The sequence below is a fragment of the Collinsella sp. BG-O-102 genome, from assembly GCF_023656745.1.
Classification (GTDB): Bacteria; Actinomycetota; Coriobacteriia; order Coriobacteriales; family Coriobacteriaceae; genus Collinsella.
This window is the reverse complement of the sequence record NZ_JAMOKO010000012.1, coordinates 1-56,083: the sequence shown is the minus strand read 5'-3', so window position 1 is coordinate 56,083 and position 56,083 is coordinate 1. Positions and strand designations below refer to the sequence as shown.

General features: G+C 60.9%; 57 protein-coding genes and 1 tRNA gene. 45 read left to right on the top strand and 13 right to left on the bottom strand.

Annotated features, from left to right (window positions below; genetic code table 11):
• Nucleotides 1–124: 124 nt before the first annotated feature.
• On the bottom strand, nt 125–1,087 hold the full coding sequence (murB, locus tag NBH09_RS07315; protein WP_117770535.1) for a UDP-N-acetylmuramate dehydrogenase: 963 nt from the start codon (nt 1,085–1,087) through the stop codon (nt 125–127).
• A gap of 183 nt (nt 1,088–1,270) precedes the next feature.
• Between murB and NBH09_RS07310 the strand changes: the two genes are divergently transcribed.
• The 26 genes from NBH09_RS07310 to hisE all read left to right on the top strand — a co-directional run bounded on the left by NBH09_RS07310 (nt 1,271) and on the right by hisE (nt 23,829).
• Entirely contained in the window at nt 1,271–2,299 is a 1,029-nt protein-coding gene (locus NBH09_RS07310; protein ID WP_250787566.1) for a LacI family DNA-binding transcriptional regulator, read from the top strand.
• 248 nt (nt 2,300–2,547) lie between these two features.
• A complete protein-coding gene (locus tag NBH09_RS07305) occupies nt 2,548–3,036 on the top strand; it encodes a hypothetical protein (RefSeq protein ID WP_250787565.1) in 489 nt (162 codons plus the stop codon).
• Between the two features lie 38 nt (nt 3,037–3,074).
• Nucleotides 3,075–3,842 (top strand): GntR family transcriptional regulator, encoded by a 768-nt coding sequence (locus tag NBH09_RS07300; protein ID WP_196022646.1) that lies wholly within the window; start codon nt 3,075–3,077, stop codon nt 3,840–3,842.
• Nucleotides 3,827–4,540, top strand: coding sequence for a GntR family transcriptional regulator (locus NBH09_RS07295; protein WP_250787564.1), 714 nt, complete (start codon nt 3,827–3,829; stop codon nt 4,538–4,540). The genes NBH09_RS07300 and NBH09_RS07295 overlap by 16 nt, the downstream gene beginning before the upstream one ends.
• A 193-nt stretch (nt 4,541–4,733) precedes the next feature.
• Nucleotides 4,734–5,849: an SIS domain-containing protein gene (locus NBH09_RS07290; RefSeq protein WP_250787563.1), complete on the top strand. Its 1,116-nt coding sequence runs from the start codon at nt 4,734–4,736 to the stop codon at nt 5,847–5,849.
• 60 nt (nt 5,850–5,909) lie between these two features.
• Nucleotides 5,910–6,971: an SIS domain-containing protein gene (locus tag NBH09_RS07285; RefSeq protein WP_250787561.1), complete on the top strand. Its 1,062-nt coding sequence runs from the start codon at nt 5,910–5,912 to the stop codon at nt 6,969–6,971.
• 46 nt (nt 6,972–7,017) lie between these two features.
• Complete coding sequence (locus NBH09_RS07280) at nt 7,018–7,437, top strand: PTS sugar transporter subunit IIA (RefSeq protein ID WP_138374549.1); 420 nt, start codon at nt 7,018–7,020, stop codon at nt 7,435–7,437.
• Between the two features lie 57 nt (nt 7,438–7,494).
• The gene (locus tag NBH09_RS07275; protein WP_099432286.1) at nt 7,495–7,977 is read left to right on the top strand and encodes a PTS sugar transporter subunit IIB; all 483 of its coding nucleotides are present in this window, start codon (nt 7,495–7,497) and stop codon (nt 7,975–7,977) included.
• A 58-nt stretch (nt 7,978–8,035) separates the two neighbouring features.
• Nucleotides 8,036–8,809: a PTS mannose/fructose/sorbose/N-acetylgalactosamine transporter subunit IIC gene (locus NBH09_RS07270; RefSeq protein WP_138113431.1), complete on the top strand. Its 774-nt coding sequence runs from the start codon at nt 8,036–8,038 to the stop codon at nt 8,807–8,809.
• The gene (locus NBH09_RS07265) at nt 8,790–9,623 is read left to right on the top strand and encodes a PTS system mannose/fructose/sorbose family transporter subunit IID (RefSeq protein ID WP_250787559.1); all 834 of its coding nucleotides are present in this window, start codon (nt 8,790–8,792) and stop codon (nt 9,621–9,623) included. The genes NBH09_RS07270 and NBH09_RS07265 overlap by 20 nt, the downstream gene beginning before the upstream one ends.
• A gap of 91 nt (nt 9,624–9,714) precedes the next feature.
• The gene (locus NBH09_RS07260) at nt 9,715–10,923 is read left to right on the top strand and encodes an MFS transporter (protein WP_250787557.1); all 1,209 of its coding nucleotides are present in this window, start codon (nt 9,715–9,717) and stop codon (nt 10,921–10,923) included.
• A 176-nt stretch (nt 10,924–11,099) separates the two neighbouring features.
• A complete protein-coding gene (locus NBH09_RS07255; RefSeq protein ID WP_250787555.1) occupies nt 11,100–12,161 on the top strand; it encodes an SIS domain-containing protein in 1,062 nt (353 codons plus the stop codon).
• Nucleotides 12,162–12,255: 94 nt separating this feature from the next.
• Nucleotides 12,256–12,672 carry a PTS sugar transporter subunit IIA gene (locus tag NBH09_RS07250; RefSeq protein ID WP_117743676.1) on the top strand — a complete coding sequence of 139 codons (417 nt, stop codon included), beginning with the start codon at nt 12,256–12,258 and terminating at the stop codon, nt 12,670–12,672.
• Nucleotides 12,673–12,689: 17 nt separating this feature from the next.
• Nucleotides 12,690–13,160 carry a PTS sugar transporter subunit IIB gene (locus tag NBH09_RS07245; RefSeq protein WP_250787553.1) on the top strand — a complete coding sequence of 157 codons (471 nt, stop codon included), beginning with the start codon at nt 12,690–12,692 and terminating at the stop codon, nt 13,158–13,160.
• 8 nt (nt 13,161–13,168) lie between these two features.
• A complete protein-coding gene (locus tag NBH09_RS07240) occupies nt 13,169–13,960 on the top strand; it encodes a PTS mannose/fructose/sorbose/N-acetylgalactosamine transporter subunit IIC (RefSeq protein ID WP_117564886.1) in 792 nt (263 codons plus the stop codon).
• Complete coding sequence (locus NBH09_RS07235) at nt 13,950–14,786, top strand: PTS system mannose/fructose/sorbose family transporter subunit IID (RefSeq protein ID WP_117564887.1); 837 nt, start codon at nt 13,950–13,952, stop codon at nt 14,784–14,786. Before NBH09_RS07240 ends, NBH09_RS07235 begins: the two co-directional genes overlap by 11 nt.
• Nucleotides 14,787–14,869: 83 nt before the next feature.
• Nucleotides 14,870–15,706, top strand: coding sequence for a sugar phosphate isomerase/epimerase family protein (locus NBH09_RS07230; protein ID WP_250787551.1), 837 nt, complete (start codon nt 14,870–14,872; stop codon nt 15,704–15,706).
• 169 nt (nt 15,707–15,875) lie between these two features.
• On the top strand, nt 15,876–17,591 hold the full coding sequence (gene hisG / locus NBH09_RS07225) for an ATP phosphoribosyltransferase (RefSeq protein ID WP_117635661.1): 1,716 nt from the start codon (nt 15,876–15,878) through the stop codon (nt 17,589–17,591).
• Nucleotides 17,592–17,696: 105 nt separating this feature from the next.
• Complete coding sequence (gene hisD, locus NBH09_RS07220) at nt 17,697–19,133, top strand: histidinol dehydrogenase (protein WP_117635660.1); 1,437 nt, start codon at nt 17,697–17,699, stop codon at nt 19,131–19,133.
• A gap of 1 nt (nt 19,134) precedes the next feature.
• Entirely contained in the window at nt 19,135–20,250 is a 1,116-nt protein-coding gene (hisC, locus tag NBH09_RS07215; protein ID WP_199408665.1) for a histidinol-phosphate transaminase, read from the top strand.
• Nucleotides 20,251–20,838 carry an imidazoleglycerol-phosphate dehydratase HisB gene (hisB, locus tag NBH09_RS07210; protein WP_117635658.1) on the top strand — a complete coding sequence of 196 codons (588 nt, stop codon included), beginning with the start codon at nt 20,251–20,253 and terminating at the stop codon, nt 20,836–20,838.
• 79 nt (nt 20,839–20,917) lie between these two features.
• The gene (locus NBH09_RS07205) at nt 20,918–21,610 is read left to right on the top strand and encodes an imidazole glycerol phosphate synthase subunit HisH (protein ID WP_250787550.1); all 693 of its coding nucleotides are present in this window, start codon (nt 20,918–20,920) and stop codon (nt 21,608–21,610) included.
• Nucleotides 21,607–22,350 carry a 1-(5-phosphoribosyl)-5-[(5-phosphoribosylamino)methylideneamino]imidazole-4-carboxamide isomerase gene (locus NBH09_RS07200; protein WP_117769950.1) on the top strand — a complete coding sequence of 248 codons (744 nt, stop codon included), beginning with the start codon at nt 21,607–21,609 and terminating at the stop codon, nt 22,348–22,350. Before NBH09_RS07205 ends, NBH09_RS07200 begins: the two co-directional genes overlap by 4 nt.
• Before the next feature lie 3 nt (nt 22,351–22,353).
• The gene (gene hisF / locus NBH09_RS07195; protein ID WP_117769949.1) at nt 22,354–23,136 is read left to right on the top strand and encodes an imidazole glycerol phosphate synthase subunit HisF; all 783 of its coding nucleotides are present in this window, start codon (nt 22,354–22,356) and stop codon (nt 23,134–23,136) included.
• Between the two features lie 9 nt (nt 23,137–23,145).
• A complete protein-coding gene (gene hisI, locus NBH09_RS07190) occupies nt 23,146–23,466 on the top strand; it encodes a phosphoribosyl-AMP cyclohydrolase (RefSeq protein WP_369832480.1) in 321 nt (106 codons plus the stop codon).
• A 45-nt stretch (nt 23,467–23,511) separates the two neighbouring features.
• Nucleotides 23,512–23,829, top strand: coding sequence for a phosphoribosyl-ATP diphosphatase (gene hisE / locus NBH09_RS07185; protein WP_006235893.1), 318 nt, complete (start codon nt 23,512–23,514; stop codon nt 23,827–23,829).
• A gap of 147 nt (nt 23,830–23,976) precedes the next feature.
• Here hisE and NBH09_RS07180 read toward each other — a convergent pair whose 3' ends face one another.
• Nucleotides 23,977–24,888 carry a PHP domain-containing protein gene (locus NBH09_RS07180; RefSeq protein WP_117769947.1) on the bottom strand — a complete coding sequence of 304 codons (912 nt, stop codon included), beginning with the start codon at nt 24,886–24,888 and terminating at the stop codon, nt 23,977–23,979.
• A gap of 319 nt (nt 24,889–25,207) precedes the next feature.
• Here NBH09_RS07180 and larC2 point away from each other — a divergent pair, with 319 nt between their 5' ends.
• From larC2 to NBH09_RS07150, 6 genes are all read left to right on the top strand, one after another.
• Nucleotides 25,208–25,693: a nickel pincer cofactor biosynthesis protein LarC2 gene (larC2, locus tag NBH09_RS07175; RefSeq protein ID WP_117769946.1), complete on the top strand. Its 486-nt coding sequence runs from the start codon at nt 25,208–25,210 to the stop codon at nt 25,691–25,693.
• Nucleotides 25,694–25,766: 73 nt separating this feature from the next.
• Complete coding sequence (gene yfcE / locus NBH09_RS07170) at nt 25,767–26,315, top strand: phosphodiesterase (RefSeq protein WP_217108252.1); 549 nt, start codon at nt 25,767–25,769, stop codon at nt 26,313–26,315.
• Between the two features lie 2 nt (nt 26,316–26,317).
• Nucleotides 26,318–27,178: a nucleoside triphosphate pyrophosphohydrolase gene (mazG, locus tag NBH09_RS07165; protein WP_117769944.1), complete on the top strand. Its 861-nt coding sequence runs from the start codon at nt 26,318–26,320 to the stop codon at nt 27,176–27,178.
• 189 nt (nt 27,179–27,367) lie between these two features.
• A complete protein-coding gene (gene eno, locus NBH09_RS07160; protein WP_117564903.1) occupies nt 27,368–28,657 on the top strand; it encodes a phosphopyruvate hydratase in 1,290 nt (429 codons plus the stop codon).
• A 196-nt stretch (nt 28,658–28,853) separates the two neighbouring features.
• On the top strand, nt 28,854–29,615 hold the full coding sequence (locus tag NBH09_RS07155) for a hypothetical protein (RefSeq protein ID WP_233506155.1): 762 nt from the start codon (nt 28,854–28,856) through the stop codon (nt 29,613–29,615).
• A 20-nt stretch (nt 29,616–29,635) separates the two neighbouring features.
• Nucleotides 29,636–30,637 carry a Ppx/GppA phosphatase family protein gene (locus NBH09_RS07150; protein WP_117847847.1) on the top strand — a complete coding sequence of 334 codons (1,002 nt, stop codon included), beginning with the start codon at nt 29,636–29,638 and terminating at the stop codon, nt 30,635–30,637.
• A 145-nt stretch (nt 30,638–30,782) separates the two neighbouring features.
• Here the strand turns inward: NBH09_RS07150 and NBH09_RS07145 are convergent, their stop codons facing one another.
• From NBH09_RS07145 to NBH09_RS07135, 3 genes are all read right to left on the bottom strand, one after another.
• Entirely contained in the window at nt 30,783–32,084 is a 1,302-nt protein-coding gene (locus tag NBH09_RS07145; protein WP_117847849.1) for an ATP-binding protein, read from the bottom strand.
• A gap of 277 nt (nt 32,085–32,361) precedes the next feature.
• Nucleotides 32,362–32,446 (bottom strand) — tRNA-Leu (locus tag NBH09_RS07140).
• A 31-nt stretch (nt 32,447–32,477) separates the two neighbouring features.
• Nucleotides 32,478–33,101, bottom strand: a complete 624-nt coding sequence (locus NBH09_RS07135) for a hypothetical protein (protein WP_006235902.1) — start codon at nt 33,099–33,101, stop codon at nt 32,478–32,480.
• Between the two features lie 163 nt (nt 33,102–33,264).
• Here NBH09_RS07135 and NBH09_RS07130 point away from each other — a divergent pair, with 163 nt between their 5' ends.
• Complete coding sequence (locus tag NBH09_RS07130; RefSeq protein ID WP_006235903.1) at nt 33,265–33,552, top strand: PTS sugar transporter subunit IIB; 288 nt, start codon at nt 33,265–33,267, stop codon at nt 33,550–33,552.
• An 11-nt stretch (nt 33,553–33,563) separates the two neighbouring features.
• Nucleotides 33,564–33,938, top strand: a complete 375-nt coding sequence (locus NBH09_RS07125; RefSeq protein WP_250787547.1) for a VOC family protein — start codon at nt 33,564–33,566, stop codon at nt 33,936–33,938.
• A gap of 75 nt (nt 33,939–34,013) precedes the next feature.
• Here NBH09_RS07125 and NBH09_RS07120 read toward each other — a convergent pair whose 3' ends face one another.
• From NBH09_RS07120 to NBH09_RS07110, 3 genes are read right to left on the bottom strand one after another with little or no spacing between them, the layout of a single operon-like run.
• On the bottom strand, nt 34,014–35,309 hold the full coding sequence (locus tag NBH09_RS07120; protein WP_117847865.1) for a sensor histidine kinase: 1,296 nt from the start codon (nt 35,307–35,309) through the stop codon (nt 34,014–34,016).
• Nucleotides 35,293–36,072, bottom strand: coding sequence for a response regulator transcription factor (locus tag NBH09_RS07115; protein ID WP_117847866.1), 780 nt, complete (start codon nt 36,070–36,072; stop codon nt 35,293–35,295). Before NBH09_RS07115 ends, NBH09_RS07120 begins: the two co-directional genes overlap by 17 nt.
• A gap of 18 nt (nt 36,073–36,090) precedes the next feature.
• Nucleotides 36,091–36,633: a UBA domain-containing protein gene (locus NBH09_RS07110; RefSeq protein WP_117847868.1), complete on the bottom strand. Its 543-nt coding sequence runs from the start codon at nt 36,631–36,633 to the stop codon at nt 36,091–36,093.
• Nucleotides 36,634–36,991: 358 nt separating this feature from the next.
• Between NBH09_RS07110 and NBH09_RS07105 the strand changes: the two genes are divergently transcribed.
• Together NBH09_RS07105 and NBH09_RS07100 are read left to right on the top strand one after the other, a co-directional pair.
• Complete coding sequence (locus NBH09_RS07105; protein ID WP_117847870.1) at nt 36,992–37,231, top strand: hypothetical protein; 240 nt, start codon at nt 36,992–36,994, stop codon at nt 37,229–37,231.
• 85 nt (nt 37,232–37,316) lie between these two features.
• Complete coding sequence (locus NBH09_RS07100; RefSeq protein ID WP_250787545.1) at nt 37,317–38,042, top strand: metallophosphoesterase; 726 nt, start codon at nt 37,317–37,319, stop codon at nt 38,040–38,042.
• Nucleotides 38,043–38,057: 15 nt separating this feature from the next.
• Here NBH09_RS07100 and gluQRS read toward each other — a convergent pair whose 3' ends face one another.
• Entirely contained in the window at nt 38,058–39,059 is a 1,002-nt protein-coding gene (gene gluQRS / locus NBH09_RS07095; protein ID WP_117847874.1) for a tRNA glutamyl-Q(34) synthetase GluQRS, read from the bottom strand.
• A gap of 515 nt (nt 39,060–39,574) precedes the next feature.
• Here gluQRS and NBH09_RS07090 point away from each other — a divergent pair.
• Complete coding sequence (locus NBH09_RS07090; protein WP_250787543.1) at nt 39,575–41,518, top strand: DUF2207 domain-containing protein; 1,944 nt, start codon at nt 39,575–39,577, stop codon at nt 41,516–41,518.
• Between the two features lie 452 nt (nt 41,519–41,970).
• Here the strand turns inward: NBH09_RS07090 and NBH09_RS07085 are convergent, their stop codons facing one another.
• A complete protein-coding gene (locus NBH09_RS07085) occupies nt 41,971–42,612 on the bottom strand; it encodes a GNAT family N-acetyltransferase (protein WP_022093848.1) in 642 nt (213 codons plus the stop codon).
• A gap of 277 nt (nt 42,613–42,889) precedes the next feature.
• On the opposite strand from NBH09_RS07085, the gene purH reads away from it, so the two are divergent.
• The 6 genes from purH (at nt 42,890) to NBH09_RS07055 (ending at nt 49,026) form a co-directional block, all read left to right on the top strand.
• The gene (gene purH, locus NBH09_RS07080; RefSeq protein WP_250787541.1) at nt 42,890–44,497 is read left to right on the top strand and encodes a bifunctional phosphoribosylaminoimidazolecarboxamide formyltransferase/IMP cyclohydrolase; all 1,608 of its coding nucleotides are present in this window, start codon (nt 42,890–42,892) and stop codon (nt 44,495–44,497) included.
• A gap of 277 nt (nt 44,498–44,774) precedes the next feature.
• Nucleotides 44,775–45,482, top strand: a complete 708-nt coding sequence (locus tag NBH09_RS07075) for a hypothetical protein (RefSeq protein ID WP_250787539.1) — start codon at nt 44,775–44,777, stop codon at nt 45,480–45,482.
• Between the two features lie 177 nt (nt 45,483–45,659).
• A complete protein-coding gene (locus tag NBH09_RS07070) occupies nt 45,660–46,331 on the top strand; it encodes a response regulator transcription factor (RefSeq protein WP_138113373.1) in 672 nt (223 codons plus the stop codon).
• A gap of 9 nt (nt 46,332–46,340) precedes the next feature.
• The gene (locus tag NBH09_RS07065; protein WP_138374528.1) at nt 46,341–47,384 is read left to right on the top strand and encodes a sensor histidine kinase; all 1,044 of its coding nucleotides are present in this window, start codon (nt 46,341–46,343) and stop codon (nt 47,382–47,384) included.
• Between the two features lie 116 nt (nt 47,385–47,500).
• Nucleotides 47,501–47,746, top strand: a complete 246-nt coding sequence (locus NBH09_RS07060; RefSeq protein WP_138374527.1) for a helix-turn-helix domain-containing protein — start codon at nt 47,501–47,503, stop codon at nt 47,744–47,746.
• Nucleotides 47,737–49,026 (top strand): HipA domain-containing protein, encoded by a 1,290-nt coding sequence (locus NBH09_RS07055; RefSeq protein ID WP_138374526.1) that lies wholly within the window; start codon nt 47,737–47,739, stop codon nt 49,024–49,026. The genes NBH09_RS07060 and NBH09_RS07055 overlap by 10 nt, the downstream gene beginning before the upstream one ends.
• A gap of 90 nt (nt 49,027–49,116) precedes the next feature.
• Here NBH09_RS07055 and NBH09_RS07050 read toward each other — a convergent pair whose 3' ends face one another.
• Nucleotides 49,117–49,554, bottom strand: coding sequence for a universal stress protein (locus NBH09_RS07050; RefSeq protein WP_006235921.1), 438 nt, complete (start codon nt 49,552–49,554; stop codon nt 49,117–49,119).
• A gap of 247 nt (nt 49,555–49,801) precedes the next feature.
• On the opposite strand from NBH09_RS07050, the gene NBH09_RS07045 reads away from it, so the two are divergent.
• Both NBH09_RS07045 and NBH09_RS07040 read left to right on the top strand, forming a co-directional pair.
• The gene (locus NBH09_RS07045; RefSeq protein ID WP_055310402.1) at nt 49,802–50,782 is read left to right on the top strand and encodes an undecaprenyl-diphosphate phosphatase; all 981 of its coding nucleotides are present in this window, start codon (nt 49,802–49,804) and stop codon (nt 50,780–50,782) included.
• A 356-nt stretch (nt 50,783–51,138) separates the two neighbouring features.
• Nucleotides 51,139–54,039: an ATP-dependent helicase gene (locus NBH09_RS07040; protein WP_250787537.1), complete on the top strand. Its 2,901-nt coding sequence runs from the start codon at nt 51,139–51,141 to the stop codon at nt 54,037–54,039.
• A 281-nt stretch (nt 54,040–54,320) separates the two neighbouring features.
• Here the strand turns inward: NBH09_RS07040 and NBH09_RS07035 are convergent, their stop codons facing one another.
• Both NBH09_RS07035 and NBH09_RS07030 read right to left on the bottom strand, forming a co-directional pair.
• Entirely contained in the window at nt 54,321–55,253 is a 933-nt protein-coding gene (locus NBH09_RS07035) for a type I phosphomannose isomerase catalytic subunit (RefSeq protein WP_502799836.1), read from the bottom strand.
• Nucleotides 55,254–55,325: 72 nt separating this feature from the next.
• Complete coding sequence (locus NBH09_RS07030) at nt 55,326–56,003, bottom strand: GntR family transcriptional regulator (protein WP_250787534.1); 678 nt, start codon at nt 56,001–56,003, stop codon at nt 55,326–55,328.
• Nucleotides 56,004–56,083 lie beyond the last annotated feature (80 nt).

The following is a 56,083-nucleotide window of genomic DNA, read 5'->3' as shown; positions in this document are numbered from 1 at the left end:
TGCGGAACTCGCGATCAACCTAATGCCTTTCGGGCAGCCACGGACCTCTCGGATCCAATACGCCACACGCCGGACTGGGTTATCAGAATAAATATGGTGAAGGCCCCTTTCGGGGCCTTCTTTGTTAAAGGAATTCGCCTACTCGGTGGACTTCGGGTTCTAGGTCTACGTCGAACTGCTCTTTGACTTTGGCTTGGATGTCGCGGATGAGTTCGTCAACGTCGGCGGCGGTGGCGTGGTTGGCGTTGACGATAAAACCGCAGTGCTTTTCGCTTACCTGCGCGCCGCCAACGGCGTGTCCTCGCAGGCCGGCATCCATGATGAGTTTGCCGGCAAAGTAACCCTCGGGGCGCTTGAAAGTGGAGCCGGCGCTCGGCATGTCGAGCGGCTGCTTGTCCTCGCGGCGCTGGCGGTAGTCGTCCATGTCGGCCTTGATCATCGCGGCGTTGCCCGGGGCGAGATTGAAGGTGGCCGAAAGCACGATAAAGCCGTCATCGGCGATGCGGCTCTTTCGATAACCCAGGTTGAGCTCGTCGACATCGAACTCGATGATATTGCCGCTGCCGCGGGTGCCGTCGTCGAGCTGGCGAGCGGGTTTGTAGACGCGCACGGACTCCAGCACATCGGCCATGCAGGCACCGTAGGCACCGGCGTTCATGTAGCAGGCGCCGCCGACCGATCCGGGGATGCCCGAGATGGGCTCCATGCCGGTGAGACCGGCCTCGGCTGCCGCGGCTGCGACATCGGAAAGCAGCGCGCCGGCTGCCGCCGTGACGTGCGTGCCGTCGATCGTAATGTCGGAGAGGCCTTCGCCCAGCGCCACGACGACGCCGCGGATGCCCTTGTCGCCGACGAGTAGGTCGGAGCCGTTGCCCACGATGGTGAGGGGCAGATCGCAGCGATAGCAGGTATCGAGCGTGGCGACGAGGCCCTGCTCGGTATCGGGCGTGACAAAGACGTCGGCCGGGCCGCCGATCTTAAACGTGGTGTGCTCGCGCATGGGCTCGCTCATCAGTACGTTGTCCTCGCCGGCAACGCCAGCAAGCGCGCACAGCAGGTCCTCGTTAAAAAAGTCGTTCTCGTGCATACGAATATCCGCCTTTTGGTGGTCGTTGTCATCAATCGATTGCAATATACCCCACCCGGACGGATTTGGTGCGCTGGCGGCGATAAAACAGCCGTCTACCGGATTGGTAAAGTGTTTATCATCGAGGTAGAGGGACGGTCGCTATACTTTCAAGAGATTGCGCGAATACTCGGAAGGAGCGAGATGGGCAACAAAGTTACTCTCAAGCAGATTGCCCAGGAGGTGGGGCTTTCCCCCTCGTCGGTCTCGCTTGTTCTCAATAATCGGCCCTGCCGCATCTCGGAAGAAAACCGCAAGCTCATCAAGGAGGTCGCGGCGCGCAACCACTATGTCCCTAACCAGATCGCGCGCAGCCTGGTCATGCGCGAGTCACGCACGCTGGGCCTTATCGTTCCCAATATCGAGAGCCGCTTTTTTGCCTCGCTCGCCGGCAGCTTGGAAAAGCGCTGCCGCGAGGATGGCTATGCGCTCTTTATTACCAGCTCGGGTGGAAGTGCCGACGACGATCTTGAGCTGCTGCGCCAGCTGGTGACGCGCGGCGTCGACGGCGTCTTTCTGGTAGTGGGTGACGAGTTCTCCGACGACCGCGCCCTGCGCGAAGAAGTCAGCCATCTGCCCATTCCGGCGGTAATGGTCGACCGTGCCATTGAGGGGCTCGAGTGCGACAAGGTGATGTTCGACCACGAGATGGGTGGCTACATGGCTACCCGCTATCTGATCGAGCAGGGTCACCGTCGCATTGCCTGCTTGGTTAATGCTCGCCGTTCCAATACGGGTCGTAAACGTCTTGCCGGCTACGAGCGTGCGCTGCGCGAGGTTGGCCTGCCGATCGACGCACGTTTGGAGTTTGAGAGCGAGTACTACATTCCGAGCGCATACGAGGCGTCGGAGGCGGTGCTCGCAACTGACGCCACCGCCGTGTTCGCAAGCTCGGATAACATTGCCCTCGGTCTGCTCAAGCGCTTGCACGAGATGGGTAAGAGCATCCCGGGCGATATCTCGGTCGTAAGCTATGACAACTCGGCGGCCGACGTTCTCTTTGAGCCGGCGCTGACCGCGATTGAGCAGGATCCTGGTGTCCTCGCGGAGCATGCTTTTGGCTGCATGTCCAAGCGTCTTGCCGGTAGGGGCGGTAGGCGTGCCGAAGAGGTCGTTTTGGAGCCGGCGCTTATCGTTAAGGGCAGCGTGCTCGAGCTTACCGAATGTAGCTAAGCGTACTTGTTTGTTTGCATAGATTGCATGCGGAGTGTCCGCTATTTGCCGGCGGGGCCGGGGTGCCTGCCTTGTTTTGAAAAGTGGGCTTCGCGAACTTCTCAAAACAAGGCAGGCACCCCGGCCCTCGTCCGTAAACTCTTCCGCTGGGCGAGCCATAGACGCCGCGTACCGATACGGTAAAGTGGCGGCTTGAAATTGGTGCTATATTCAGCTTGAGTTGTTTAATGCTAGTACGGGAGGGTGATATGGGGCTGTTCAAGAAGAAAAACCCGCAGGATGCCTTTGATCCCGATGTGTTTACCATCACGGATACGATTTTGGACCCACCGCGGTTTACGTTTTTGCCGGCTATCTACCAGGATGCCACGCGCCGCAAGTGGGCCGTGCATCAGCGCGGCGGCGAGCCGAAGATTTTTGACTATGCGGATGTGTTGCAGTGCGAAGTGGCCGAGGCGGGCGATCCGGAGGCCGAGGAAGTGGCCTCAAAACAGGAATTTGCCCAGCGTATCCTGGCAAATCCTGCCAAGGCGGCGAAAATAAACGCTGCCAAGCGTAATATGTGTCTTGGTATGGGCGTTGTTGTGGCGGTTCAGACGGGAAAAGACGAGGTTTCCAAATTTGAGATTCCCGTTATGACCGACGAAGTCAAACGCGATTCAAGTCTATATAAGTCGTATCGGAATGTCGCTGAGAAGATCAAGGCCGAATTTGATGCCATGGGAGGGCTGGTCTAATTTTGGCGGCATACGTTTCTGAATGAGGAGTCTGTGCAATGGCAGGCGAATCTTATGCAATTCCCCCCAAAGATCGTGCTGTTGAGGGAATTCTTTGGTATATCCAGCACCACCAGCTTGCCGGCGGCGATCGCCTGCCGGCTGAGCGCGTGCTGTGCGAAGAGATTGGCGTTTCGCGTACGGCGTTGCGCGCCGGTATCACGCGGCTCATCTCGTGTGGAACGCTCGAGAGCCGTCGCGGATCGGGTACGTATGTGTGTCCTCCCAAGCCGCTGAATATCTTCCAGGAAACGTATAACTTTTCCGATGCTGTGCGGACTGCCGGCCTGCACCCCTCTTCTCGTCTGGTTTCCACCGGGACCATCGAGGCGGATGAGGCGCTTGCCGACAAGCTTGGGGTGGCTGTGGGCGCTCCTTTACTCCGCATGCAGCGCATTCGACTTATAGAGGGCGAGCCGGCGTCAATCGAGACCGCTCACGTTAACCTGTCCCTGTGCCCCGCGCTTCCCGAGCACGATTTTGAGTGTGAGAGCCTTTACGATGTCTTGCTCAAAGAAGGTGGCGTGCGTGTTGAGCATGGACGTGAGCATATCTCCATCTCGCGTTTGAACGCCGAAGAGGCCGAGCTGCTCCAGCAAGAAGAGGGAACGCCGGTGTTCTATGAGAGCTCGATCGAATTTGATAAGGACATGCGTTTTGTGGAGCATTGCAAATCGGTGATTTTGCCCACAAAGTTCCGCTTTGCCGATAACGGCGAAGAGAACGGCATGAGGAGCGTGGCAGGTGAACAATGGCTGAAACAGTAGATGCCACCCCGGTTTATATGCGCATTCGACGCCGCATCGAGGAACGTATCGAGCGCGGTATATATCCCACGGGTTCCATGATTCCGTCCGAAAAAGACCTTGCCGAGGAATTTGGTACGACACGCTTGACCATCCGAAGCGCTGTCGATGAGCTGGTTCGGCGCGGGCAGATTCGCCGTGTTCGGGGAAAAGGTGCCTTTGTGGCGCAGAAAGTACCTGCTTTTTTTGAACGCACGGTCGGTTTCCGTGAATCGGTCCGTGCTTCGGGCGGCGAGCCGTCCGTCCGTATTCTCGCGCGTTCCAAGCGTTATGCGGGGCCATATTACGCCGACCTGTTTGGCATCGCCGAGGACGACCTGCTCTATTCCGTTCGACGGCTGAACTGCATAAACGGTAGCCCCGTATCGATTGAGACGGCGCTGATTCCCTGCCTGCTGTTCCCAACCATCGAAGATATTGACGTGTCGGTCTTCAGTTTGTACGAGACCTATGAGATGCTGGGCCGAAAGCCAGTCATGGCACAGGAAAAGCTCGATATCGAAGCGCTGGGCGCACGAGATGCCGGCCTCCTTGGACTGGAACAGGGCGATCTTGTTTTGCTTTTGGAATGCGTGAGCTATGACGCGAGCGGTCAGGCTATCGAGTATGTAAAGTCCTTCAATCGTGGCGATACGGGCGGCTACACCTATACGTACTAGCTGGTATTTTGTGAATAACGGCTGGGAAACTAACCAGTTTTGATCGTTGGGTCAGCTGTATATACAACCTTACAGGGCTCAAAATCGACCGTTCGCCGATGGGGATAAATTAATCGACAAAGAGGTATCAAAAAGCCGTAACCTGTAACTGTGATTGGTATCAAATACTAATGATTTGTTACGAGGTGAGACGATGAAGATGCTCGATTACGTTCAGCTTGCCCATGTGCGTATGGGGGAGAACCTCGAGCGTTCGTCTGAGCTGGTAGCGCAGCTCGTTGATATTTTCCAGTCCGGTTCTTTTGACGCGCTGCGCATCGTTGCTTCGGGTTCGTCGCGCCATGCCGCCGATTGCGCCCGCGATTACCTGCAAGATGCCCTGCAAATGCAGGTGTCCGTTGTGACGCCCGAGGCCTTCGTCAATTTTGAACACACCTATCCGCAGCATGTGCTCAACATTGCCGTTTCGCAGAGTGGCTATTCGACCAATACGATTGCGGCGCTCGATTACATGCGCGCACACGATATGGCTGCAGTTGCGCTCACGGCAAACGTCGAGGCACCCATCAAGGAACACGCTGACATCGTTCTTGACTACGGTGTGGGCGTCGAGTCGGTGGACTTTGTGACTCTGGGCGTCGAGGTGCTCGTTGAGTACCTGGTGCTCTTTGGTATTTACGGCGGTCAGGCGCGCGGAACGATTGACGCCAAGGGCGTTGCCCAGCGTCTTGACGACCTGCGTGAGGCTATCCAGGCCAATGCCGTGATGTGCAAGACCGCCGAGGCATATGTCCAAGACCACATGCTCGAGCTTTCTGAGCACACGCCCGCCATGGTCGTCGGCAACGGCCCCAACTATGGCGTTGCCGAAGAGGCGGCCCTCAAGCTGAGCGAGACCATCAAGATTCCTGCCATGCATCACGAAGGCGAGGAGTTCGTCCACGGTCCCGAGATGCAGATCGTTCCGGGCTATCTGGTGTTTATCGTCGACGATCCGCAGGGGTCGGAGCGTCTTGCGAATATCGCTGATGCGCTATCGAACGTTACGACAAAAACGGTGCTGCTCACGGCCCATCCCAAGGGTAGGGCTCACGAGGTTGCGGTGCCTCAGGTGGCTCCGCTGCTCAGCGCAATTCCCAATCTTGTGTTCTTCCAGACGATTGCGGCCATGATAGCCGAGCGTCTGAAGTCATGGGACGTGCACCCGTATCTTGATGCCGTCTCCAAGCAAATGGAGGTCAAGGCAGAGGGCTACGAAGAGTCAGTCAATGCGCTTAAGGCCAAAGCGGCCGAGTGTTACGGAATGTAAGCGGGTTTTGATGCCCGTTGGCATGGGGGATGTGGAAACAACCCCAGAAAGGAGAGACAAATGAAGGAAACCGAGAAGATCGAGATCATGCATTTCGACCAGGAGGGCTATCTCGAGGACGGCAAGGCGCTCTACGAGACCGGCAAGAAGATGACCGCGCTCGCCGACAAGGTCGCCGACGAGGGCTACGACGCCGTGTTCCTGATGGGCGTCGGCGGCACCTGGGACGAGCTCATGCAGCTCGAGTACCTCATGAACAAGTTCGGCGACCGCGACCTCGAGGTCTACCTGATCCACGCCGCCGAGTGGAACGCCATGGGCCACAAGCGCATGACCGAGAAGTCCGTCGTGCTCACCGCCTCCGAGTCCGGCACCACCCCCGAGGTCCTCGAGGCCGTCAAGAAGATGAAGGGCATGGGCGTGCGCGTCTACGCCATGACCAAGCCCGAGGGCCCCATCGGCCAGGCTGTGGGTGCCGAGAACTGCGTCGCCATGGCTTCTGACCATGGTTCGGGCGGCTGCGAGAAGGGCTACTACCTCGCCGACTGCTTCGGCCTGCGCCTGCTCAACCGCCGCGGCTGCTTCCCCAAGTTCGATCTGTTTATCGAGCAGACCAAGGATATCTGGAAGGACATGCTCGACATCCGCAAGCGCTTCGAGCCGCGCGCCGAGGAGCTCGCCAAGAAGTACGCCCTGGCCCCCTACACCATGTTCATCGGCTCGGGCGCCCTGTGGGGCGAGACGATCCTGTTCTCGATGTGCATCCTCGAGGAGATGCAGTGGAAGCGCACCCGCTACATCACCTCGGCCGACTTCTTCCACGGCACCCTCGAGCTCGTGGAGCCCGGCGTCCCCGTGTTCCTGTTCATGGGCGAGGACGAGAACCGCAAGCTCGACGAGCGCGTCCGCGCCTTCCTGACCCGCGGTGTGACCGGCGACACCGACATCAACATCATCGACACCGCCGAGTTCGCGATCCCCGGCCTTGACGACGAGTTCCGCGTCATCGTCTCCCCGTGGATTCTGACGGTGCTCGTGACCGACCGCCTGGCTCGCTACTACGAGACGGTCACCAAGCACAACCTCAAGTACCGTCGCTACTATCACCAGTTCGACTACTAAAGAAAACGGGTGCGGGAACGTGCCGGGCTATTGAGGGGAACACAGAATGAGACAGTACATCATCGCCAGCCATGCGCACTTCGCTACCGGCATCAAGGAGAGCGTCGAGCTGCTCTCGGGCGCTCGCGACAACGTCCACGATCTTTCGATGTTCGTCGATGGCCGCATGGACGTGGCCGAGGAGGCCCAAAAACTGCTGGCAGGCATGTCTGCTGACGATGATGTCGTTGTCTGCACCGACCTCTTTGGCGGCAGCGTCAACAACGAGTTCACCAAGATCGTCCAGACGCGTCCCCGCACGTACCTCGTTACCAACATGAACCTTCCTCTCCTCATCCAGCTGCTGTTCTCTGACGAGTCGGCGCCGGTTGAGGAGACGATTCGCGCCATCGTCGCTGCGGACGATACGCGCGTGAAGTTTGTCAACGATCTTTTGGTCGATGGCGACGAGGAAGAAGAGTTCTAATCCGCAGCACCTACTGACACGCCGTAAGACGGCACAAGACCTTTGGGGGGTCACATTATGATTCAGCTACTTCGCGTTGACCATCGCCTGCTTCATGGCCAGGTCGCAGTTTCCTGGGTTCAGGGCCTTGGCTCCAACTGCATCTTCTGCGTGGGCGATAAGGTCGCTAACGACCCGGTGTGGAAGACGACGCTCAAGATGGGCAAGCCTGCCGGCTGCAAGCTCGTCATCAAAGATATGGAGCATGCAATCGAAGCTATCAACTCGGGCGTGACCGACAAGTACAAGATGATCATCTGTGTCGCCACTATTGCTGAGGCAAAGCAGCTTGTTGAGGGCTGCCCGCAGATCAAGTCGGTCAACCTGGGCAACACCAAGCCAAAGGACGAGAAGCGTCCCGATGCTCGTCAGGTCTCTCGTCAGATCTTCCTGACCGCGGCCGAGGAAGCCGATGTGCGCGAGATGCTGGATCGTGGCGTCGAGGTCGAGATTCGACCCCTGGCCGACGACCCCAAGGTCGACTGCGCCAGCGTGCTCTAGGCGTTCAATTTCGAAGAGTCTGAGCTCTTCGTAGTGTCCTATTAGGAAAGGGGGATATATGCTTACCCAAGCAATCCTCATCGGACTTATCGCCGCATTTGGTAAGTTCGACTGCCAGCTCGGTACGCTCTATGCGTTCCGCCCCATCGTCCTGTGCCCGCTCGTGGGCCTGGTGCTGGGGGACCTGCAGTCCGGCCTCGCGATCGGTGCGAGTCTGGAGCTGCTGTTCATGGGCTCGATCTCCATCGGCGCCTACGTGCCGCCTGATGAGACGATCGGCGGCGTGCTCGCCTGCGCCTTCGCTATCCAGCTGGGCCAGAGCACTGAGGCAGCCATCGCGCTTGCCATGCCCATCGCCACGCTGTGCCTTGCCATCAAGAACATCCTTAACGCCGCCCTGCCGATCCTGGTTGACCGCGCTGATGTCTTCTCCGGCCAGGGCAACCTTAAGGGCGTCTATGCGATGCACTTCCTGATCGGTTTGACCGGTATCATCATGGCGTTCCTGCTGTGCTCGCTGTCGTTCTATCTGGGTGCTGACGCCATCCAGGGCCTGCTCGACTTCATCCCGCCCTTTGTCCTTGCTGGCTTTGGCGTTGCCGCCAACTTCCTGCCTGCCATGGGCTTCGCCATGCTCGGCCGCCTGGTGCTCACCAAGCAGCTCGTGCCCTTCTACTTCCTGGGCTTCCTGCTGTGCTCCTACGCCAACGTGCCCGTCCTGGGCGTCGCCCTGATCGCCATCATCATCGGCATCGACAAGTTCGACCTGCTCGGCCTGGGCGGAGCCCAGCCCCAGCTCTCCGCGGAAGGGGATGAGGACGATGACTTCTAGTCCCGAGAACAAGATCACGCGCTCCGACCTCATCAAGAGCGCCGTCAACGTCGGCGCCCTGGGCATGGAGTTCTCCTGGACCTACTACAAGCAGATGAACATCGCCTTCTGCCTGATGGTCGCCAACATGCTCAAGAAGATCTACGCCGGCCGCCCCGACGACTACGCCGCGGCCCTGCACCGCCACTGCGCGTTCTTCAACATCACCGTCCAGTTCGCTCCGTTCGTCGGCGGCATCGCGATGGCCATGGAGGAGAAGGTCGCCCGCGGCGAGATCGAGCCCGAGAGCGTCAACGACGTCAAGGCCGCCCTCATGGGCCCGCTGTCCGGCATCGGCGACTCCATCTTCCTGTCGACGCTGCGCGTGGTCGCCGCCGCGGTGGGCATCAGCCTGTGCCAGGCCGGCAACCCCTTCGGCCCCATCGCCTTCCTGCTCATCTACAACGTCCCCGGCTTCGCGCTGCGCATCTGGGGCGCCGTCAAGGGCTACGAGCTGGGCGTGGGCTTCCTGGACGAGGCCCAGAGGACCGGCCTCATGCAGAAGATCATGACCTGCGTGGGAATCGTGGGCGTCATGGTCGTGGGCGCCATGTGCAAGGACATGTTCTGGGCCAGCATCCCGGTGGCCATCGGCTCGGGCGAGGACGCCCAGACCCTCCAGGACATCCTGGACGGCATCATGCCCGGCATGCTCGGCATGATCGCCTTCTGGCTGTACTACTGGCTGCTGTCCAAGAAGATCAACCCCATGGTGCTGATCGTGGCCACCATGGTCGTGGGCATCATCGGCGCGTTCTTCGGCGTGCTGGCGTAAGGGCCCGGCTGCATAGATTTTCATTGCAACCTGGAAAGGGGATGGAGCAGGTCTATGCCCTCCATCCCCTTTTTGTATAGAAGGAGTTCGTATGTTCGCGAAGGATCGCGAAGCAATGCGCCTGACGCCGGCAGAGGTCAGGCTGATTCTTATTGAGTCCCTGCAGTGGTGCGCCAACAACGCGGTCTACTTTTTGGGGCTTATCGGTGCGGCCACGTATGATCTGGCCGGCACGGCCTTTTTGGTTGCCGCCATTACGCTCATGCGCAATCTTATGACGTCGGTGGGCAATATGGTGTCGGGATCGGTCATCGACCGCTTTGGGCCGCGTCGGACGTCGTTTGTGACGTGCGTGATTACGGCGGTGCTTTCGCTTGGCGTGGGGTTGGCGCCGTTGTCTGTCCCCGGGCTTGTGTTTGCCGCGTGCGTCTTGGGACTTGCGGGCGGCTTTATCAACACCTGCACGCATGCGTTTCCGGGATATCTAGAGTCGACCACCGAGGGCCGTACCCGCGTGAACGGTCTCATGGTGTTTTACAGCAATATCGCCTATACCGCTGGCCCGCTGCTCGGTGGTGCCATCGTGAGCTGTTTTGCCACGCAATCGGTCTATCTGCTCATGGCGGGCATGATGGGTGCGGCGGCCGTGCTCTCTTTGGGCTGTCACGAGCGTGTTGCTCCCCCAAAAGGGGAGAAGCCGAAGGGAGGTATTCTGGGCGGCATGGCCGAGGGTGCGCGATTTACGTTTCGCGACCACGACCTGCGTCTCATCTTTATCTCGGGATTTTTGGGTTTCTTTGCGTTTGGCGCGTTCGATTCGCTGGAGTCGTTGTTCTATCGCGATGTGCTCAACGTGGATATCGTCTGGCTGGGCTGGCTGTCCTCGGTCGTGGGCCTCACTTCCTCGGTGGGTGCGTTCATCCTGACCAAGCTTTCTGCTCGCCATGTCAACCTGCGATTGCTGCTCGGCGCGCTCATGGCCGTGGGCATTGGGTCCATGGTGTACGTGGGCACCGATATGCTGGGGGTCGCGATTATCGGTCAGGCGATTAACGGTCTGGCCTGGGGGTTCCTGGAACCACTGCAGATGATCTTGATTCAGGAGCGTGCCGACATCAAATACCTGGGGCGTATTACCGGCTTTGTGCGTTTTGGCCTGATGAGCGCCGGCGTGGTGCCGCTGCTGGCGGCTCCGTTTTTGGCGGAGGCTTTGGGCGTTCAGGCGGTGCTGTTTGGGGCATCGACCATTATTGCGCTGGTGGGAACGCTGTTCTTTGTCACGCAAGGGAGGCACCAGTAGCGTTAGCTATACATCAAATTGTAATTTAATACCACTCACCAGAGAATTTCGACCGTTCACCGAGGATTGGAACAGATTGAAAAGTGGTATTAAAAACACGTTAGGTGTATGTCTATAATTGGTATCGAAAAGAAACGCGATGTATAGATTCGCGTGCAGGACAGAAAGGAAAAGCCATGAAGGAAACCGAGAAGATCGAGATCATGCACTTTAGCCAGGAGGGCTACGTCGAGGACGGCAAGAACGTCTATGAGACCGGCAAGAAGATGACCGCGCTCGCCGACAAGGTCGCCGACGAGGGCTACGACGCCGTGTTCCTGATGGGCGTCGGCGGCACCTGGGACGAGCTCATGCAGCTCGAGTACCTCATGAACAAGTTCGGCGACCGCGACCTCGAGGTCTACCTGATCCACGCCGCCGAGTGGAACGTCATGGGCCACAAGCGCATGACCGAGAAGTCCGTCGTGATCACCGCCTCCGAGTCCGGCACCACCCCCGAGGTCCTCGAGGCCGTCAAGAAGATGAAGGACATGGGCGTGCGCGTCTACGCCATGACCAAGCCCGAGGGCCCCATCGGCCAGGCTGTCGGCGCCGAGAACTGCGTCAAGATGGCTTCCGATCACGGTAACGGCGGCTGCGAGATGGGCTACTACCTCGCCGACTGCTTCGGCCTGCGCCTGCTCAACCGCCGCGGCTGCTTCCCCAAGTTCGACAAGTTTATTGAGCAGACCAAGGATGTTTGGACCCACCTGGTCGACATCCGCAAGAGCTTCGAGCCGCGCGCCGAGGAGCTCGCCAAGAAGTATGCCCTGGCCCCCTACACCATGTTCATCGGCTCGGGCGCCCTGTGGGGCGAGACGATCCTGTTCTCGATGTGCATCCTCGAGGAGATGCAGTGGAAGCGCACCCGCTACATCACCTCGGCCGACTTCTTCCACGGCACCCTCGAGCTCGTGGAGCCCGGCGTCCCCGTGTTCCTGTTCATGGGCGAGGACGAGAACCGCAAGCTCGACGAGCGCGTCCGCGCCTTCCTGACCCGCGGTGTGACCGGCGACACCGACATCAACATCATCGACACCGCCGAGTTCGCGATCCCCGGCCTTGACGACGAGTTCCGCGTCATCGTCTCCCCGTGGATTCTCTCCTCGCTGATCACCGATCGCCTTGCCGCTTACTACGAGACGGTCACCAAGCACAACCTCAACTACCGTCGTTACTATCACCAGTTCGACTACTAATCGGTGACAAATAAGCTACTGATCAAGAAGCACCCTGCCCGGGCGCATGCGTCCGGGCATTTTTATGCCGAAATTCGCAAGAAAGGGGAATCGAATGAGGCAGTTTATCGTTGCATCCCATGCCCATTTTGCGTCTGGAATCGTCGAGAGCATTGGACTGCTTTCCGGCGAGCGCGAAAACGTCCATGCGCTCTCTATGTATGTCGACGGAAACGAGGACCTGACCAAAGAGGCCGCAGCGATTCTGGACGGCTTTGCCGCGGACGATGAGGTCGTTGTTTGCACCGACCTCTTTGGCGGCAGTGTCAACAACGAGTTCACCAAGATCGTCCAGACGCGTCCCAACACGCACCTCGTGACCAATATGAACCTGCCGCTCCTTATTCAGCTGCTGTTCGTGCCCGAATCCACCCCGATCGATGAGGCCATCCGCCAGATCGTCGAGGCGGACGACACCAAGGTCAAGTACGTCAACGACCTGCTGGGGCAGGCCGAACTCGATGAGTTTTAACCACTAGGGAGCACATCATGATTCAGATGATTCGTGTAGATTATCGACTGCTTCACGGCCAGGTTGCCGTTAGCTGGACCTCGGCTCTGGGTGCCGACTGCATCCTGCTGGTGAGCGACACGGTCCTCAATGACAAGCTTCGTCTGCAGGCCCTGTCCCTTGCAAAGCCGGAGGGCTGCAAGGTCGTTGTCAAAAACACCGAGGACGCCGTCAAGGCGCTCCAGAGCGGTGTGACCGACAAGTACAAGCTCTTCGTGGTTTGCGAGACGATCCAGCAGGCCGGTGCCGTCGCCAAGGCGATGGAGGTCAAGAAGATCAACCTCGGCAACGTTGCCTTTAGCGAGGATGCCCGCCAGGTCTCGACGAGCGTGTTCCTTACGCCCGAAAACGAGGCATATGTCAAAGAGCTGCTCAGCGAAGGCTACGAGCTGTTCATTCAGATGATTCCGGCAGATGCGAAGACTGACGCCGCGAAGGTCATCGGTTAGGGGCCGTCATGGTTATCAAGACAATCCTGATTTTCCTTATTGCCCTTTTGGGTTATTCCGAGTGGCTGACGGGCACGAGCTACCTCCAGCGCCCGATCGTGCTCGGACCTCTGGTTGGCCTTGTCATGGGCGACATGGTGACCGGCACGATCATGGGCGCCACGATGGAGCTTGCCATGGTCGGCGCCATCTCGGTCGGCGCCTATAACCCGCCCGATACGATTTCCGGCACTATCCTGGGCGTATCTCTTGCCATGCAGGCCGGCGCGGACGCTTCGGCGGCCCTGACCCTGGGTATTCCTATCGCCACGATCGTCCTGGCGCTCGACACGGCCCTGGGCCAACCGGTCATGCTGCTGCTGGTGCACCGTATCGACAAAAACGTCGAGGACGGAGACACCAAGGCCATCACGCGCAACATGCTCATCGCCGGTTACGCGCAGAGCTGGTGCGGCCTGCTGATTATTCCCCTGGCATTCTTCTTTGGTGCCGATGCTGTTGCCAGCCTGCTCAACATCATCCCCGATTTCGTTCAGACCGGCATGGATGTCGCCGCCGCCTTCTTGCCCGCACTCGGCTTTGCGATGCTGGCGCAGATGATTATGAACAAAACAGTGGCTCCGTTCTTCTTCGCTGGCTTCTTCCTCGTCGCCTACTTTGGCATTAGCACGACGGGCGTGGCGATCTTTGCCGCGATCATCGTCGTCGCGATGACGGTTTTGGGTGATAAGAAAAAAGCGGAGCAGCCCGCAGCGGCAACCGAGGATCCTGCGATTGGGAGTGGGTTCGATGAGTTTTAAGTTTGAGTCTTCTTACGACGGGCTGATTTCCCGCGCAGACCTTAAGAAGCTGTTCTGGCGCTCGATTCCCTATGAGCATTCCTGGAACTACGAGCGTATGGGCCATATCGGCTTTATGTGGGCCCTTATGCCGATCCTTCGCAAGCTGTATCCGCAGGATGCGGACTTTAAGGCCGCCCTTAAGCGCCATATGGAGCTCTATAACGTCACGCCGTACATCTCGACGCTTCCCATGTCCATCGCCGCTGCAATGGAGGAGGTCAACGCTACTGACGATAGCTTTGACACGAGCGCGATCTCTAATGTCAAGCTTGCTTTGATGGGGCCGCTGTCCGGCGTGGGCGATGCTTTCTACTGGGGCACGCTGCGAATTTTGGCAACGGGTGTCGGCACGTCGCTGGCGCTGCAGGGCTCTATTCTTGGCCCGATTTTGTTCCTGCTCGTGTTCAACGTTCCTCACTACATCATCCGTTACCTGCTGACGTTTGTGGGATATCGCTTTGGCTCGGACATGATCAGCAAGGTCCAGGAATCGGGCATTATGGACACGATCGTCAAGATGGCCTCTATCATGGGCGCCATGGTGATCGGTGCTATGACCATGGAGATGGTCACCGTGGACATTCCGCTCATGGTCGGTGCGGGCGATGGTGCTCAGACGCTCGCCGAGCTGCTCAACGGAATCTTCCCGGGCTTTGTCACGATGGGGCTGTTTGGAATTGTCTATCTCATGCTCAAGAAGAAGATGAATCCGCTGCTCATCATGCTTGTGATCCTGCTCGTGAGTATCGCTGGCGCGTTCTTTGGAGTGCTTGGTGTCCAGTAGGGTATCCGTCATAATGAAAACAATGTAAGAGGGGGCGTCGCGCACGCTGTGCTGCGGCGCCCTTTTGCCGAAAGGTGGACAAGATGGAGTATCCGCAGCTTGCCGTTATGAATATCAGCCATCGCTACTTTAGTCTTGAAGAGTTCTTTTCTTCGGCGGCGGCCTCGGGCTACACGTGCTGCGAACTTTGGACGGGGGCGATGCACCTGTATGTGGACTGCCATGGTTACGATTCGCTCGAGCAGGTGCGTGAGCTGTCACAGCGGTATGGGGTTCGGATTGTGGGGCTTTGTCCCGAACAGAACAACCCCAAGCCGTGGAATATCGCGGCGCGCGGGAATGAGGCGCGTGCCCGCACGCTCGCGTACTTTAAGAACGTTGTAGATATCGCGGCGGAACTTGGAGCCGAGCAGGTCATGGTCTCGAGCGGCTGGGCATTTTTGAACGAGCCGATCGAGGACGCGTGGGGTCGCAGCGCCTCGATGCTGCGTGCGATTGCCGAGCATGCGGGAGAGCGCGGCGTGCGACTGGTGCTCGAGGCCCTGCAGCCAGTTGAGTCGATGATCGTGAACTCGGCGGCCGACACGAAGCGCATGATCGAGGCAGTTGATCATCCGGCACTTAAGGCATGTCTGGATATGGGCGCCATGGCGGTGGCGGGGGATACCATCGACGATTATTTCGATCTGCTTGGCGATGATGTCGCCCACGTGCATTTTGTCGATGTTGCGGCAGATGGCACGACGCATCTTGCCTGGGGTGACGGCGACCGCGATATGCGCGCCGACCTGGATAGGCTGGTGGCGCGCGGCTATCGCGGAGTTGTTTCGGCCGAGACCTATGACGGGCGCTATTTTGCCGACCCCGCAGCTGCCGATGCGCAGGTAATGGCAGAGTATCGTCGTGCGATTGGCGCCTAGGTGGGGTCGGGCTGCGGCAACCTACCCTATGTTTCCAAATGAATACGGTGTGAGCGGCTGCGACGTATTTTCCCCGCAAGCACTCTAGTATGCTAAAGTACCCAGAAGACCGGCGGAGCTATGCCGGTCTTCTGTTCTATGCGAAGCACAGCATGAGGAGGCTCACCAGATGACGGCCACACCGTGGGGATTCCGGGACATATTGCCCGAGGAGGCTCAGGCACGCGAGGAGATCGCATGTACGGTGAAGGGCTGCTTTAGGGAGCATCATTACCTGCCGGTTGAGACGCCGCTGCTCGAGGACAAGGGTTCGCTCGAGGAAGGTGGCCGCATTGCGGACACGCCGTTTAAGCTCTTTGACGATGATGGGCGTTTGCTGGTGGTCCGTCCCGACAACACGTTGCCGATCGTGCGCTTGGTTTCGACCCGCATGCGCGCGGCCGACCTGCCCCTGCGCCTGCGCTACGAGGCGCCGGTGGTTCGCGAGTGCCAGCGCAATGCCGGCGGCTCGCGTCAGTTTACGCAGCTGGGCTTTGAGCTCATCGGTGCGGGCGACGCCGCGGGCGATGTCGAGATTGTCTCGCTGGTAGCCGAGGCCGTGCGCAAGCTGGCGTTGCCCGATGCGCGCATTATCGCAGGTAGCGTGCGTCCTTTTAAGGAGCTGCTCGCGGCGTGCGAGGATCGCGAGCTGGCTGCCGAGGCCCTGCGCTGCGTGCACGCCAATGACTTTGTGGGCCTCGATGCCCGCGTGGCGGCAAGCGCCGAGTCCGAGGCCGTCAAGGCCGCCATTAGCGAGCTGCCGCGCTTGCACGGCGGTGCCGAGATACTCGACCGTGTGGATGCGCTGCTGGAAGCTGCCGGTATCGTCGCGCCGCTGACGCGCGAGCTGCGTGCCCTGGTCGAGGGCCTGGCTCCCGAGGACGCCCAGGTGCTGTCCTTCGACTTCTCCATCATGAACTCTTTTTATTACTACACGGGCCTGGTCTTTAAGGCCTATGCCGGTGGCCTGCCCGATCCGGTGGGTTCGGGCGGTCGCTACGACTCCATCTTTACCGGCGCGTTTGGCGATGGCATCGAGGTACCGGCGGCGGGATTTGCCTTTTCGCTCGAGCGTCTGGAGGCCGCGCACACTTCGGCTGAGGACGCCGCTTCCGACGGCGACCACGCCGCGGGCCGTGGTGCCGAGGGTCCGCTGCGCATCGCCGTTCCCAAGGGCTCGCTTAAGGCCGACACGCTCGACGTGCTCGAGGCCGCGGGCCTGGACGTCTCCGAGCTGCGCGACCCCGGCCGTCACCTGATCGTGCGCGGTCGCGATACGCGTGCCGGCGAGGGCGCGGTCGGCGATATCGAGTTTGTCATCGTGCGCCCCAGCGATGCGCCCGCTTTTGTGGGCTGCGGTGGTGCCGATTGCGGCATCTGCGGCTGGGATTCGCTTATCGAGGCCGACCTCAACCTGCTGCAGCTGGTCGATTTGGGTTACGGCCTGTGCACCTTTATTGAGGCTGAGCCCGTTTGGCGCGCCGGTCAGGCCGAGCGCAACTATGCCCGCCGCGGTTCGCTTCGCGTGGCAACCAAGTACCCGCGCATCGCGAGTGCCTGGTATGCCGAGTGCGGCGTGAACGCCGACATTGTTTCGCTGCACGGCAACATCGAGCTGGGACCCATCGTCGGTATGACCGATCGCATCGTGGATATCACCGCCACGGGCGCCACGCTGCGCGACAACGACCTGGTCATCACCGGCCGCATTATGGACTGCACGGCCCGCTTCTTCGTCAACCCGGGTGCCGCGCGCCTGGATCCGCGCGTTCGCAACCTGGCCGATCGCCTGGCGGCTGCCGTGAAGGACAAGCATTTTGAGCCCGTCGCGGGCTCGGCACAATAGCGCGAGCGCGCACGGGCGCCCCCATATCCGGACTGCGGGCCGATTGGTGCCGCTGCCCGGCATCTCGTTTTCCAAACGCAACCTCGACCGATAGGGGATACCGATATGAAGACCATCAAGCTTGCTCCCGGTGAGCGCCTCGTTACCAACCAGCTCAACCGCAAGGGTGTGCTGCCGCAAAACATCGTCGACGCCGCCCGCGATATCGTGGCCAACGTGCGTGCCAACGGCGATGCTGCGGTGCGCGATTACTGCCAGCGTTTTGACGGTGTCGAGCTGCAAAGCTTTCGTCTGCCGCAAGAGCAGATCGATGCTGCGCTCGAAGGCCTCGACCCGGCCTTTGTCGCCGCGCTCGAGAAGGCTGCGCGCCAGATCCGTGAGTTTCACCAGCGCGAGGTCGAGCAGAGCTGGTTTACCACGCGCCCGGACGGCACGATGCTCGGCGTTAAGGTGACCCCGCTTGCCGCGGCCGGCATCTACGTGCCGGGCGGTCGCGCGCAGTATCCCTCCACCGTGCTCATGAACGCTATCCCTGCCAAGGTGGCCGGCGTTAAGCGCGTGGTCATGGTGACGCCGCCACAAAAGGACGGCCTGATCAGCCCCTATACGCTCGCCGCGGCCAAGCTCGGCGGCGTGGACGAGATCTATATGGTGGGCGGCGCCCAGGCCGTGGCCGCGCTGGCGTACGGTACCGAGACCATTCCGCGCGTCGACAAGATCACCGGCCCGGGCAACGCCTTTGTCGCCGCGGCCAAGCAGATTGTTTCGGGCGACGTGGGCATCGACATGGTCGCCGGCCCCTCCGAGGTCTGCGTGCTGGCCGATGCCACGGCCAAGCCCATGGTGGTCGCGGCCGACCTGATGGCCCAGGCCGAGCACGATCCGCTGGCCGCCTGCTATCTGGTGACCTGCGACGAGCAGTTTGCGCGCGAGGTCGAGGCGGGTATCGACATTCTAGTGGCGCAGTCGCCGCGTGCCGAGATCACGCGCTCCTCGCTCGACAACGAGGGCACCATCGTGGTGGCCGCCGATATGGCTGCCGCCGTCGAGGCCGTGAACACCGTGGCGCCCGAGCACCTGGAGCTGCACTGCAAGGATGCAATGGGCCTGCTCGGCGGCATCCGCAACGCCGGCGCCATCTTTGTGGGCGCCTGGAGCTCCGAGCCGCTCGGCGATTATGTTGCTGGCCCCAACCACACGCTGCCGACCGGCGGCACGGCCATGTTCTCCAACCCGCTTTCGGTCGAAGAGTTCGTTAAGCGCTCGAGTGTCATTTGCTATACACCCGAGGGCCTGCTCTCCGATGCTCCTGCCACGCAGCGTCTAGCCGAGGCCGAGGGTCTGTGGGCACACGCGCTTTCCGCCGCACTGCGCCGCCGCGTGTTGGAGCAGGGCGAGGATGCCGTGAGCGCCGAGTCGATCGCCGCGGCCGACCTGACCAAGGTTGCCTGGCCGGGCGACGCCGTGGCGACGGTTGCCGAGGGCGTGGACCTGGCGGCTGCGGGCGCGGATGGCGCCGGCGCGACTGGCAAGGAGGCCTGATATGGCCGAGCTCACGCCCCGTATGAAGGAGCTCGTCCAGCCCCACTTGGCCGGCATTGAGCCCTACGATCCCAACTTTACGCCCACGCGCATCAACCTTTCGGCCAACGAGAACACCTATCCCATGCCGGCTGGCGTGCGCGAGGCGGTCGACACCGCCCTGGCTGCCACGCCGCTCAACCGTTATCCCGATCCCATGTCCAACGATCTGCGCGACGAGCTGGCCGCTTGGCATGGTGTGGCGCGCGAGAATGTCTGCGTGGGCAACGGCGGCGACGAGCTGCTCTATAACTACCTGTTGGCGTTTGGCGGCGCGGGGCGGACCCTGCTTAACTGCCCGCCGTGCTTTAGCGAGTACGCGTTCTTTGCGTCGCTCTGTCAGACCGAGGTGCGCGACGTGTGGCGCGACCCGGCAACTTTTGAGCTCGACCAGGCGGCTGTGCTCGCGGCCGCACCCGAGTGCAACCTGGCGATTGTGACCTCGCCCAACAATCCTACGGGCGACGTGGCGCCGCTCGACTTTATCGCGGCCCTGTGCGATGCCTGCCCCGGCATGGTGATGGTCGACGAGGCCTACGTGGAGTTTGCCGACGATTCGTTTGGCGCGGCCACCACGGCGCAAGGGCTTATCGCCGAGCATCCTAACCTGGTGATTTTGCATACGCTGTCCAAGGCGTTTGGCGCCGCCGGCACGCGTCTGGGCTACGTGATCGCGACCCCCGAGGTCATCGACGTGTTCGCGGCGATTCGCCAGATCTATTCAGTCAACGTGCTGAGCCAGGCCGCGGCGCTTGCCTGCGTGCGTGCCCGCGATGCGTATGCGCCCGTGGTGGCGCAAGTTGCATCCGAGCGCGAACGCGAGCTGTGCGCCCTGCGCGCAATGGCTGCCGAGGGCCTGCCCGTGGAGGCGTGGCCGAGCGCAGCAAACTTTGTGCTCGTGCGCACGCCGCACGCCACGCGCGTGCGCGAGCGTCTGCGCGATGAGTATTCGATTTTGGTGCGTGACTTTAGCTACGCGCCGGGGCTTGCGGACTGTCTGCGCATTACCGTGGGTATCCCGCAGGAAAACGACGAGGTGCTGGCAGCGTTTGCCGCGCTGGTGAAGGAGGAGATGTAGATGGGCCGTTATGTCGAGGTGACCCGCAAGACGGGCGAGACCGACATTGTCGTTAGGCTCGATCTGGACGGATCCGGCGTGTGCGATATCTCGACCGGCGTGCCGTTTTTCGACCACATGCTCAACGCCTTTGGCCGCCATGGCCTGTTCGATTTGACGGTACATGCGATGGGCGATGTGGAGGTCGACGCGCACCACACCGTCGAGGACACGGGCATTGTGCTGGGCGAGGCGTTTTGCCAGGCACTGGGTGACAAGGCGGGCATTACGCGCTTTGCCGATGCGGCGATTGCCATGGACGAGACGCTCGTGATGGCCGCCGTTGATATCTCGGGTCGCGGGCAGGCCTATTGCGATCTGCCCGTGCCGACCGAGCGCGTGGGCAGCTTCGATACCGAGCTGGCCGTCGAGTTCTTCTATGCCTTTGCGCGCGATGCTAAGCTCACGCTGCATGTGCGCGAGCTGGCGGGCGGCAACTCGCATCACATTATCGAGGCCGCCTTTAAGGCCGTGGGCCGCACGATGCGCCACGCCTGCGAGCTTGATCCCCGCGTCCAAGGAATCCCCAGCACCAAGGGCTCACTGTAACCGCCATATAGGCAGAAACCACCACAAAGGTGCCTGTCCCCTTTGTGGTGGTTTTGGATGATGGAAAAAGGAGGGTCGCGTGGGCGAACCGAAGATCGTGGTGGTCGACTACCACAAGGGCAACTTGTCGAGCGTCGTGCGCGGGCTTGCGCGCGCCGGTGCCGCTGCCTGCACATCGGACGATCCGGAGCAGATCCGCAACGCCGACGGCCTGGTCATCCCGGGCGTGGGCGCGTTCTATGACGCGATCGCCTTTATGCGCCAGAGCGGCGAGGAGGCGGCCGTGCTTGACGCCGTTGCCGCCGGAACTCCTCTGCTCGGCATCTGCCTGGGCCTTCAGCTGTTTTTTGAGCGCGGCAACGAGGGCGTGCCTGCGGACGAGGGCGTGGTCGCCGACGGTAACGCCCCCGAGCAGGCTGACGGCCCCTGGGTCGATGGCCTGGGCATCATGCGCGGTTCGTGTACGCGCCTGGAGTCGAGTCGCCTGAAGGTGCCGCACGTGGGCTGGGACCAGGTGCACATGACGCCCGCCGGCGCGGCCGATCCGCTGCTTGCTGGTTTTGCCGAGGGTGCCAACATGTACTTTACCCACAGCTACGCGGTGGCCGACGACGCCGATGTGCTGGCGCGCACGCACTATACGCGGAGCTTCCCGTGCATCGTGCGCCATGGCAACGTGTGGGGCTGCCAGTTCCATCCCGAGAAATCCTCCGCGCTGGGTCAGCGCATCCTTAAGAACTTCGTCAACATCGTCGAGGAGGCTGGCCGATGATCCTGTTTCCCGCAATCGATCTGATCGGCGGCAAGGTCGTGCGCCTGGAGCGTGGCGACCGCAGCCGCTGCAAGGTATATTCCGACGACCCCGTGGCCGTTGCTCGCTCGTTTGCCGAGCAGGGCGCAAGCTGGGTGCACGTCGTCGACCTGTCCGCTGCCTTTGGCGAGGACGAGGACACATGCGCTGCCAACTCGGCGGCGATTAAGGCCATCTGCGGCGTCAACGGTCTGTCCGTGGACGTGGGCGGCGGCGTCCGCTCGCTCGCGCGCATCGACGAGTTGGCCGGCTACGGTGCGCGCCGCATTGCGCTGGGCACCGTGCTGGTGACCGAGCCGGGTTTTGCCGAGGTGGCAGCCAAAGGTTTTGGCGAGCTGTTGGTGGCCGACATTGCCGCATACGACGGCCAGGTCAAGGTGAACGGCTGGCGTGATGGCGCGGGCGTGGCACTCGACGATGCCGTGGCACAGCTCACCGAGCTGGGTTTTAAGCACCTGGTCTACACCGACATCGCGCGTGACGGCATGCAGACGGGCATCGATGTGGCGGCGTATCGCCATGTGGCCGAGGTCGCGGGCTTTCCCGTCGTGGCATCGGGTGGCATCTCGACGCTCGACGACATCCGTGCGCTGGCCGCAGTGGGTGAGGGCGCGATTGAAGGTGCTATTACCGGTCGCGCGCTCTACGAGGGCAACTTTACGCTGGTACAGGCGCTGGCCGCCGCCCGAGGGGAGGAGTAGTCCATGCTTACCAAACGTGTGATTCCCTGCCTGGACGTCAAGGACGGCCGTGTGGTCAAGGGCGTCAACTTTGTGAGCTTACGCGATGCGGGTGATCCGGTGGAGCTGGCGCGTGCCTATGACCGCGAGGGTGCGGACGAGGTCGTCTTCCTGGACATTACCGCCACGAGCGACAACCGTGCGACGACTATCGAGATGGCGGCGCATGCGGCCGAGGAGCTCGCTATTCCCTATACCGTGGGTGGCGGTTTCCGCGACTTGGCGGGCATGCGGACCATGGTTGCCGCCGGTGCCGATAAGGTGTCGCTCAACTCTGCCGCCGTGCGTGACCCGTCGCTGATCAGCCAGGCTGCCGCGGCGTTTGGCAGCCAGGCCGTGGTCGTGGCGATCGATGCCAAGCGCGTTGGTTTGCCCGGCGCATCCGGTGCCGACAAGTGGGAGGTCTTTACCGCGGGAGGCCGCAACGCCACGGGCATCGACGCGGTGGCGTGGGCCGAGGAGGCGGCTCGCCGCGGCGCCGGCGAGATCCTGCTGACCAGCATGGACCGCGACGGCACCAAGGCTGGCTTTGACCTGGCGCTCACCCGCGCCGTGGCGCGCGCGGTGCCGATTCCGGTGATTGCGAGCGGCGGCGTGGGCACGCTCGAACATTTTGCCGAGGGCGTGATCGAGGGCGAGGCTGATGCCGTGCTGGCGGCCAGCGTCTTTCACTTTGGGACGTTCAGCATTCGCCAGGTGAAGGAGTATATGGCCTCTCAAGGTATTCCCGTGAGATTGGATTTTTAAATGGAGCAAGTGGCAACTGCGTCCGAGCTTAAATACGACGCCCGTGGGCTGATTCCTTGTGTGGTTCAGCAGTACGACACCGGCGAGGTGCTTATGGTTGCTTGGATGAACGAGGAGTCGGTGGGGCTTACGCTCAAGACCGGTACCACGTGGTTTTGGAGCCGCAGCCGCCAGGAGCTCTGGAACAAGGGCGCGACGAGCGGCAACATGCAGGCGGTCAAGGAGCTTTGGGCCGACTGCGATAGCGATACGCTGCTGGTCAAGGTCGACTCGCCGGGCCCGGCCTGCCATACCGGCAACCGTACCTGTTTCTTTAAGAAACTCGCGTAGGGCGGGCGCTCGATTAGACGCTCGGCCACCAGAAAGGATTGAACCATGGGTGTGCGCACCGCAAACGTTCAGGATGGAAATATCGGTGAGACGCTGACAGGTCTGGCCGAGGTGATTCACGGTCGTCGTGATGCATCGCCGCAGGAGAGCTATACCGCGCGTCTGCTGACCGACGTCGAGGACGAGCTGCTCAAGAAGCTTGCCGAGGAGGCAAGCGAGGTGATCATGGCCTGCAAGGATAACGATCACGATCACATCCGCTACGAGGCCGGCGACCTGGTCTACCACTTGCTCGTGACGCTTGAGCGCTACGGCATCACCCTCGACGAGTTGGCCGGCGAACTCAACGCCCGCCGCCACTAGTCATTGGGGACGTTCTTAAACGACTAGTCGTTTGGGACAGTCTTTGTTGGTGTAACGGGGTCATGGAAGTTGCGGTGAAATAGGGACTGTTTAAGCGCTTCATCAGGCAAAACAATCCCTATTCCACCGCAACTTATGAAGGGATGGCTAGGCGAGGGGTGTGGATTCCCATTCGCCGGTGGGGTGGGGGACGTCGAAGGCTCGGTAGCCACAGTCGTAGGCGTGTGCCTGGGCCTCACGGATGTTCCAGCAAATGTCGCAGGCGCGGTGTGCGTCCGAGCCAAAAGTGATCGGCACCTCGGCGTGGGCAAAGCGGCGCAGCAATCCGGTCGCGGGATAGTAGTCTTCGAGGCCCTTGCGCGGTGCGGCGGTCGAGACCTCAACGCGGCGGCCTGTATCGTGCGCGCACTCGGCCATCTGCTGCCAAAACGGTGCGGGGTCTAAGTCGGGCGCAAAGCCTTCCTTCGAAAAGCGCATGACCAGGTCGGGATGGGCCATTACGTCAAAGTTGAGTGAGCTTTCGCAAGCGCGGCACCAGTCGTCGACGTAGCGCTCCCACACGCCGTGTACCCCCAGGTTTTCCCAAACATGCAGGTTGGTGTCATCATCGATCCAGCCGCAAAGGGAATCGGGTGTATCGGGGCGAGCGACGTTTTCCGTTCCCGCCGTACCCGCGGCACCGGCCATGATATCGCCTGGGTTGCCAATCCAATGCACGCTGCCCAGGCGTACGACGGCGTCCTGGGACCAGCGCTCAACCAAAGGCTCGCAGCCCTCGTACCAATCGCATTCAAAGCCATAGATAAGCTCGAGCTCCGGCGCGATTTGCGCGGCAAGCTTGCGGGCATCCTCAAAAGCCAGACGATGTGCCGGCAGGTCGCCCTCAGTAACCTGCACTTCGCAGTTGGCATCCATGCTGGCGGGCAGTGTGAGATGGTCGGCCGAGACCATGACGCGGCAGCCGGCCGCAGCAGCGGCGCGAACGTTGTCTTCAAACGAGGCATGGCCGTCCGAGAACGAGGTGTGGGTATGGCAATCGACCAGCGGGCAGGCAGACATGGCGACTCCTTTGCATTTGGCGAATCCGCTCCATTGTAATGTTGCAGCTCTCAACACGCCGCGCGCCGGAGCTCGAAATCGATTGGAAAGGCTGCGCGGCGCGGCCTCGCTTGCTCCAATACATGTACATCAGCCTCCAAAAGCTGCAAATAATGACATGTTTGGAGGCTGATGTACATGTTTGGCCGGGGCGGTGGAGTGTCGGTTTCTTGTCGACAAGGAAAATCGCGCTCATCACGCGCCGTCACACTCGCGCAGCCTGCGATGTGCTAGCGTTTGGGTGAACAAAACGAGCCCGCGCGGAAAGGATCCAGACCGTATGCAATGCGATAGCACATCCCCGCTGTCTCGCGAGACTGATGCGCCCGAAACTATCGTCAAACTGGAGTGCGACATCGATGATGCGTCGCCCGAGGTGCTTGCCTACGCTGCCGATTGCCTGCGCAAGGCCGGCGCCCGCGAGGTGCATTGGTTGCCGCTTTACTGCAAAAAGGGCCGCCCCGGCTGGCAGCTGCAGGTAATCTGCTCGCACGATGATATCGAGCGCTTGCAGACGATTATCTTTTTGGAGACCACGACCAACGCCATTCGTCGCCAGGTGATGGAACGCGTTTGCCTGCCACGCCGCTTTGAGCGCGTAACGACGCCATGGGGCGAGGTATCCGTTAAGGTGGCGACCCTGCCCGACGGCAGCGAGCGCGCGGCTCCCGAGTACGAGGATTGCGCCCGTCTTGCCCGCGAACATGGCGTGCCGCTCCAACGCGTGATGCAGGCGGCTCAGAGCGCGGCACTGCGATTCGAGTAACACGGTAGATGGGCTCCGCATCCGCCGGATCCCGTATTCAGCCCCCATCAACCCCATTCGAAAGGATCTCCCCATGAAATACCTCATCGCTTCCGACATCCACGGCTCGGCATACTGGACCGAGCGCCTCTGCGCCGCCATTGAGTCCGAGCAGCCCGACCGCATCGTCCTGCTGGGCGACCTGCTTTATCACGGTCCGCGCAACGACCTGCCGCGCGACTATGCTCCCAAGCGCGTGATTCCGCTGCTCAACGCCCTAGCCGACCGCATCATCGCGGTGCGCGGCAACTGCGACGCTGAGGTCGACCAGATGGTCCTCGACTTCCCCGTCATGGCCGACTACGCCACGCTGTTTGACGAGACTGGCCGCGAGCTGTTCCTGACGCACGGCCATGTCTTTGGCGCCGGCATGCACAACAGCGTCGACCACGCGCCCGCGCTGCCCGAGGGCTCCGCGCTCGTCTACGGCCACACGCACATCAAGGTCAACGAGGAAAGCGCCGCGCACCCGGGCCTGTGGCTCTTCAACCCCGGCAGCGTGAGCATCCCCAAGGACGGCTCGCACAGCTACGGCATCTACGAGGGCGGCGCGTTCCGCCACGTGATCCTGGAGGAGGACTAACCATGGCGCAGCATATGGCTCAGCAAAATGCCGAGGGCTCGCGCGATCTGCCCACGCTGATAGACGCGTCGGCCGAGCTGCAGCATCTGGTGCAGACCATCTGGCGTCTGCGTCAGCCCGATGGCTGCCCGTGGGACCGCGAGCAGACGCACCGCAGCATCGGCAAGAACATGATCGAGGAGGCCTACGAGGCGCTCGACTGCATCGAGGCGGACGACGCGGTTCACCTGCGCGAGGAACTGGGTGACGTGCTCATGCAGGTCGTGCTGCATGCGCAGATTGCTGCCGACGCCGGCGAGTTTACGCTGGCCGACGTGGCGCGCGATATCGACGCCAAGCTCATTCGCCGCCACCCGCACGTGTTTGGCGATGCGGATGCCGAGAGCTCCGACGAGGTGCTCAAGATTTGGGACGAGGTCAAGCTTGCCGAGAAAGCCGCCAAGGACAAGGCCGTGGCGGCGGGCGAGGCCGCGCCCGAGGGTCTGCTCGATGGCGTGCCCACGCATCTGCCGGCGTTGATGCAGGCGCAGAAGGTGTCACGCAAGGCGGCCGCCGTAGGCTTTGAGTGGGAGACGGTCCAGGACGTGTGGGACGAGGTTGCCGAGGAGCGTGCCGAGTTTGAGGCCGAGGCCCCTGGCTCGCCCGAGCGCGAAATGGAGTTTGGCGATCTGCTCTTTGCCCTGGTCAACGTCGCGCGCAAAGAGGGGATCGACGCCGAGAGCGCCCTGCGCGCCAGCACGGCAAAGTTCCGCCGTCGCTGGGCCGCGATGGAGCAGATGGCGTCCGACGCCCACGTGGATCTTGCCGAGCTTTCGACCCACGACCTCAACGACCTGTGGGATGCCGCAAAGGCGGAGGAGTAAGACTGCGGGAACGACGGGCTGACATGCCTCATCGTTCCCGCTAAATTTTTCGAAAATCAAGTGTATCCCTCGGCTAACTTAGGGCATAATGCAAAAAGTGCGACATGGCTAACTTACGGAGACGCACCGATGGTGCACGGTCAGCCGGTCGCTTGCATCCACTACGTTTCTAAGTGAGAGGGAGACAACATGAGCGATATTTTGGACGTCTACGGTCGCGAGGTGCTCGACAGCCGCGGCAATCCCACCGTCGAGGTCGAGGTCGTGCTCGAGGACGGCAGCTTTGGCCGCGCAATGGTGCCTTCGGGTGCTTCGACCGGCGCCTTTGAGGCCTGCGAGCTGCGCGATGGCGACAAGGGCCGCTACCTGGGCAAGGGCGTTTCGCAGGCCGTCGAGCACGTCAACAACGAGTGCGCTAACGCCGTCGTGGGCCTCGATGCCTTCGACCAGCGCGCCGTCGATGCCGCGCTGATTGCCGCGGACGGTACTCCCAACAAGACCAAGCTCGGTGCCAACGCCATCCTGGGCGTGTCGCTGGCTGTTGCCCGCGCCGCTGCCGAGTCGGCGGGCCTGTCGCTGTACCAGTACCTGGGCGGCGTCAACGCCCACCTGCTGCCCACACCTATGATGAATATCCTCAACGGCGGCGTGCATGCCGACAACAACGTTGACTTCCAGGAGTTCATGATCATGCCGGTGGGTGCTCCGAGCTTTGCCGAGGGCCTGCGCTGGTGCGCCGAGGTCTACCACACCCTCAAGGGCGTGCTGCACGAGGCCGGCCTGGGCGGCGGCGTGGGCGACGAGGGCGGCTTTGCCCCCAACCTTAAGACCAATGCCGAGCCGTTCGAGTACATCACCAAGGCCGTCGAGAAGGCTGGCTTTAAGCCCGGCGTCGACTTCATGTACGCCATGGACCCGGCCTCGACCGAGTTCTACAACGCCGAGACCGGCATGTACGAGCTCAAGGGCGAGGGCGTGGAGTACACGAGCGCCCAGATGGTTGATTACTGGGAGAAGCTCGTCGACACCTATCCCATCATCTCCATCGAGGACGGCATGGCCGAGGAGGACTGGGACGGCTGGGTCGAGCTTACCCGCCGCATTGGCAACAAGGTGCAGCTGGTGGGCGACGACCTGTTCGTCACCAACACCGAGCGCCTCAAGAAGGGCATTGAGCTGGGCGCCGCCAACGCGATCCTGGTCAAGGTCAACCAGATCGGCACGCTCACCGAGTCGCTCGAGGCCATCGAGACCGCCAAGGAGGCCGGCTACGCCTGCATCGTGAGCCACCGTTCCGGCGAGACCGAGGACTCCACGATCGCCGACCTGGTCGTGGGCGTCAACGCCGGCCAGATCAAGTCGGGTGCCCCGTGCCGCAGCGACCGTATCGCCAAGTACAACCAGCTCATCCGCATCGAGGACGAGCTCGAGGGCAGCGCGCGCTACGCCGGCAAGGCCGCGTTCTACAACATTCGCTAGGCACGCGGAGGTCGCGGGGGCGGGGAAGACTCGGATTCGCCTTGCTCCAGCCGGGCGCGGTTGAGCACCATTGGGCGCTGGGCCATACGGCTCAGCGCCTTTTTTATGTCGAGCAAAGGCTGGCGAAGGCGGTGCGCGCGCTCGTGCTATAACTAGAATACTTAGCGCAAACAAACCTCAACCGCACAAGGCGCACATGGATCAGATTTACGACAACAGGTACTATTCCGCCGGTTCGCGTGAGCCGTCGCCTCGCCGTGCGCGCACGGTGCAGCTCGGTGGGTCCGCCTACGCCGGCGCCGACCGCTCCATGCAACGCCCGACAAGTACCTCGCGCCCCAATGCTCAAGTGAATACTTCGACAGATGGACCAGTGCGCCCGGCACGTTCGTCGCATGCGTCGCGTCCCTCGGCCCAGACGCACGACAGGTCGAGCAGGCCCTCGAACCGTTTTTCGGGCTCGGACTTTATGCACTACGCCAACGACAACGCGGTGGTCAAGGCGATCTACGACTTTACCCATGGTCCTCAGCGAGGGCTATTCATCGGCATCGTCGTTGCTCTGGTGCTCGTGAGCCTGTATTTCCCCGTGCGCGATCTGTACGTGGCAAAGCGTTCGAGCGATATCTTGGCCAAGCAGGTCGAGATTCGTCAGCAATACAATGATGAGCTGCAAAAAAGCGTCGACAAGCTGCTCTCGGAGGAGGGTATCAAGGACGCGGCATCCGAGGACTTGGGCCTGGTGATGCCAGGCGAGAAGAGGATTGAAGTGCAGGGCCTGGACGACGATTCGGATTCGTCTTCGAGCAAGAAGTCGTCGAACGCCAAGAAGGCCAGCGAAGTTGCCAAGGAAATCGAAGAAGTCGGTAAGGACGCCCCGTGGTATATCCAGGCGCTCGACATGCTGTTTGGGTTTAACGGTGTCGAGGGCCAGACGGTCGTGTCCAACGGCGAGTAGCGCCCGGAGGGGAACCCGCAATGGCAGATTGCAAACGATATAAGGTGGCGGCGATCGATCTGGGAACGGTGTCGTCGCGACTGGTGTTGGCCCAGGTCGAGGGCGGGGCGATCGTGGGATCGTCCAAGCATACCGAGATTACCGACCTGGGCGAGGGTGTGGACGCGACGGGTCGCTTTTGCGAGGCGGCTGTCGAGCGTGTGCTCGCTGCGTGTCGCATGTTTGTGGACGAGGCGCGTGCCTTTGGGGCCGCGTGCATTTGCACCACATGCACGAGCGCCGCGCGCGATGCATCCAATGCCGCACTGCTGCTGGACGGTCTGCGTGAGCTGGGGCTCGAACCGCAGGTGATTCCGGGCGAGGTCGAGGCGCGCCTGACGTTTTTTGGCGTGGCGCACGACTTTGCCGGCGAGCGCATCATTGTTGCCGATTCGGGCGGCGGATCCACGGAGCTCGCGACGGGCGTCTATGCGCCGGAGCGTGGGGTCTTTGCGCTGGAGGGCACGCGTTCGCTGGACATCGGTTGTCGCCGTGTGACGGAGCGATTTTTCTCGGCACTGCCGCCCGCACGCGGCGAGCTTACTGCCGCTGCCGCGTGGGCGGGCGAGCAGTTCGCTGCCTATTTTGAGGGCCTGCCGAGCAATTTTGAGCGCGCCGAACGCTTGGTCGCAGTGGGTGGCACCGTCACCACACTCGTGGCGCTCGTTCATGAGCTGGAACCGTACGATTCGAGCTTTGTGCACCTGCGCGAGCTTTCGCTGGATCAGGTTTCGGCCGCTATCGAGCGCATGTCTGCGTTGGATGCGGACGGCATCGCCGCTCTACCGGGTGTACAGTCCAAACGCGCGGGCGTGATCTTGGCTGGTGCCGTGGTAATCCGCGAGCTTATGCGAGCCGGCGGCTACAAGACGCTCACTGTAAGCGAGAACAGCTTACTCGCCGGCATGGCCGCCACCATCAACGAGGCTCTCGACGGTGCGACCCCCACCATCTCCTGGACCCCCAGCCTCAGCGCCCTCTAAATAAGTTGCGGTGAAATACGGACTAAAATCGCCCTTTCGGGCACCAAACAGTCCCTATTCCACCGCAACTCAACAGCCGGCACCTGGGGACGTTCCTTTTCTGCCGGCACCTGGGGACAGTCCTTGCGGGGCGTCCCCATGGCGCCTATGCCAGCTTGTCGATTTGCCCAATCTCCCAAAGCGGAATATTGATGAGCATGCCCTCGTCTCTATATGCCGCCAGGGAGCTCCTCACGCAACGCTCGAGTTTGAATTTTTCGCAGGCTATTTTCAGACTCTTCGCTTTAAGGTTCTCTGCCGCCTTGACCTCAAGCGGAAGCACGGTTCCCGCATGGTCGATGGCAAAGTCGGTTTCGGCATTGCCGGAGGTAGAGGACCAATACGCGGGAGTTTTGTCCTGGAGCAAAAGCTCCTGCGCGACGTATTGTTCGGTCAGCGAACCTTTGAACTCGGTAAAAACAGCGGATCCGTTAAGAACGATGGCCGGAGAGAGACCGGAGAGCGCTCCGAGGATGCCGGTGTCGATGCAGAACAGTTTGAAGCCCGAGAGGTCTTCGTAGCTCGAGAGCGGCGCCTTTAGAGCGGAAACACGTGGCACCTTATGAACGATTCCGTAGTCCGTGAGCCACTGGAGGCTTTCCTCGAAATCGCGTGCGCGCGCTCCGGGACGAAGGGCGCCATAGACAAACTTCTTGTTCTCCTTTGCAAGCTGGCCGGGAAGGGATTTCCAAACCAACCTCATGCGCTCGACGATGCGGGCGGGTGCATGTTTGCCAAAATCGGATTCGTAAGCCTCGATGATTTGCTGTTGAAGCCTTCGGGCTTCGATGAAGTCGCGTGTCTCGGCGAAAGTGGAGACAACTTCGGGCATACCGCCGACAACAAGGTATTCCTTGAGCAAGCGCTCGAGCTTTTCGGTAACGTTTGCCAGAAGGTTCATGTCTGCGGCAAGGATGGCATCGGCGAGCGGGTTGCCGTCGACGGCACGAACGAACTCGGCAAACCCCATGGGACGCATGGTGAGCTGGTCGATTTTGCCGACGGGAAATGACTCGTTTTCGCGTCGGAGCGCGAGGCCCATATAGGAACCGGCTGCCACGATGTGGTATTCGGGTGCAAGTTCGTTGAAGTACTTGAGTGAGGTGATCCCGCGTGGCGCCTCTTGGATCTCGTCGAAGATGATGAGCGTGTCTGCCGGCGTTACGGTTTGGCCACGTAGGAGTTCTATCTGGGAGATGATGCGCTTGGGGTCGAGGTCCCCATCGAACAGCGAGCGTGTGCTCGGCTCGAGCATAAAGTCAAAACGAATGACGTTTCGATACTGCTGGCTTGCGAATTCGTTAAGAAGCCAAGTCTTTCCTGTCTGGCGGGCTCCCCTAAGCAAGAGAGGTTTGCGATTCGCCCTTGATTTCCAAGCGATAAGTTCACTCATAAGCTGTCGCTGCATATTGCCTCCCAACCCTCTCGGCTAGTATAAGGCCATTTGGTCGTTTCCATCGGAAAATGTGCGAGACAACCACGTTTTTCCATCGGAAAATGTGCGAGACAGCCACGTTTTTCCATCGGAAAATGTGTAAATACCAACCTAAGTTGCGGTGGAATAGTTCCTAAATGGGCTGATAAACTGCCAAAACAGGAACTATTCCACCGCAACTTAGAGCCCCGCCGGCGTGTAAAAGAAACGAGCCCGCATCCCTTGGGGACACGGGCTCGAAAGCTCCATATGGTAGGGGCGGTGGGACTCGAACCCACAATCCTTGCGGCGAGAGATTTTAAGTCTCCTGCGTATGCCAATTCCGCCACGCCCCCGTGAGACTAGAAGTCTAGCACAAGCCGTCCGTTACGCGTTGACGGCCATCGAGTGTTGGCCCGACTTCTCCAGGAACTCCTGGAACTTGGCTTCGTCGCCCTTGTTCTGGTACTGCAGGGCTAGCAGGTACTCCAAGCGGCAGCGCTTGACCGGGTCGTCGCCGACATCCTCGAGCATGCGCTCCAGCTCGGGAATGTCGTTGTGGCGCTTGAGGATCATCGTGTCGTACATCAGCTGACACTCGTGCGCAACTGCCTCGGCCTGACCGCCCTCAAAGCCCTTGATCTCGTGCAACAGCTCTTTGGACTTTTTGCGGTCCTCCTGGCCAACATAGTAGTTAAAGGCCTTAATCACCAAGTCGACGCGCTGCATCTTGGGGAGGTTGAGTCCCAGCAGTAGGTCGAACATCTCGCTGGCGCGCTCGTGGTCCTCGCGCAGCAGATAGGAGTTCAGACGCAGGTAGTCGCGGTTGTAGCGCGGGTACAGCATGCTGGTGAGTTTGCCGTCGAGCAAACGATCGAACTCGTCCCACTGCTTGGCAGCCATAAGCTGCTGCAGGCGCTTAAACGTGGTGCGTTTTTTGACGCTAAAGAACACCGACACGGCGATGCAGATGATAACGACGGCGGTCCAGAGGGTGCGGGAATCGGGCATATTAGGGTCCTTAGTCGCTCATAAAGCGAGCGGTATGACAACACGTACTAGATGTATTATACGCAGCGCGCAAGCAAACTGGCATAAAAGCTCATCGAGGCCGAGTGCCATCGCTCGCTGCGGTACACTTACCTAAAGTAAACCATGAAGGGAGACATTACCTATGAAGAAGATCGTTTTGGCTTGCGGTGCTGGCGCTGCTACTTCCACGCTCGTTGCCCAGAAGGTCGCTACTCTGCTCGACGCCAACGGTTATGCCGACAAGTACGAGATCGTGCAGTGCGCCATCTCCGAGGCCAAGGATTACTGCGACGAGGGCGCCGACCTGCTGATCGCCACCACCGTTGCCCCCGAGGGCCTCACCTGCCCGTACGTGAGCGGCGTGCCCTTCATGACTGGCATGAACCGCGTCGCTGCCGAGAAGGCCGTCCTCGACGTCATGGCTCAGTAGGCGCTGACTGTATGAGTGAGCAGAACGCCAATCCGGTCGAGCTCTTTGGCATGCGCGTTGCCCATGTGGGCATTAACGCCACCGACCCGGCAGATGCCCTGGAGATCGCGGAGCTGTTCTCGACGATGGTGGGCCTGCCCGTTATCGAGACCCCGGTTTCGTACTTTAACGATTCGCTGGTCGAGATCATGAAGCAGAACGGTCGTGGCGCCAAGGGCCACATTGGCTTTGCTGTCAACGACATCGATGCGGCCGAGAAGTGGTTTGCCGAGCGCGGGCTCGAGGTCAACGAGGAGTCGCGCGTGCTGCTGCCCGACGGCGGTACCAAGCTCGTGTACTTTAAGCGCGAGTTCGCCGGTTTCGCCGTGCATCTGTGCCGCGAGTAGCGCACAAGCTGCCATAGCTGGCAAAAAGGGATAGGGTCGCGTGGCCCTATCCCTTTATTTATGCCGAGGGGCTTCCTATCGTGGCAGGCGAATCGTAAAGCGGCTGCCGACCCCTTCGACCGAGGTCACACCGATGACGCCGCCGTGGCTGTCGACGATCCACTTGGCGATCGCAAGCCCCAGACCCGAACCCTGTGCGCCGGCATCGCGCGCGTTGTCGGCACGGTAGAACCGCTCGAACGCGTGAGCTGCGGATTCCTGGTTCATGCCGATGCCCTCGTCCTCAACACTTATGTCGATCGTGCCCGCGCCCGCATCTGGCGTTATGCCAAATGTGACGGTCGTTCCCGCATCCGAGTACTTGGCGGCGTTTTGCACGATCACGCGCAGAGCCTGCTTCACGAGCGCCACGTCGACGGGCGCGTCGCAGCGCGGGTCGCTGGCAAGCGCAGCGTCAGAAGCCAGCCGATACGTGTGCTCGGTATCGATCATCTGCGATTCTTCGCATACCTCGCTGACCAGTGCAGCCAAGTTGGTATGCGCACGCCGCAGGACCGTGCGCCCGGCATCGCCGCGTGCCAAAAACAGCAGCTGCTCCACAAGCTCTTGCATGTGCTCGCTTTCGGCTTTAAGGGACGCGATGGATTCCGCCAGCACGTCCGGGTCGTCCTTACCCCAGCGGTCGAGCATGTTCACGTAGCCCTGAATCACCGCGATGGGCGTGCGCAGCTCGTGGCTCGCGTCGTTGACAAAGCGCATCTGCTGCAGCTTGGCCTCTTGCATCTGGCGCAGCAGGCGGTTGAGTGCGACCTCGATGCTTGCCAGGTCGGCGTCGCCGGTGGTGACGCTCGGCGAGTCGACGCTTGCGCGCTCGATGGCCTGCTCCAGTGTTTCCATTTTGCCGCCGGCGAGTTGCATGCGGCCGAGTTCGTCCACGCGCAGGGCCAGATCGTTGAGCGGCGCCATGGTGCGGCGCACGCGGCGGGCGCCGCCGAGCATGTTGAGCACGCTGATGACCTGCCAACCCACAACGACAAGGTAGAGAGGCCATAGCGTGACGAGGTCCTGCGCGAGGGGGAAAGTCTTGGTGGTACGCGCAAGCTCGACGGTATAGGTGAGCGTTGTCAGGTCCCAGCCGCGCGCGGGCGTCAGCGTCATGCCGCGAACGGTGGCGCTGGGGATCCATCCTGCGGTAAACGCGCCGTTGGGCAGCGTCTGGTTGTATCCATAGACAAGGATCGCCGCCACAATCACTACTAGCAGCAGGTCGAGCCAAACGTAGCTCATCAGGCGGCGCCACATATAGCTCCAGTTGATGGCGCGGGCGATGGAGGTGACGCGCTTGGCCTCGGCGTTACGCGCGGCAGACATAGCCCACCCCGCGCACGGTCTGGATGATGCGGACGCCGCCGGCGTCCTCGATCTTGGCGCGTAGATGCGCGATGTGCACGTCGACGTTGTTGGTGTCACCCATGTATTCGTAGCCCAGCGCTTCGTGCGCGATGCGTTCGCGCGTGAGCACGGTCTCGGCATGCGCCATAAGCAGGGCGAGGACATCGAACTCGCGGGCCGTGAGCGCAATGGGCGAGCCGCCGACCGTGACTTCGCGGCGGTCGGGGTCGAGCGCAACCGAGCCCACGGCGAGCGTGGCGGGGGAGAGCGAGGCGGAAACCTGGGTCGAGTCACTGACCGGGGGTATCGCGGTGGCGCCGACACCCGTGCCGCCTGCCGCGCCCGTCCCGATGCCGCCAACGCCCGAAGCCGCCCGCACGGCCTCCGAGCGCTTCAACGCCACGCGGATCCGTGCGAACAGCTCCTCAATCGCAAACGGCTTGGTCAGGTAATCGTCGGCGCCGGCATCGAGCCCGGCCACCTTGTCCATCACGGCATCGCGCGCGGTGACCATTATCACCGGCACATCCTTGTGCTTGCGGACGCGCCGCAGGACCTCCATGCCGTTGAGCTGCGGCAACAACACATCGAGCAGAATAAGATCGTAGTTGCGCTCCAGCGCCAGGTCCACGGCGGTGCGGCCATCGGCGGCGTGTTCCACCTGGTAGCCCTCGTGCTCCAGCTCGAGCGTCACAAAGCGGGCGATTTTCTCCTCGTCCTCTACGATCAGGATCCGTGCCATGCGTGCCCCCGTCTGCGATTACTTGTCGTCGTTCAGATTTTGCTTGATGTCGTCCGCGGCATCGGCGGCGTGATTCATAAGGTTGTTGATGCTGCCGGGCACGTCGCCGTCGCTGTCGATGCGGTAGCGCATGCCAAAGAACAGGCCAATCAGCATCAGCCAAATCGTAGCGCCCCAGGCAAACAGGGCGATGATGGGGATCAGGATGGGGATGTTGAGGATGATCGCATCGCGGCGCGTGGCGATAAACTTGGTGTCCAGGCTCAGGCGGAAGAGCTTTTTGAGGTACTCCCATACGCTGTCCATCTTCTTGGAGAAGTCGGTCTTTTCGCTCGACTTCTCGTAGGCGGCCTGCGCGGCGACCATCTCGGCTGAGGGCTCATCGACTGGCGCGGACTCGGTGGCGGCGTGCGCCGACGTGGTCTGGGTCTTGCCTTGCGACTCGAGCCAAATGATGGCGTCCAAAACGTTGCCGTCGGCGGCGTCGAGCGCGGCTTTGGCATCGGTGTAGCTCACGTTGCACTTGGTGCGGATGGTTTCAACTTTTTCGAGGTCGTCCATGACCTGTCCTTTCGTTCGATGGGCGCGACGCCGGGCGATCTGCCCGGGCGCGAGCGTTGCGTTCGGCGGCCTGCGTTGCGCGGCGCCGCCCCGCCCTTGGTCGAACTCTATAGTGCAGGTTATAGATTAAGCGATTCTTGAGCCAAGATTAACGTTGGATGAGTTTTTGGGTAGCGGTGGGAAAAGTATTAGACCTCGATAGCGGGGGATGTGGTGCCGGTGCAAAACGGCGTCAAAGGTTGGTCGAGCAGGCGGTTTCTCCATTGATGTCCGCACAGCATGTGACACTTACCCTGCCGCCCCGCTCTGCCGCGGCGGCATGCGTCTGAACAACGACCCTCTAAGGAGTTCGATACCGATGAGTGACAACGCAAAGCATCTCGCAAAGAAGTGCGTAAAGGACGCGGGGCCGTGCCTCGCGCTGTGCGTAGCCGGCGCAGCGGTCGCGCTGCTGGCTGTTCTGGGGCCGTTCGACGTGCTCCGAAGTGCCAGCTTTCTGCATGTTTGCATGGCTCTTGCCGGCGCCACGATGACCGGCGGCGTGCTCGATCTGATCTTTTGGGTGTTTGACCCGTTTGGATGGAAGAGCGAGGGGTAGGTCCCAAAGGATGGAAGGGCTGGAACGGTTGACTTAGTGATCGTGCAGAATGTGGGCTAGCGACTTACAGGGAAGTGGTGATCCGATGACGGTCTATGTGACGGGCGATATTCACGGCGGCGTCGACATGCAAAAGCTTCGCGACTGGGATCTTGGGGATGGTCTGACAAGTGACGACTATCTCATCATCGCGGGCGACTTTGGCTTTCCGTGGGATTTCTCTGCCGAGGAATGTGCCGACATCGCCTGGCTGGAGTCGCGCCCCTATACCGTGCTGTTTGTCGACGGCAACCACGAGCGTTTCGATCACTGGTCGGAGCGCCCCATGGAGCTGTGGCACGGCGGCCTGACGCAGCGTCTGTCGGACACCTCGCCCATCCGACGCCTGACGCGCGGTGAGGTTTTTGAGCTCGACGGCTCAACGATCTTTACCATGGGCGGCGCCACGAGCGTGGATAAGGAATACCGCATTCCGTATTCCAGCTGGTGGCCGCAGGAGCTGCCGGACGAGCGCAACTTTGAGGAGGCGCGGGCAAAGCTCGACAGCGTGGGTTGGAAGGTCGACTATGTGATCACCCATACCTGCTCCACGCGCATGCTTTCGCCCACGCTTTACCCGGCACCTGGCTGGAATTATCCCGATGTCGATCGACTCACCACGTTTTTCGACGAGCTGGAGGACCACCTGGACTACAAGCGCTGGTACTACGGGCATTTTCATCGTGACGCCAACCCAGCCGAGTGCCACACCGTGCTCTACGACTGTATTGTCCGCCTGGGCGACGAACTCCAGCCCTGGGATGTCGCGTAGGGGCGGGGTGGCTGGCTACTCGACCGTTACAGTGATGTTTTCCCGATGCGTGCGGATAACATCCCAGCTAAAGTGCTCGACCAGCTGCTCGGCAGAGCGCGGTGTGGCGTCCGGCGCGATGCCTGTTTGCCCGGCGAGCCAGCCCAGTAGTGCCTCGGGCGCGCCAAAGCGGGTGCGGAGCTCGCCCAGGTCCAGGTCGCGGTCGCGCTTGGAAAGGCGGCGGCCATCCGGCGACATGAGCAGCGGAATGTGCGCGTAGTGCGGCGTGGGAAGTTCCAGCAAATGCTGCAGGTAGATTTGGCGCGGCGTGGAGCCCAGCAGATCGCATCCGCGCACGACCTCGGTGACGCCCATGGCAGCGTCGTCGACCACCACGGCTAGCTGGTAGGCAAAAACGCCGTCGCTGCGGCGCACCAAAAAGTCGCCGCATTCGGTGGCGAGTGCTTCGCATTGGGCTCCATACGTGCGGTCCACGAATTCGATCACATCGTTTGCGAGGTCGTCGACGGCGGGTACGCGCAGGCGCGTGGCCGGAGCGCGCAGGGCGCTGCGGCGGGCAACCTCCTCGGCAGAAAGGTCTCGGCAGGCGGCGCGGTAGATGGGCGTGCCGTCGCTCGCGTGCGGCGCGCTCGCGGCGTGGAGTTCGGCACGCGTGCAAAAACAGGGATAGGTGAGGCCGGCGTCTTGCAGCTGACGCAGGGCGTCCTCGTACAGATCCAGGCGATCGTGCTGGTAGTAGGGGCCTTCGTCCCACTCCAGTCCCAGCCAGGCCAGGTCGTCAATCAATTGAGTGGCAAGTTCCGGGCGCTTGCAGCGATCGTCCAGGTCCTCGATGCGCAGCACGATGCTGCCGCCTTGGCTGCGGGCCGAAAGCCACGAGCACAGGCAGCTGAACACGTTGCCCAAGTGCATGCGGCCCGAGGGCGACGGGGCAAAGCGGCCCACGACGGGGGTGGGCGCTGCCGTTGCTGGTGCGTCCGCGGCGTGTGTTGCTATGTTGCGTGCGTTGATATCCATGCGGACGAGTATAGCGCGGGGCTTGGCAGGGAAGGCGTTGCTGCGCTCACAAGTTGGCGGCGGTACGCATTGCGCACGGTGGGTTTGCGGCTCAAGGTCTCGATCGCTGCGTACCGACTTAGCCTCACAAACGACAGAAACCCCGGCAGCTCTTCGCAACTGCCGGGGTTTCCGCGGAAAAGGGGGACATGATCCTCGAGCGAACGGCAAAGGGGCAAACCGTTTTCGCTCAACTGCTTTATGCCCCTCGGCTGGCGGCTCAATCAGCGCGTGCCGCGCCCACACAAAGCCGCTACACCTGTGACGGAGCTGTGAAGTGGTATCTATTGCCGGGGCGGGCTATGCCAAGGGTGTCCCTAATGACTAGTCATTTAAGAACGTCCCCAATGACTAGCTGCCGGGGTGCTGGTGTGACTTTCATCCCGTTTGGCGCTCCGGTCGCCTAGATGTTCGCCATGCGTACCCGCAAACGTGGGACAATGGCGCTGTTGGTTTTACAGACAAAGGATGTGCCTATGAACACCCTCGCCGCCAAAGTCAGCCGGCAGCGCCACCTGTTTGCGCGATTCGCTTCCGTCTGCGTGCTCGTCACGCTTGCGTTGTTGCTGCCTGTCGCCGCGCACGCCGACGGCTACTCCATGACCCAGACCTATATCAGTGCCACGGTCGAGGCCGATGGATCGCTGACCGTTGTCGAGGGACGCCAGTTTGATTTCGACGACGACATCAACGGCGTGTTTTGGGAGATCAATACGGGCTCCAACCAGCAGGGCGGCACGGCGGGCGTCGACGTGCTGAGTGTCGAGGAAGAGGACACCGCGTTTAACAAAGTCGATAGCGCGAACAAGGGCGACTCTGGCGTTTACACGGTGGAACAGTCCGACGACGGCGTAAAGATTAAGGTGTTCAGCCCTCACGAGAGCGGCGACAGCGCAATCTACTACGTGAGCTACACCATGACCGGTGCGGTTATGAACTGGGCCGATACCGCCGAGCTCTACTGGAAGTTCGTGGGTGACGGCTGGTCTGCGGACTCCGATGACGTCGAGATGGAAGTCTACTTTGCAAATGCCGCTGCCGGGACGGCTGCCGTCAAGGGCGATAACTTCCGCGCATGGGGCCACGGCCCGCTGACGGGCGACGTGTCGCTCGATGCGGACGAGCCCATGGTCACCTATACCATTCCCTGCGTGCATGAGGGCGAATTCGCCGAGGCACGCATCGCCTTCCCCAGCGACTGGGTGCCGCAGCTTGCCGTCTCGGGCGAAAAGCGCATGTCGACGATTCTGAGCGAAGAGAAGGAATGGGCCGACGAGGCCAACGCTCGCCGCGCTCACGCTCGCATGATTGCCAATGCGCTTGCCGTGCTAAGTGTTGTCGCGGCGGTGGCCTTTACCGGCACAATCGTTGTGCTCAAGCTGCGCCGCCGCAAGCCCAAGCCGCTTTTCCAGGACGAATATTTCCGCGATGTGCCTTCGGCCGACCATCCCGCCGTGCTTTCGGCCCTCATGAGCTGGAACGAGGTGCCCGATCAGGCATATATCGCCACGCTTATGAAGCTTACCGACGACCGCGTGATCAAGCTGGAAGAAGCGACCGAGACCAAGAAGAAGGGTCTGCTCCGTCGCGAAAAAGAGGAGCAGACGTATCGCATCACAGTGACCGACGAGGCCTGGAAGGCTGCCAAGAAGGACGGCATCGATCGCGACGTGCTCAAGGTCTTCTTTGCTGGCGTTAAGCCCGATAAGGACGGAGTCCGTTCGCGCACGTTTAGCGAGTTGGAGGAGTACGCTAGCGAGCGCACCACATCTGTTGGCGACAAGCTCGAGGACTATCAGAGCACAGTTAAGGGCAAGCTGGAGGCGCGCGAGCTTATTGCATCGGATGGCACTATCGCGATGGTGGCCGGCCTGGTTCTCGGCATCATCATTGTCTTTGGCATTCTGGGCTCTCTGTTCTATACCGACTTTGCGGATGCCAACGTCGGTGCCGCTATGATCTCGATCCCCGTTACGATCGTGGGCTTTGTCCTGAGCTGCACCTTCCGCCGTTACACGCCGGAGGGCGCCGAGGTGGCGGCTCGCTGCAAGGCGCTCAAGCATTGGCTCGAGGACTTTACGCGCCTGAAGGAGGCTATCCCCAGCGACCTAATCTTGTGGAACAAACTGCTGGTGATGGGCGTTGCCCTGGGCGTTTCGAAAGAAGTGCTGCGACAGCTGGCCGAGGCCGTGCCTGCGGATCTGCGCAACAGCGACGATTTCTACGACAACTACCCCTGCTACTGGTGGTATTACCATCACTACGGCAACGAGTCTCCGCTCGATTCGTTCAACGAGGTGTATCACGAGACCATCCGCGAGCTGGCTTCGAGTTCCGATAGCTCGAGCGGCGGCAGCGGCGGCGGCTTTTCCGGTGGCGGCGGTGGCGGCGTCGGCGGAGGCGGCGGCGGAACGTTCTAGCGAGCGCTTGCTTTGGGGTGGATCTTTCTGGGCGGTTGCCAGGGAAGATTCATCCCATTTTTGTGCATCGAAACGGGTCAAACTTTCCGCTGCGGACCTTCGCGCAAGGGACAGTGGACAAAAAATGCCAAATATGAGTACTGTTGCTGCGTTGGTCACATATGTTTGCACATAATAATGGGCTCCTAATGAGAGTACTTCTCGTTAGGAGCCCATTTTATTGAACATTTGGGGAGTTATGTCAGCTCGTGCAGCTGGTCGTCATGCCTATAAGCATCAAAAATGCCCCAAATCGCTGCTACTAAAAAGGTAACAGTACTCATATTTGATGTTTTTTGACCAGGGCTATCTACAAACCCCCTAGGCCACTCATTGGGGACAGACTTAAATGACTAGTTGTTGGGGATCAGTCATTGGGGACGTTCTTAAATGACCAGGTGTGGCTGCTTGGGCTAGGCTGTTAGGTCGAGTTCGTAGAGAAAGCTTTCACGCGGCATGTCGTGACGGCGCTCTTCGCGGTTGGCGCGGTGCGTGGCCGTGCGCTTAAAGCCGTGCAACTCGTAGAACTTCCACGAGCAGTTGGAGTCGGTGTACAGGTGCGCCCTCGTCGCCCCGCGCGAGGATAGGTACGAGACCGCGGCATCAAGCAACACCGAGCCAACGCCCAGGCCGTGGACATCGCGATCTACGGCAAGCAGCGTGACCTCGTTGTCGTGTGGCAACGGGCTGCTTTCGAGCAGGCGGTTGTTGGTTCGGATGGTTGCGCGCACAAACGAGAGATACTCGGCGCAGGCATCGGGCTCCAGCTCGCGCATTTGCGATAGCAGTGCGCGTTCGGTATCCAGCCAATGTTCCTTAACGGTGGCGCCGGAGCTCTGTCCCGCACGCGCGAGCGCAATGCCGCGCGCCTGACCGTCGATTACGGCAACCTGCGAAAACGTCGAAGACGAAAGGCAGTAGGCGAGGTCGCACGCGGCCTCGAGGCGGTTGTACTCATCGTTATCCGAATTGTTATGCCAAAGCTGCTGCAGAATCAACGCGATGGCGTCGAAGTCTTCGGTATCAAACGGTCGGTAGAGAACCCGCGAGACCATGGTGCCTCTTTCTTTTGCGGATGCATATCGAGCACAGTTCTACCACGCTATTGGCATCTAATTATGGTGCCCCTGTGTTCCATGAACTCACCGTGCCCGGTGCCGTGCCCATCCCCTCCGCTCGCAAACTTTTTCTGCATATGCGCCCGTTGCGGGGTGCATCGATGCGCTCGATGCGCTACATTGAATCAGTATTTTCAATGCCGCTGCGCGAGCGCTGCAGATCGACGTATCACCGACTCACAGAGCACGGCGGCGTACCAGACAGGAGGACTGCATGGGATCTGATGTGAAGATCGCACGCGCGTTGATCTCGGTTACCGATAAGACGGGCGTCGTCGATTTCGCACGGACGCTGGTTGACGACTTTGGCGTCGAGATCATCTCTACGGGCGGCACGGCTCGTGCCATCGAGGACGCGGGCGTTCCCGTAACCCCCATCGAGGAGTTCACGGGCTATCCCGAGATGATGGACGGCCGCGTCAAGACGCTGCATCCCAAGGTTCACGGCGCGCTGCTGGCCCGCCGCGATTCCGAGCAGCACATGCAGGAGGCTGCTCAGCACGGCATTAAGCTGATCGACCTGGTCGTCGTCAACCTGTACGAGTTCGAGAAGACCGTCGCCAACCCCGAGGTCACCTTCGCGGATGCCATCGAGCACATCGACATCGGTGGCCCCTCCATGCTGCGCTCTGCCGCCAAGAACGCCGCGAGCGTTACCGTTATCTCCGACCCGGCCGACTATGATGCCGTCCTGGCCGAGATGCACGAGACCGGTGGCTGCACCACGCTTTCTACCCGTCGTCGTCTGCAGGTGAAGGTCTACCAGACCACCGCCGCCTACGACACGGCTATCTCCCGTTGGCTCGCCGCCCAGGCAAGCGACGTGGCGGACACCTCTGCCAAGCTCGAGATCTCGCTGGAGAAGGTCGACGACCTGCGCTATGGCGAGAATCCTCAGCAGAAGGCCACGGTCTATCGCTTTGCCGAGGGCTGCGAGAATACCGCGAGCTCGCAGTTCCCGCTCGTGGGCTCCGAGCAGATCCAGGGCAAGCCGCTCAGCTACAACAACTATCTGGATGCCGACGCCGCTTGGAACCTGGTCCGCGAGTTCGACGAGCCGGCCTGCGTGATCCTCAAGCATCAGAACCCCTGCGGCTCCGCCGTGGCCGAGGACATCACGGCCGCCTACGACCGCGCCTTCGCCTGCGATCCCAAGAGCGCCTTCGGCGGCATCATCGCCTGCAACCGCGAGGTTCCCTATGAGCTGGTTGAGCACTTTGCCGATCAGAACAAGCAGTTCGTCGAGGTTATCATCGCTCCGAGCTACACTGCCGAGGCGCTCGAGCGCATGGCCAAGCGCCCCAACCTGCGCGTGCTGGCCACCGGCGGCGTGGACCACGGCGCCCAGGTGGAGCTGCGCTCCGTCGACGGCGGCATGCTGGTGCAGGAGGTCGACCACGTGACCGAGGATCCTGCGACCTTTACGTTCCCCACCGACCGCAAGCCCACCGACGCCGAGATGGCCGAGCTCGAGTTTGCCTGGAAGGTCTGCAAGGGCGTCAAGTCCAACGCCATCCTGGTCTCCAAGGGTAAGGCCGGCATTGGCATGGGCCCGGGTCAGCCCAACCGCGTTGACTCTGCACTGCTTGCCTGCGAGCGCGCCGAGGACTTCTGCGAGCGCGAGGGCGTGGAGAAGGGCGGCTTTGCCTGTGCAAGCGACGCGTTCTTCCCGTTCCGCGACAACGTCGACGTGCTTGCCGCGCACGGCGTGACCTGCATCATCCAGCCTGGCGGCTCCAAGCGCGACGACGAGAGCGTCCAGGCCTGCAACGAGCATGGTATTGCGATGGTCTTCACAGGGGCTCGCCACTTTAGGCACTAATATCGTTACGCGGTTTTACCAAACCGCGTAACTGCTCGACGCTGCGCCGGCCCCAAGCACCTCATCTCGCCGCTCAAACCGTCGCTCGCGTACAGAAGTACGCGTCGCTCCTCTTTCGCGGCGACCTGAGGCACTTGGGTCCGGCTCGCTGGCTTGTGCTCCACCAGCGGTATTGGCTCGCCCCGAACTAAAGCTATCTATTGCCGTCCGTGCCGGTTGGTGCGGGCGGCTTTTTTGGGTATAACGGTGCGGTGTATGTTTTTGAGAAAGGTTGGATATGGCCGTTGTGGATGATGCCGAGCTGTTTGGCAATGCCGAGGATCAGCGTGCGTACGAGGACTTTTGCGCCAATCAGGAGGCGGTCGAGAAGTTTACGCTCGACAAGCCCGCGCTTGTCTGCCGTTGGCGCATGTCCAACAAAAAGGTACCCATGCTCAACCGTCACATCCGCGCGCTGTCTGAGCGCCTGGTGCAGGGCGAGCCACTCACCCATAACATGCTCAGCTGGGCCAAACAGCACGTTGAGTGGTCGCTTGCCGAGGGCGATTACACCGCACGCGACGGCGTGCTCATGCTGGTGATCGACATCAACGGCAACGCCGCCATGACGGTGGGGGAGTACGAGCCGCTCGCCGATACGTCGGCCAAGGCGCTGCGTGCCCGCTCCGCCGAGGCCCGCTCCGAGGCCGACGAGACCGGCGTGGCGCCCGAGCTGCTCGCTGCCGTCAACGACGGTGAGCTGGTCTTTGTGGCGCCGGCGGACGAGTGCCTGTGTGGCACGGCGACGCTCATTGAGCAGCTGGCCCAGACCAAGGGCATCCCAGTCACGCGCGTAGACATCCCCGCTCAGCTCAAGGGCGCCTTGTTCCTGGTGAGCGACGAGCACGGTGTGGTCCCCGCAACCGAGACGGACGCCGCCGAGGCCGACGCCGCCACGGTCGCCTTCTTCGCCGAAGGCTACGAAAAGCTCCGCGCCCGCCGCTAAATGATTTTTCTGGGACGGGGATTAAAGAATCATTTTGGTCCCCGCCACCGCTGCGAGTGCGAGGCGGACAAAACGCCCCCGCTCGCGAACAGTTCTGTCACCTGGCACCGCGCGAGGCGTGTACCTGCAGCTTTGCGGTCATAATGGGACAAGACAACCAAGAGGGGAGCGGAATCAATGGCGCTGATCTATATCGTTGAGGACGACGAGCCCATTCGTCGTGAGCTTGTCGACATCCTTGCCCGCGCCGGGTTTGAAGTCGAGGCCTGCGAATCGTTTGAGCATGTCTCGCGCGATATTCTCGCCGCCGTGCCCGACCTGGTGCTGCTCGACCTCACGCTTCCCGTCAAGGACGGCCAGCATATCTGCCACGAGGTTCGCCGCGAATCCGAGGTTCCCATCATCGTTCTCACGTCGCGCACGACCGAGATCGACGAGGTTATGGCCATGACGCTCGGCGCGGACGACTTTGTTCCCAAGCCTTACAGCGCCCGTGTGCTTGTGGCGCGCATCAACGCACTGCTGCGTCGCACCGCGGCGTCAGGCGAGCGCAGCACACTTGTCCACAAGGGGCTGGAGCTCGACCTCGCCCGCTCAATGGTCACCAACACGCAAACGGGCACCAGCACCGAGCTCACCAAAAACGAGCTGCGTATCCTCTCGCTGCTTCTGAGCCGCGCGGGCAAGATCGTTTCGCGCTCGGCCATCATGCAGGACCTGTGGGACTCCGACGCCTTCGTGGACGACAATACGCTCACCGTCAACATCAACCGCCTGCGCACCACGCTCGAAAAAATCGGCATCAAGGGGTATTTGACCACGCATCGCGGCCAAGGCTATTCGGTCTAGGGGCCGGCTATGTCGTTTGGCAAGTTCTTTAAAGATGCGCTGCTTCCCGTCGCCGTGTGGACGTGCGGTGTGCTGCTGAGCTGCTTTGTGCTGACGGTTGCCGGTGCACCCGTCTCTATCGTGGTCGTGGCGGTCGGCGTGTCCTTTATCTTTGGTATGCTCGGCATCGTGGTCGAGTACGCGCGTCGCCGCCGTTTTCTGCGTCAGCTGGAGCGCGCGGCCGAGGAGCTCGAGAGCCCCGCATGGGTGCAGGAGATGGTGCAATGCCCGACCTATGCCGAGGGCGAGCTCGAGTACGAGGTCTTGCGCCGGGTGGGCAAAGCCGCTTGCGACGAGGTTGCCGAAGGCCGGCGTCAGACCGATGACTATCGCGACTATATCGAGAGCTGGGTCCACGAGGCCAAACTGCCCCTGGCGGCGGCTCATCTAATTTTGGAAAACCTGGATGGCAGCGAAGACGACCTGTCTCGTGTGGATGACCTGGGCCGTGAGTTGGCTCGCGTGGAGCGCTATATCGACCAGGCGCTGTACTACGCGCGTTCGGAAGTCGTGGAGCGCGACTACCTGATTCGCCGCTGGGATCTCAAGACCTTGGTGACGGGCGCGATTAAGGCCAACGCGCGCGAGCTCATCGCGGCGCACGTGGCCCCGGTGTGCGAGAACCTCGACTTTGAGGTCTTTACCGACGAGAAGTGGCTCGAGTTTATTCTGGGCCAGCTCATTCAGAACAGCATTAAATATGCGCGCGAGGACGGCGCAAAGATCGTGTTTTCGGGCGCGTTGCTGGACGAGGGCCTGGCGAGCGAACGCATCGAGCTCACCGTCGCGGACAACGGCTGCGGCGTGAGCGCGGCCGACCTGCCGCGCGTGTTCGAGAAGGGCTTTACCGGCGATAACGGCCGCACCACCAAGCGCGCAACGGGCATTGGCCTCTACCTGGTGGCGCGTCTGTGCTCCAAGATGGGTATCGATGTCACCGCGGCATCCGAGCCCGGCGAAGGCTTCGTCGTCACGTTTGCCTTCTCGACCAACAAATTCCAATACTTTGAGTAGTCGTCGCGGTGTAACGTCCCGGAGCGTCATTCACGTTAAGACAATTATCCCAAACGGGATAATTCCATCATGATGTGCTATGATTATCCCGTTTGGGATAATCATAGGGGATTAGCATGCAAGACTGGAATGAGCGAACGATTTTTGACCCAGCTGAACTCGGTGCATATTTGCGTGAGCGCCGGAAGAAGCTCGGTTATACCCAACGCGATGTGGCTGATTTCAACCAGTGCAGTTTGCGCTTTGTGAGCGAGCTTGAGCGTGGAAAGGCGGGTGCCAATCTTCGCCAAACCCTTCAAATCGCTAACAGCTTGGGGGTCGATTTGATCCTGAGGGAGAGGGGCGACGGCTCATGGCATTAAAGGTTTATCGTGAGTATCGGGGAACGTTTGAGCTGGTCGGAGAATTTGAGAGGGCCGACCCCGTAAACGAGACGTTTGCATATGATGAGGGATATCTTGAACGCGACGATGCTGCCGCACTCTCAGCTTCTCTTCCCTTGCGACATGAGCCATATGCCAGCAATGAGTTTTCGGCCTTCTTTTCGGGCATGCTTCCCGAGGGCCCGGTTCGGCATGAGCTGTCGATGCGTTTTCAAATCCCCCAGTCAGACTATTTATCGATGCTCGAGCGTTTGGGCGATGAGTGCGTTGGTGCCTTGAGGTTTCTCGGCGATGAGAAATCGAGCTACGATCCGGGCTATCGTCCTCTGCAAGACGAGGATTTTGAGGCACTTTCTAAGGCGGAAGTGTTTGAGATTGCAAATGATATGCAGGATTCGAGGCTGTCGTTGGCGGGCGCTCAGTCTAAAACCGGTTGGTTTTTACCGCGCGGTAAAGATGCAAAAAAGGCCGGGTCGGGGGATTGGATGCTGCCGCTCGGCTCTGCCCCCTCGACTCACATAGTCAAGATTGCTTCAACTAAACATCCGGATTTGCCGTTCAACGAATTAATTTGCATGACGGCAGCGTCTGCTGCTGGGCTTGAAATTGCCCGTTCAGAAGCTTCGGATACGATTCCTGGTGCGTTCTTTTCCGAGCGTTATGACAGAATCTGGAGCAATGAGCCGCCGTCGATGAGCGGATTCGATGTGCCTCTGAGGCTGCATCAGGAGGATTTTTGCCAAGCGGTTGGCTGGCCTTCGTATATGAAATACGAGACACGTCCCGATAGCTGCTATATGGCTCTTTGCGGCCGATTGATAAGAGAGCAATCGTCTAACGTAATTGCTGATACTCAAATGTTCGCTCGTCAGGTAATGGTCGATTATGCGTTGGGGAATTGCGACTCGCATCTCAAGAACCATTCGTTTCTTTATAGTCCGAGTTGGCGGGAAAAGAGGTTGGCCCCTGCATACGATATTGTTTGCACGACGATAATGGGATACGACCATAATCTTGGGATTGATATTGGGGATCACCGGGTGATCGATGGGGTGACTCCTGAAGATTTCGAATTCATGTCTCAAGATTTGCATCTGCCACTCAAGATGATCAAGAACATCGCGGCGGAAGTGGCTGAAGAGGTGTCTGCCCAGCTTGCAGAACTTGCCTCTGCAACCGGAGATTTGGGTCGGGTCGCTCTGAAAATTCAGACGGATTCCGTTGAGAGAATGAGGGTTCTGGAGCAATTCTCAGCCTAAAGCAAAGCGGGGCCACCGTAATGGTGGTCCCGCTCTTGGAAGACTTGGGCACGTGGGCTTGCGCTCCGCGATGCGTTAGGCGTACGTTTGCTACTTCACGACCAAGATGTCGCAGTCCGTATTGCGCAGCAGGAACGTCGAAATCGAACCCAGCAGCGCATACTTGATCGAGGACAGGCCGCGGGCGCCGCAGAGCACCAGGTCGGGCTTAACCACGTCGAGCATCTCGTCCTTGAGCGTCTCGCGAATACGGCCGGCGCGAATCATGACCTCGACCTCGGGAATATCGGGATTGGCCTTGGCCTCTTCGAGCTGCTTGGCGATGGAGTTCTTAAATGCCTCCTCTAGGCCGTTGACCAGATCGACCGGATAGGAACCGGCGCTCTCGAGCGCCGTGGAATCGATAACGTGGCCGATGATTAGCTTGGCGCCGTTGTTCGCGGCGACCTTGATGGCGCGTGCGAGCACAAAATCCTGCTGCTCAGTACCGTCGAGTGAAACAAATACCTTGGTGTAGCCCTCGTTCATGGTTTCCTCCTTGGTCTATCGCACGGGCGCGGGGCTCGTGCATCGGGCGGGCGCGGGCGCGTTGGCCGCCGGACACTTTATCTTGTTGCAGTTATACCCAAGGATTTGGGTTTGACCGCTCGCAATTCTGTGAACGGGCGAGTTTTTTGGTAAGGGTAGGCGTAGACGCGCCCGAACGGTTGATAATGGGACATCGCCCGCACCGTCCGCAGAACAATATCGGCGGGTGTCTAACGAGGGGGTCCCTTTGGATATTATCGAGCTTCTAAAATCTGCCTTCATGGGCCTGGTCGAGGGCATCACCGAATGGCTGCCTGTTTCGTCGACCGGTCACATGATCTTGGTGGACGAGTTCGTCAAGATGAACGTGAGCGAGACGTTCTGGAATATGTTCCTGGTCGTGATTCAGCTCGGCGCCATTCTGGCCGTCTGTGTGCTGTTCTTCCATGAGCTCAATCCGTTCTCGCCCAGCAAGGGCAAGGAGGGCCGTCGCGACACCTGGGTGCTGTGGGGCAAGATTGTGCTCGGCTGCATTCCCGCCGCGGCGATCGGTCTGCCGCTTAACGACTGGATGGAGGAGCATTTCTACAATGCTCCCGTCGTGGCGCTGGCGCTCATTGTGTACGGCGTGCTGTTTATCGTGATCGAGAACTGGCGCGCGAGCAAGCGCGAGGAAATGGCCGTTGCCGGTTCGTTTGGCTCGCGTGCTGTGGTGTCGGGTGGACGTCCCGCCGGTGCGCACTTTGCGGCGCCCGCCGCGGCTACCGCTGAGGATGAGGACGATGACGAGAATCTGGACTTTGGCTCCATCGCCACGCTCGAGGACCTGAGCTGGAAGACTGCGCTGGGTATCGGCTGCTTCCAGGTGCTTTCGCTGGTGCCTGGTACGTCTCGCTCCGGTTCTACCATCATCGGCGGCCTGCTTTTGGGCTGTACGCGTTCGGTGGCGTCCAAGTTTACGTTCTTCCTGGCCATCCCTGTCATGTTTGGCGCGAGTGCACTCAAGCTGGTCAAATACTTCATCAAGGGCGGCACGTTCGGCGCCAACGAGGTCGCTATCTTGGGCGTGGGCTGCGTTGTGGCCTTTGTGGTTTCGCTCATCGCCATCAAGTGGCTCATGGGCTTCGTCCGCCGTCACGACTTTAAGTGCTTCGGCGTCTACCGCATCATCCTGGGTATTGTGGTGCTTGCGTACTTCTTTGTCCTGGAGCCCATGCTCGGTCTGTAACTCGGTTGATGCCGCGCGGCGGCCAGAGCGACAACCTGTCATTCAAAGAGGGTGGCATGACCAAAAGGTCTATGCCGCCCTCTTTTCATGTCAATTTGTTCGCTCTGGCAGCCGCTCGCTACCGTTGCCATGACATCGGTGACTCCGTGATTGGTGCATTGGGGTCAGGTTACTTTGCAGCAACATGGTGCAGACTAACCTGCCCCCATTGCGCCAAATCCGCTGGGGCGGGCTCGATGGCAGCGCGCGGAGTCGTGGTGTGATTTGCGTCGGTGTCCGCGCGGCTCGGTATACTGGTACGGCTCAAACTATGGCGCTGCCCGCAGGCGCGCCGTCCGTCAGATGAGGAGTCGCCCATGACCCAGCCCTTGCCCTGGGAAAAGAATGCCGCGGTACCCGTGCCGCCCGCGCCGGAACCCGTGCCGCTTGATGCATACACTGCCCCCGCTGCGCCGGAGCCCGAGCTCGTCCCGCTCGACATCTACGATGCTCCCGCACCGGCACCCAAGCCCGCTAAGCCGCTCGTCGACATCGACAGCCTTAACCCCGCCCAGCGCGAGGCCGTCCTGACGACCGAGGGTCCGTTGCTGGTCCTTGCCGGTGCTGGCTCGGGCAAGACCCGCGTCCTGACCTTCCGCATCGCCCATATGCTCGGCGACCTGGGTGTTAAGCCCTGGCAGATCCTTGCCATCACGTTTACCAACAAGGCCGCGGCCGAGATGCGCGAGCGTCTGGCGGCACTTATTCCCAGCGGTACCCGTGGCATGTGGGTGTGCACCTTCCATGCCATGTGTGTGCGCATGCTGCGCGAGGACGCCGATCTGCTGGGCTACACCGGTCAGTTCACCATCTACGATGACGACGATTCCAAGCGCATGGTGCGCGACATTATGCAGGCGTTCGGCATCGAGCAAAAGCAGTTCCCCATCAACATGATTCGCAGCAAGATCAGCTCGGCCAAAAACGCCATGATCGGCCCCGAGGACATGCTCAAATCCGCCGACAGCCCCAACGACAAAAAGGCCGCACAGGTCTATATGGAGCTGGAGCGCCGCCTGCGCGCCGCCAACGCGATGGACTTCGACGACCTGCTCGTGCGCACGCTCGAGCTGCTGCGCACCCGCCCCGAGGTGCTCGACAAGTACCAGGAGCGCTTCCGCTACATTAGCGTCGACGAGTATCAGGACACCAACCACGTCCAGTACGAGATCGCTAACCTATTGGCCGCCAAGTACCAAAATCTCATGGTCGTAGGCGACGATGACCAGTCCATTTATAGCTGGCGCGGCGCCGACATCACCAACATCCTGGACTTTGAGAAGGACTTTAAAAACTGCAAGACCGTCAAGCTGGAGCAGAACTACCGCTCCACGGGTCACATCCTGAGCGCCGCCAATGCCGTTGTTCGTCACAACTCGCAGCGCAAGGACAAGCGCCTGTTTACGGCCGAGGGCGATGGCGAGAAGATCCAGGCCTTCCAGGCGAGCGACGAGCGCGACGAGGGCCGCTGGATTGCCGGTGAGATCGAGAAACTGCACTCCAAGGGCACGAGCTACGACGACATCGCTGTGTTCTATCGCACCAACGCCCAGTCGCGTATCCTCGAAGATATGTTCCTGCGCGCGGGCGTGCCCTACAAGATCGTCGGCGGCACGCGATTCTTCGACCGTGCCGAGATCCGCGACGTCATGGCCTACCTCAAGATGATCGTGAACCCGGCCGACGAGATGAGCGTCAAGCGCGTCATCAACACGCCGCGCCGCGGCATCGGCTCCACCTCGATTCAAAAGATTGAGCAGCTGTCACGCGACAACCGCTGCTCGTTCTTCCAAGCCTGTGAGATTGCGACGGCCGAGACGGGCATGTTTAGCGCCAAGGTGCGCAACGGCCTGTCGAGCTTTGTGGCGCTGGTGCGCGAGGGCCGGCGCATGGACGGCGAGCTCAAGGACGTCGTCGAGATGATCGTCGATAAGACGGGCCTGCTGCAGGCGTTTCGCGCCGAGGGCACCATGGAGTCCGAGAGCCGCGCCGAGAACATCCAGGAATTCCTGGGTGTCGCTGCCGAATTTGAGGAGACGCATGAGGATATCGAAGGTACGCTCGAGAGCTTGGAAGAGCTGCGCGCAGCCGGTGTTGCCGACGTTCCTGCCGGCGCCGAGCCCGAGCCCGTCGTGGTGAGCGCGCCCGCGCCCGAACCGGGGCCGTCCGCCCCGGCATCCTCGTTTGAGGCACTCGTCGGCGCGCGCGATGCTGCAGGTTCCAATCCGCTCGATAGACTAGCCGCCCCGGCGCTCTCGCCGCAGGATGCCCTGGCCGCCGCCATCGCGGGCAACGCGTATGCCGCGCCGACGGGGATGCCGGCGGGTGCCGTGCATGCCGACGAGATTGAGCGCACCTATGGTCCGCTCACCTGTAAGGCGCTACCGGCACTCATGGAGTGGCTGGCCCTGCGCTCCGACTTGGATTCCCTGGCCGGCGAGACGCATGCCATTACCATGATGACCATCCACTCCGCCAAGGGCCTGGAGTTCCCGGCGGTGTTCGTGGCCGGCATGGAGGAGGGCATCTTCCCGCACGTGCACGACTTTGGCGGCAGCGATGACCCGGGTAAGCTCGAGGAGGAGCGTCGCCTGGCCTACGTCGCCATCACGCGTGCCCGTAAGCGCCTGTTCCTGACCTATGCGGCCACGCGTCGCACCTACGGCTCGACCTCTGCCAACCCGCGCTCGCGCTTCCTCAACGAGATTCCGTTTGAGGATATCGAGTTTAGCGGTATCGGTTCTGCCGGTTTTGAAGGCACGGGTTGGGAGAAGCGCGGCGACCGTCACGGCACCTTTGGCTCGGGCATGGGTTCGGATATGTACGGCGGCAAGGTATTTGGTTCGCATACGCGCTCGACTGGCGGTTCCGGTTCGCGCGGCGGATCGAGCTTTGACGATTTCTTTGGTGGCAGCAGCTACGGGACCGAGCGCCATCGTGGGGTCTCGCCCGACGCTGGCCGTGTTGCCTCGACCTTTGGCTCGGGCGCACCGCGAGCCAAAAAGCCCTCGTCCAAGGTGTCCCCGACGGTGGAGCGCAAGGTTGATCGCGCCAGCGCATCGCAGGACTTTGCCGCAGGCGATACCGTGAGCCACAAGACCTTTGGCACGGGTACCGTGATCTCGGTCGCCGGAGACATGATCGAGGTTCAATTCGAAAAGACCGGTCAGACCAAAAAGCTGATGAAGGGCTTCGCGCCGATCGTCAAGCTGTCGTGATCCTGGCGGACCTGGGCGGGCGTATAGGGCAACATCGCCTGCTCGGGCAGTCCTGCGCAAGACGGAGAGCACATTAAGTGCTCTCCTTTGCGTGCGGAACTCGCGATCGATGTTGCCCTATACGCCCGCCCAGGTCCTTGGGTAACGGTGCTTGCGAACGTCGCTCTGCTCGTTCGCTTTTTGATCTGGAGAGCCGGGTGGGCTGATAAATAGATATGGCAAGGGGCTCTCCCGCACATGGACGGGAGAGCCCCTTGTTGCGTTTGGGTTGTTGGTGCGACCTACAGGTGGCTGATGATCAGTTCCATCTTGCCTTTGAGGTCAATGGAGCTGACGGTGCTCGGGGCCAGCAGGTGGCTTCCCTTGTGGACGGGGTCGCCGCAGACGGTGCCTTTGCCGTCGATGACCGACAGGCACATGAAGGGCCAGCGCTGGTCGAGGGTCTTGCTGCCGTCGACGCGCACGCGATCGACAGTGTAGCAGGGGTTGGACTCGAGCTCGGTCACACCGTCGACCTCGGGCGTCGTCATGGTGCCGTCGGTCGGAGCCTGAGCATCAAAGTCGATGCAGTCGAGGCTCTGCTCAATGTGAAGTGGGCGCAGCTTTCCGTCGGTACCAGGGCGGTCGTAGTCGTACAGGCGATACGTCACGTCGCTCGACTGCTGCGTCTCCAAAATGAGCGTGCCGGTCTTGATGGCGTGCACAGTGCCGGAATCAATCTGGAAAAAGTCACCCTTGTGAATCGGCAGCACGTTGAGCATGTCGTCCCAACGGCCTTCCTCGATCATCTGTGCGGCCTCGGCGCGGTCGTGCGCGCGCTGGCCGACGATGATCGTGGCACCGGGCTCGCAATCCAGCACGTACCAGCACTCGGTTTTGCCCAGGCTGCCGTTTTCGTGCTCGGCGGCGTACTCGTCGTTGGGATGAATCTGGATTGAAAGGTCGTCCTTGGCGTCCAGAATCTTAATGAGCAGCGGGAACTCCTTGCCCTCGCAGTTGCCAAAGAGCTCGCGGTGCTCGGCCCACAGCCATGACAGCGTGTGACCGGCGTACGGGCCCTCAGCGATCTGGCAGTCGCCGTTGGGGTGTGCCGAGATGGCCCAACACTCACCGATGGGACCATCGGGAATGTCGTAACCAAATACGGTTTCGAGTTGACGGCCGCCCCAGATCTTCTCGTGGAAGATTGGCGTGAGTTTAATCAAATCGGACATGTGCATACTCCCATAAGGTTGTGCGGGCGCCGCGTAAGACGACTCAAAACGAGCACCCACCGGATAACAAAGCTAGGCCAGCGTTACGTTGTGCAGCTCAAAGCGGTCGCCTACGTTGTGCGAGATAGAATATTCAAACGCGGTGCCGCTATCCAAGAAGCCAATCTGGTTGAGTTCGAGCAAGGGAGAGCCGGGTTTGGTATCCAGGCGCTCAGCCTCTTCCTCAGTTGCCGCGACGGCGCGGATGGTGCGATGGAAGCTCGAAATCTTCAGCCCGCATTGCTCGCGGATAAAGCCGTAGACCGATCCGTACAGGTCCTTCTTTTTAAGGCCCGGGATCAGTTCGAGCGGCATATAGGTGTACTCGATGACGATGGGCTTCTCGTCGACCTGGCGCACGCGCACGATGTGATAGGCGAAGTCATCCTCGGCCATTCCCAGCTGGGTTGCAACCTCTGCCGGCGGATTGACGATCGAGAAATCGTAGACCACCGAGGTCACTTTCTCCCCGCGATGCTCGTACGAAAAGCCTTGGGCGCGGTCATTCTTGCCTTGGAAAAACACCTGGCCGGGAAGCCCCGCTGTGTCCTTGACGTAGGTGCCCGATCCGCGCCGACTGGTGATCAAGCCCTCCTCGGTAATCTGCTCAATCGCACGTTTGACGGTGATCTTAGAAACGCTATAGAGCTCGCAAAACTCTACGACGGGGGGGTGCGGACGATTTCTTGGACCGCGCCTAGGCGTATCCAAGCTTCCTGCGGTACTCCATCGGGCTGAGCCACTCGAGGGACTTCTTGATGCGCCCGTCCCGATAGTACACGAGGTAGGCC

Coding starts and splice junctions, on each gene's coding strand:
- murB (WP_117770535.1), bottom strand. CDS start 1,087: ATGCACGAGAACGACTTTTTTAACGAGGACCTGCTGTGCGCGCTTGCT.
- NBH09_RS07310 (WP_250787566.1), top strand. CDS start 1,271: ATGGGCAACAAAGTTACTCTCAAGCAGATTGCCCAGGAGGTGGGGCTT.
- NBH09_RS07305 (WP_250787565.1), top strand. CDS start 2,548: ATGGGGCTGTTCAAGAAGAAAAACCCGCAGGATGCCTTTGATCCCGAT.
- NBH09_RS07300 (WP_196022646.1), top strand. CDS start 3,075: ATGGCAGGCGAATCTTATGCAATTCCCCCCAAAGATCGTGCTGTTGAG.
- NBH09_RS07295 (WP_250787564.1), top strand. CDS start 3,827: ATGGCTGAAACAGTAGATGCCACCCCGGTTTATATGCGCATTCGACGC.
- NBH09_RS07290 (WP_250787563.1), top strand. CDS start 4,734: ATGAAGATGCTCGATTACGTTCAGCTTGCCCATGTGCGTATGGGGGAG.
- NBH09_RS07285 (WP_250787561.1), top strand. CDS start 5,910: ATGAAGGAAACCGAGAAGATCGAGATCATGCATTTCGACCAGGAGGGC.
- NBH09_RS07280 (WP_138374549.1), top strand. CDS start 7,018: ATGAGACAGTACATCATCGCCAGCCATGCGCACTTCGCTACCGGCATC.
- NBH09_RS07275 (WP_099432286.1), top strand. CDS start 7,495: ATGATTCAGCTACTTCGCGTTGACCATCGCCTGCTTCATGGCCAGGTC.
- NBH09_RS07270 (WP_138113431.1), top strand. CDS start 8,036: ATGCTTACCCAAGCAATCCTCATCGGACTTATCGCCGCATTTGGTAAG.
- NBH09_RS07265 (WP_250787559.1), top strand. CDS start 8,790: ATGAGGACGATGACTTCTAGTCCCGAGAACAAGATCACGCGCTCCGAC.
- NBH09_RS07260 (WP_250787557.1), top strand. CDS start 9,715: ATGTTCGCGAAGGATCGCGAAGCAATGCGCCTGACGCCGGCAGAGGTC.
- NBH09_RS07255 (WP_250787555.1), top strand. CDS start 11,100: ATGAAGGAAACCGAGAAGATCGAGATCATGCACTTTAGCCAGGAGGGC.
- NBH09_RS07250 (WP_117743676.1), top strand. CDS start 12,256: ATGAGGCAGTTTATCGTTGCATCCCATGCCCATTTTGCGTCTGGAATC.
- NBH09_RS07245 (WP_250787553.1), top strand. CDS start 12,690: ATGATTCAGATGATTCGTGTAGATTATCGACTGCTTCACGGCCAGGTT.
- NBH09_RS07240 (WP_117564886.1), top strand. CDS start 13,169: ATGGTTATCAAGACAATCCTGATTTTCCTTATTGCCCTTTTGGGTTAT.
- NBH09_RS07235 (WP_117564887.1), top strand. CDS start 13,950: ATGAGTTTTAAGTTTGAGTCTTCTTACGACGGGCTGATTTCCCGCGCA.
- NBH09_RS07230 (WP_250787551.1), top strand. CDS start 14,870: ATGGAGTATCCGCAGCTTGCCGTTATGAATATCAGCCATCGCTACTTT.
- hisG (WP_117635661.1), top strand. CDS start 15,876: ATGACGGCCACACCGTGGGGATTCCGGGACATATTGCCCGAGGAGGCT.
- hisD (WP_117635660.1), top strand. CDS start 17,697: ATGAAGACCATCAAGCTTGCTCCCGGTGAGCGCCTCGTTACCAACCAG.
- hisC (WP_199408665.1), top strand. CDS start 19,135: ATGGCCGAGCTCACGCCCCGTATGAAGGAGCTCGTCCAGCCCCACTTG.
- hisB (WP_117635658.1), top strand. CDS start 20,251: ATGGGCCGTTATGTCGAGGTGACCCGCAAGACGGGCGAGACCGACATT.
- NBH09_RS07200 (WP_117769950.1), top strand. CDS start 21,607: ATGATCCTGTTTCCCGCAATCGATCTGATCGGCGGCAAGGTCGTGCGC.
- hisF (WP_117769949.1), top strand. CDS start 22,354: ATGCTTACCAAACGTGTGATTCCCTGCCTGGACGTCAAGGACGGCCGT.
- hisE (WP_006235893.1), top strand. CDS start 23,512: ATGGGTGTGCGCACCGCAAACGTTCAGGATGGAAATATCGGTGAGACG.
- NBH09_RS07180 (WP_117769947.1), bottom strand. CDS start 24,888: ATGTCTGCCTGCCCGCTGGTCGATTGCCATACCCACACCTCGTTCTCG.
- larC2 (WP_117769946.1), top strand. CDS start 25,208: ATGCAATGCGATAGCACATCCCCGCTGTCTCGCGAGACTGATGCGCCC.
- yfcE (WP_217108252.1), top strand. CDS start 25,767: ATGAAATACCTCATCGCTTCCGACATCCACGGCTCGGCATACTGGACC.
- mazG (WP_117769944.1), top strand. CDS start 26,318: ATGGCGCAGCATATGGCTCAGCAAAATGCCGAGGGCTCGCGCGATCTG.
- eno (WP_117564903.1), top strand. CDS start 27,368: ATGAGCGATATTTTGGACGTCTACGGTCGCGAGGTGCTCGACAGCCGC.
- NBH09_RS07155 (WP_233506155.1), top strand. CDS start 28,854: ATGGATCAGATTTACGACAACAGGTACTATTCCGCCGGTTCGCGTGAG.
- NBH09_RS07150 (WP_117847847.1), top strand. CDS start 29,636: ATGGCAGATTGCAAACGATATAAGGTGGCGGCGATCGATCTGGGAACG.
- NBH09_RS07145 (WP_117847849.1), bottom strand. CDS start 32,084: ATGCAGCGACAGCTTATGAGTGAACTTATCGCTTGGAAATCAAGGGCG.
- NBH09_RS07135 (WP_006235902.1), bottom strand. CDS start 33,101: ATGCCCGATTCCCGCACCCTCTGGACCGCCGTCGTTATCATCTGCATC.
- NBH09_RS07130 (WP_006235903.1), top strand. CDS start 33,265: ATGAAGAAGATCGTTTTGGCTTGCGGTGCTGGCGCTGCTACTTCCACG.
- NBH09_RS07125 (WP_250787547.1), top strand. CDS start 33,564: ATGAGTGAGCAGAACGCCAATCCGGTCGAGCTCTTTGGCATGCGCGTT.
- NBH09_RS07120 (WP_117847865.1), bottom strand. CDS start 35,309: ATGTCTGCCGCGCGTAACGCCGAGGCCAAGCGCGTCACCTCCATCGCC.
- NBH09_RS07115 (WP_117847866.1), bottom strand. CDS start 36,072: ATGGCACGGATCCTGATCGTAGAGGACGAGGAGAAAATCGCCCGCTTT.
- NBH09_RS07110 (WP_117847868.1), bottom strand. CDS start 36,633: ATGGACGACCTCGAAAAAGTTGAAACCATCCGCACCAAGTGCAACGTG.
- NBH09_RS07105 (WP_117847870.1), top strand. CDS start 36,992: ATGAGTGACAACGCAAAGCATCTCGCAAAGAAGTGCGTAAAGGACGCG.
- NBH09_RS07100 (WP_250787545.1), top strand. CDS start 37,317: ATGACGGTCTATGTGACGGGCGATATTCACGGCGGCGTCGACATGCAA.
- gluQRS (WP_117847874.1), bottom strand. CDS start 39,059: ATGGATATCAACGCACGCAACATAGCAACACACGCCGCGGACGCACCA.
- NBH09_RS07090 (WP_250787543.1), top strand. CDS start 39,575: ATGAACACCCTCGCCGCCAAAGTCAGCCGGCAGCGCCACCTGTTTGCG.
- NBH09_RS07085 (WP_022093848.1), bottom strand. CDS start 42,612: ATGGTCTCGCGGGTTCTCTACCGACCGTTTGATACCGAAGACTTCGAC.
- purH (WP_250787541.1), top strand. CDS start 42,890: ATGGGATCTGATGTGAAGATCGCACGCGCGTTGATCTCGGTTACCGAT.
- NBH09_RS07075 (WP_250787539.1), top strand. CDS start 44,775: ATGGCCGTTGTGGATGATGCCGAGCTGTTTGGCAATGCCGAGGATCAG.
- NBH09_RS07070 (WP_138113373.1), top strand. CDS start 45,660: ATGGCGCTGATCTATATCGTTGAGGACGACGAGCCCATTCGTCGTGAG.
- NBH09_RS07065 (WP_138374528.1), top strand. CDS start 46,341: ATGTCGTTTGGCAAGTTCTTTAAAGATGCGCTGCTTCCCGTCGCCGTG.
- NBH09_RS07060 (WP_138374527.1), top strand. CDS start 47,501: ATGCAAGACTGGAATGAGCGAACGATTTTTGACCCAGCTGAACTCGGT.
- NBH09_RS07055 (WP_138374526.1), top strand. CDS start 47,737: ATGGCATTAAAGGTTTATCGTGAGTATCGGGGAACGTTTGAGCTGGTC.
- NBH09_RS07050 (WP_006235921.1), bottom strand. CDS start 49,554: ATGAACGAGGGCTACACCAAGGTATTTGTTTCACTCGACGGTACTGAG.
- NBH09_RS07040 (WP_250787537.1), top strand. CDS start 51,139: ATGACCCAGCCCTTGCCCTGGGAAAAGAATGCCGCGGTACCCGTGCCG.
- NBH09_RS07035 (WP_502799836.1), bottom strand. CDS start 55,253: ATGTCCGATTTGATTAAACTCACGCCAATCTTCCACGAGAAGATCTGG.